The following is a 56471-nucleotide window of genomic DNA, read 5'->3' on the forward strand; positions in this document are numbered from 1 at the left end:
GCATGCCCTCGGTCAGGTGCGGCAGCAGGAACGCGGCCGAGTTCGCCGCGTTACGGGCGCGGTGCGAGCGCAGCACGGACTCGTGGTGGCCGTGCGTGTACGACTCCGACTCCTTGGTCAGGTCGGACCGGTGGTGACCGGGAGCGTCGATCGCGTCGACGGGATCGGTGCCCGCTGGCGCGTCGTGCGGGGGCGCCGCGGAGTCGGTACTGGGTCTCATGCGTTCACGCTACCGACGTGCGGCGTGCGTCACACACAGGTTCTCACTGTGCGGGACGGCAGGCCGTGAGCCTGCGAAGATGCTTCACATGTCCAACTTGACCGATCGGAGGGCCGGCCGCCTGCTGGGCGGCCCGGGGCGGGTGCCCGGGCTCGACATCGCGCGCGGTCTCGCCGTGCTCGGCATGTTCACGGCCCATGTGGGGGTGACGTCGGAGGATCTCGCCACCCTGGAGGGGTGGCTGGGGTTCGCGCACGGCCGGTCGTCGATCCTGTTCGCGACGGTGGCGGGCGTGTCGCTCGGCCTGGTCACGGGGCGGACGACGCCGCCCGAGGGTGCGGGTCTCGCCGCGGCGCGCCACGCGATCCTGGCGCGGGCCGCCGCGCTGATCGTGCTCGTCGCGTTCCTGGACCTGCTGGGAACGCGGGTGGCGCTGATCCTGGGTTTCTACGCGACGTACTTCGTGCTGGCGCTGCCCTTCCTGCGGTTGCGGCCGATGCAGCTCGCGGGGTGGGCGGCGGCGTTCGCGGTGTGCGGGCCGCCGGTCGCGTACTACGGGCCCGAGCTGCTGGCGCGGCTCGGGCTGCGGCTGCCGCGCGACGGGTCCGGTGCGTTCACCGACTTCCTGCTCACGGGGCACTACCCGGCGGTCGTGTGGATGGCGTTCGTGCTGGCGGGGCTGGCGGTGGGCCGGAGCGACCTGAGGAGCCGCAGCCTGCGGCTGGCCCTGGTCGTGACCGGGTTCGGGGCCGCGTTCCTGGCGGCGCTGGTGTCGGAGGTGATGACCGCGGGGGCGGGCGGCCGGGAGGCGATCGAGGCGAACCACGACGGGACGCTGTCCGAACGGGCGGTCGGGGGAAAGCTGGCCTGGGACGATCCGTGGCCTACCCCGGATTACCTGTGGCTGCCCGGTCCCCACGACGACACGACGCTGGAGGCCATCGGCTCGGGCGGCTTCGCGCTGGGTGTCATCGGGCTGTGCCTGTTCGCGGGCCGGATCGGGGCCCTGGTCCTGGCGCCTCTCGCGGCGGTGGGCGCGCTGGCGCTGACGGTCTACTCGGCCCAGATCGTCGCGATCTGGGCCGTGACGGCGAGCGGCTTCGACCTCCTGGACCCGCCGACGAACGAACCGCTCGGCTGGATGGTCCTGATCGCCCTGGCCGCGGCCACGGTGTGGCGCGTCCTGTTCGGGCAGGGCCCGCTCGAGCGTGTGATGGCGGCATGGGTCCGCTGGGCGACGGGCACGCCGCGTGTGAGGTAGCGCGGCCGGTGCCCGGGGTAGGTCCTGCCTCGGGCACCGGCGCGTCAGGGCGGCCCGTAGCCTTGGTCCGTGAGATCTGGTCCGGTCGCCGTGAGCGTGCTGGCCGCCGGCGAACGGCGGGCGGCGGCCGGCGCGCACCTGCGGCGGGCCGACGCCCTGACCGCGGTGTGGCGCGAGGCGCGCGAGGCCGGGCGGAAGCACGCGATCGAGGACTTCCTGTTCACGTACTACCCCACCCGGATGAGCCACCTGCGGCGGTGGCATCCCGGGGCCGGGGTGGTACTGGCCGACGACGACGGCGACGGCGACCGCGGCATCGGCGGTGCCGGCGCACCGCGGGACGACGACGAGCTCGCGGGCCCGGCCGACCCCGGGCCGCCCGGAGCCGGGTGGCGCTGGTACACGCGCGTCCCGGCGGGCGTGACCCTCGACCGGGAGGCGTTCCTGGCCGAGCGGGGCGACGCCGTCCGGTACCTGCGGGAGCTGCTGGCGGCGACTACGTCGCGGGCGGGGACGTTCGGCTGCTTCGGGCTGCACGAGTGGGCGATGGTCTACCGCGACAAGGAGGCCGGGCGGGACCACCGGCACCCGCTGCCCCTGCGGCTGGGGCACGCCGGGACCGACGCCGTCGTCGAATCACACCCCGTGCGGTGCTCGCACTTCGACGCCTACCGGTTCTTCACGCCCGAGGCGCGCGACCGCAACGCCCTGCGCCCCACGCGCGCGACGCAGCCCGCCCTGGAACAGCCCGGCTGCCTGCACGCCAACATGGACCTGTACAAGTGGTGCCTGAAGCTCGGGCCGGCGGTCCCGGGGGACCTGCTGCTCGACGCGTTCGAGCTGGCCCGGGACATCCGGTACACCGACATGGCGGCCTCGCCGTACGACGTTTCGGGGTACGGCGTCGCGGCGGTGGCGATCGAGACGCCGGAGGGCAAGGCGGAGTACGTCCGCCGCCAGCGGGACTTCGCGGAGCGGGCGGCGGGGATCCGCGCCCGGCTCGTCGCGGTCTGCGACCTGCTCGCCGTGTGACGAGCTGCTGCCGCGCGGCGTGCCGGCCGGCCGATCGGCCGGTCCGCGGCGGCGTCGTCCGGCACGTAGATTGGGCGCGTGCGTATCGCTCGATTCACCACCGGAGATGATCCCAGGTTCGGACTCGTGCAGACCGAGGGGGACAAGACCTTTCTCGCCGTGCTCGGCGGGGATCCGCTGTACATGCCGGCGATGCCGACCGGCGAGCGCGTCGAGCTGGGCGACGGCGTCCGGCTGCTCGCGCCCGTGATCCCGCGGTCGAAGATCGTCGCGGTCGGCAAGAACTACGCCGCGCACGCCGCGGAGATGGGCGGCGAGGTCCCGGCCAGCCCGCTGCTGTTCTTCAAGCCGAACACCGCGGTCATCGGGCCGGACGACCCGATCGTGCTGCCCGACTTCTCCGACGAGATCAGCTACGAGGCCGAGCTCGCCGTCGTCATCGGCAAGGTGTGCAAGGAGGTGCCCGAGGAACACGCGGCGTCGTACGTCCTGGGGTACACGGTCGCGAACGACGTGACCGCGCGGGACGCGCAGCGCACCGACGGGCAGTGGGCGCGCGCGAAGGGTTTCGACGGGTCGTGCCCCCTGGGTCCGTGGATCGACACGGACCTCGACCCGGAGGACGTCGGCGTGATGTCCCGGCTCAACGGCGAGACGAAGCAGGACGGCCGCACGCGCGACCTCGTGTTCGACGTGCCGTTCCTGGTCTCGTACATCTCGCAGGCGATGACGCTGCTGCCGGGCGACGTGATCCTCACGGGTACGCCCGCCGGGGTCGGCCTGATGGACCACGGCGATCGCGTCGAGTGCGAGGTCGAGGGCCTGGGCGTGCTGGCCAACCCGGTGCTGCGCCGGAACTGACGGGCTCCGTCCCGCCGTTCCCGGGCAGCGCCTCCCCGGGTGCGGCAGGGCCCCGGGACGCCGTCCGGCGGCGCCGGCTGTGGAAAACCTCCGGGCTCCGCGGGTGCGCACGATTAGGCTGGAGCCCGTGACTTCCTCGACCTCCGTCCGCGTCCGATTCGCCCCCTCGCCCACCGGCATGTTCCATGTCGGCGGCGCGCGCTCCGCGCTGTTCAACTGGGCGGTGGCGAAGCAGTCCGACGGCGGTGTCTTCGTGCTGCGCATCGAGGACACCGACGCGTCCCGCAACCAGCCCGAATGGGTCGACGGGATCCTGTCCGCGATGGAGTCGCTGGGCATCACCGCGAGCGACCCGGCGTTCGAGGGGCCGTACTACCAGTCGGAGAACGCGGGCCTGCAGAAGGAGGCCGCCGCCAAGCTGTACGCCGAGGGCAGGGCGTACTACTGCGACTGCACCCGCGACGACGTCGCCGCCCGCACCGGCAACGCGCAGACCGGCTACGACGGCCACTGCCGCGACCGCGGCCTGGAGCAGGCCGAGGGCCGCGCGCTGCGCTTCCGCACGCCGGACGACGGCGAGACGCAGGTGATCGACCTGATCCGCGGCAACCCGTCCTTCCCGAACGCGACGCTGGAGGACTTCGTCATCGCGCGCGGCAACGGGTCGCCCGTGTTCCTGCTCGCCAACGTCGTCGACGACGTGGACGAGAAGATCACGCACGTCATCCGCGGCGAGGAGCACCTGCCCAACACGCCCAAGCAGCAGCTGCTGTGGGAGGCGCTCGGCGCGACGCCGCCCACCTGGGCGCACCTGCCCGTCATCGTCAACGAGAAGCGGCAGAAGCTCTCCAAGCGCCGCGACAAGGTGGCCCTCGAGGACTACCTGGCCGACGGCGTGCTGCCCGCCGCGATGGTCAACTACCTCATGCTGCTGGGCTGGGCCCCGGGCAACGACGAGGAGATCCTGCCGTTCGACGAGCTGGTGCGCCGGTTCCGCATCGAGGACGTCAACTCGTCCTCGGCGTTCTTCGACCTGAAGAAGCTCACGGCGTTCAACGGCGAGTACATCCGGGCGCTGCCCCTGGACGAGTTCAAGACCGCCTGCGCCCCCTACCTCACCGCGCCCCACGCGCCCTGGACCCCCGAGCAGTTCGACGCCGCCGCGTTCGACGCCGTCGCGGAGCTCGCCCAGACGCGCGTCGCGCTGCTGGGCGAGATCACCGGCAACGTCGACTTCCTGTTCCTCGACGAGCCCGTCTTCGACCAGGATTCCTGGGACAAGGCGATGAAGGGCGACGCCGCCGCGTTGCTCGCCGACATGCGGGCGGCGCTCGCGGACGCGACGTGGGAGGCGGAGCCGCTCAAGGAGCTCGTGACGGCGGTCGGGGAGAAGCACGGGCTGAAGCTGGGCAAGGCGCAGGCCCCGGTGCGCGTGGCGGTGACCGGCCGCCGGATCGGGCTGCCGCTCTTCGAGTCGCTGGAGGTGCTCGGGCGGGAGCGGACGCTGGCCCGCGTGGACGCGGCGATCGTCCGGCTCGGCGCATGACGGCGGTCGAGACCGGCGGGGTCGGCGTGGTGGCGCCGCCGCCGGCGTCCGGGCGCCCGGGCGTGGCCGGGCTCAGCTACCCGCAGGCCTGGCGGGGCTCCGCGCGGTACCGCTGGTGGCGGCCGCTGCTCGCGCTGGCCGTGATGGCCGGCGGGGGCGTGGTGTTCTTCGTGTTCTCGGGGTTGTCGCAGATCGGCGCGTGGGCCGCGTACAACCTGCCTGGGTTCCTCGCCGCGATGAGCTCCACGGACACCGGGGGCGTGCTGGAGGACGCCGCGTGGCTCGTGTCGCCCCTGGGCATGCTGTCCACGAACATCGCGCTCGGGATCCCGATCCCGTTCGCGATGCTTGCCGCCCTCGTCGCCGCCGGGAGCGCCGGGGTCGCGTCCTCGGTGACCGGCCGGCTGCGGTGGGGCCTGATGCTCGGCGCGGCCGTGACCACGATCCTCGTGCTGGTGCCGCTCGGGTTCGCGATGGAGGCCGTGGCGCCGTCGTCCGGCGAGAGCCTGACGATCGCGCCCGAGGCCGGCTGGCAGCTCCTGGCGGTCGTGATCCTGCTGACGACGCCGTTGCAGGCGGCCGGTGAGGAGTACTTCTTCCGGGGCTGGCTGACCCAGGTGGTGGGCGCGTGGTGCCGGCCGGCCTGGCTCGCCGTCGTGCTGCCGATGCTGGTCTCGGCGACGTTGTTCGCGCTCGCCCACGGGGTGCAGAACCCGTGGCTGTTCGGGGACCGGTTCTTCTTCGGGATCGTGGCGAGCCTGCTCGTGTGGCGCACCGGCGGGCTGGAGTGCGCCGTCGCGCTGCACGTGGTGAACAACCTGTTCGCCTTCGGCGCGGCGATCGCGACCGGGACGATGGAGGAGTCGCTGCTGATCACCGAGGTGGAGCCGCTGTCCGGCATCCTGAGCATGACCGGCACCGCGGTGACCGCGCTGGTGTTGCTCGGCTTCGCCCGCTGGCGCACGGCGCAGCGGCTGACCGCGGTGGCGCGGGAAGGAGGGCTCGCTCATGGCTGACCTGGACGGTGTCCTGTTCGATGTCGACGACACCCTGGTCGACACGCGCGCGGCGTTCGCGCGGTCGCTGCGGGCGATCCAGGAGCGCTATCTCCCGGGCGCGAGCCTGGAGCAGATGCTGCACCAGTGGCGCTCGGATCCGGGGGGCTGGTACCGCCGGTACACGCGCGGCGAGGTCGATCACCTCACGCAGCGCCGGCACCGCGCGGCGTACCTGCACGAGACCTTCGGCGGCGAGCCCGTGACCGAGGAGTCCTTCGCCGCGTGGGACGAGCTGTTCTGGGGCACCTTCGAGCGGTCCTGGACGGCGTTCGACGACGCCGCGCCGGCCCTGGCGGCGGCGCGTGCCGCCGGCCTGCGGGTGGGCGTCGTGACGAACGCCGCCGTCGAGCTGCAGGAGCGGAAGCTGGCGGCGGTCGGGCTCACGGACCTGCCGGTGCTGGTGGGGGTGGACACGCTCGGCTTCGGGAAGCCCGACGCGCGCGTGTTCGCCGAGGGAGCCCGGCTGCTGGGGACCGATCCGGCGCGCACCGCGTACGTCGGGGACGAGCCCGAGGTAGATGCCGTGGGCGCGCGCGACGCGGGGCTGCGCGGCGTCTGGCTCGCCCGGCCCGGCGTCCGGAAGCGCAGTCACGAGACGCAGGGCGACGAGGAGCTGAGGTTGTCCGGGATCGCCGTCATCGGGACGCTCGCCGAGCTGCCGCAGGCGCTCGGCACGGGTCCGGGGGATCCCGCGGCGCGACCGGCGGCGCGTTCGGCGACGGGCGCGTGACATATCGCACCGCAATCCGCTTTGGCACGTCGGCGAGTGTCGGGTAGTGTTTTCCCTCGGTGACGCCCTTCATCTGGGGGAGCGGACACCCCCTTGGGGTATGGTGTAATTGGCAGCACGAGTGGTTCTGGTCCACTTAGTCTAGGTTCGAGTCCTGGTACCCCAGCGCAGTTCACGGCTACTCTTCTCGGAGAGTTTCCGGGTCTCAGGCCCCCATCGTCTAGTGGCCTAGGACGCCGCCCTCTCACGGCGGTAACACGGGTTCAAATCCCGTTGGGGGTACGCAGTTCCTTCCAGGTCCGGGCCTTGTGGCTCCTGCCGGAAGGCTGTAGCAGGAAAAGTTCAGGCCCCCATCGTCTAGCGGCCTAGGACGTCGCCCTCTCACGGCGGTAACACGGGTTCAAATCCCGTTGGGGGTACGAGACGGACGGGCGGAGTGTGTTCGGCTGATGCCGAACCGCTCCGCCTTCTCGCGTTTCCTGGAGGCCGTGCCGTTCAGCCGGCGGGATCGACCGGGCGGACCTTGATCCGCTGGGTGCGGGGCGTCGACGGGATCCCGGCGTCGTCGTCGGCCTCCTCCTGCCGCGGCGGCATGATCGACGGCGGCATCGCGACCGGCCGGGGCTCCTTCTCCGGCGTCGGGTGGAACAGGTCCTCCATGAGGGCCCGGTAGAGGGTGGCCGAGCTCGGGACGTAGTCGACCGTGTTCAGCTCCTGTTCCTGGCCGGCCGACTCGAAGTGGAACGTGCCGTAGTTCAGCAGCTGGCCCAGGAGGTTCTGGCGGTAGCCGATGTCCGTGACCTTGTCGCGGGGCATCGTCGCCACGGTCTGCACCAGGAAACCCGTCACCGACATCAGGCGCAGCTTCGTCATGAGGAGCCAGTCCTGGCGCCATTCGACGTACTTCCAGACGAACCGCAGCGCCACGAGCGCCCAGGCCCAGAAGAGCCACACGAGGACGTCGCGCATGCCGCTGCTCGCTCCCAGGAAGATCGCCACGAGCAGGGCGAACGAGCCCACCGTCGTCAGCGCCGGCTCCCACAGCAGGATCCAGTGGCGGTGGGTCGCGAAGACGATCTCCTCGCCGCTCAGGACGTACTTGCGCAGGCCCCTGTGCCGCCGGAGGAAGTCCTCGGTGCCGGACACGGGCTCAGAACCCCTCGAGGATCCCCGTGAACACCTGCTCGAAGAAGGTCGCGATATTGACCACGGCGTCCCAGATCATGTTCCAGACGGCGATGACTGTGTCCGAGGCCCGGTGGGGATCGGTGATGATCATGGACAGGACGGCGATGACCACCAACCAGATGATGATGAGTCTCAGCCTGGGTGACATCTGACTTCCTCACGACGACGGGGCGCGTGCGGCCCGGAGCACACGTCCATCAAAGAGTACTTTCCGGGCCGCAACACGCCGATCATCATGGGCGGCGTGGCGCGAAGTTCGAGTGAAGACCCGATGTGGCAGTGGTCAAGATCTCACTTCGCGCTCACTCGCCCGCGCGGTGCAGCACCTCGGTGAGCTTGTTCGCCGCCGCGACGACGGCGGCCGAGTGCAGCCGCCCCGGCTGCCGGGACAGCCGCTCCACCGGGCCGGACACGCTGACCGCGGCCACCACGCGACCCGACGGCCCGCGCACGGGGGCGGAGACGGACGCCACGCCGAGCTCGCGCTCCGAGACCGACTGCGCCCAGCCGCGCCGTCGGACGCCCGACAGGATCGTGGCGGTGAAGACCGCCTCGCGCAGGCCCCGGTGCAGGCGATCCGGCTCCTCCCAGGCGAGCAGGATCTGGGCGGCGGAGCCGGCGTGCATCGTGAGCGTCGCGCCGACCGGGATCGAGTCGCGCAGGCCCACGGGGCGCTCGGCCGCGGCGACGCAGACGCGCTGGTCGGCCTGGCGGCGGTAGAGCTGGGCGGACTCGCCCGTGTGATCGCGCAGGGCGATCAGCACCGGGTTCGCGGCGGCCAGGAGCCGGTCCTCGCCCGCCGCCGTGGCCAGCTCGTTGAGCCGGGGGCCGAGCACGAAACGACCCTGCATGTCCCGTGCGACCATACGGTGATGCTCCAGCGCCACCGCCAGGCGGTGCGCCGTCGGACGGGCCAGACCCGTCGAGTTGACCAGCTGGGCCAGGGTGGCAGGTCCGGCCTCGAGAGCCCCGAGAACGGACGCGGCCTTGTCGAGCACGCCGACTCCGCTAGTATCGTCCATACCTCGATATTGCCGTCTCATGGCGTGAGATGGCAAGTCGGTACCTGAGGAACGATCGTGAATCAGGGAGAAACTAGAAGTGAACTGGAGGTTTGAGCGCCGTGAGCGGAGGGTGCGGGCCGAGGAACGAGGCACGCGCCCGTAGCGGAACGGGGCTCAAACCGACACGTGACGAGGAGGCGACCCCGAATGGCCGGCACGCTGGCGGAGAAGGTCTGGGAGGCACACCTGGTGCGCCGTGGCACCAACGGTGAACCGGACCTGCTGTACATCGATCTGCACCTCGTGCACGAGGTGACAAGTCCCCAGGCGTTCGAAGGGCTCCGCCTCGCAGGGCGCCCCGTGCGCCGCCCGGACCTCACGATCGCCACCGAGGACCACAACACCCCGACCCTCGACATCGACCAGCCGATCGCCGACGTGACGAGCCGCACGCAGATCGACACGCTGCGCGCCAACGCCCGCGAGTTCGGGGTCCGGATCCACAGCCTCGGCGACGCGGACCAGGGCATCGTCCACCAGGTCGGCCCGCAGCTGGGCCTGACGATGCCCGGCCTGACGGTCGTGTGTGGCGACTCTCACACCTCGACGCACGGCGCGTTCGGCGGCCTCGCGTTCGGCATCGGCACCTCCGAGGTCGAGCACGTGCTCGCCACGCAGACGCTGCCGCTCCAGCAGTTCAAGACGATGGCGGTCACCGTGAACGGCGCGCTGCCCCCGGGCACGACGTCGAAGGACATCATCCTGGCGGTCATCGCCAAGATCGGCACCGGCGGCGGTCAGGGCTACGTCCTGGAGTACCGCGGCGAGGCGATCCGCAAGCTGTCGATGGAAGCGCGGATGACCATCTGCAACATGTCCATCGAGGCCGGCGCCCGCGCCGGCATGATCGCGCCGGACGAGACCACGTTCGAGTACCTCAAGGGCCGCCCGCACGCGCCCGAGGGCGCGGACTGGGACGCGGCGGTCGAGTACTGGAAGACGCTCAGGTCCGACGACGACGCCGAGTTCGACGCCGAGGTCGTCCTCGAGGCGTCCGACCTCGAGCCGTTCGTCACCTGGGGCACCAACCCGGGCCAGGGCCTGCCGATCTCCGCGTCCGTCCCGGTGCCGTCCGAGATCGCGGACGAGTCCGAGCGGGTCGCCGCCGAGCGCTCCCTGGAGTACATGGGCCTGACGCCGGGCACCCCGCTGCGCGACGTCAAGGTCGACACCGTCTTCATCGGCTCCTGCACCAACGGCCGCATCGAGGACCTGCGGTCGGTCGCGAAGGTCGTCCAGGGCAAGAAGAAGGCCGACGACGTCCGCGTGCTCGTGGTCCCGGCGTCGGCCCGCGTCCGGATCCAGGCCGAGGCCGAGGGTCTCGACTCCATCTTCAAGGACTTCGGCGCCGAGTGGCGCAACGCCGGTTGCTCGATGTGCCTCGGCATGAACCCGGACCAGCTGGCGCCGGGGGAGCGGTCCGCGTCGACGTCGAACCGCAACTTCGAGGGCCGGCAGGGCAAGGGCGGCCGCACGCACCTGGTCTCGCCGCTCGTCGCGGCCGCGACGGCGATCCGGGGCACGCTGTCCTCGGTCGCGGACCTGGGGCTGGGCGAGGACGTCGACCTGACCACGTTCGACGGGACCCCGCTGGACGGCGTCGGCGCGCCGCCGATCACCGAGACCGTCGTCGACCTGCCGATGCCCGTGCCGGCCGGGGCGCGCTGAGGCGCGGCCCGAAGGATTCTGGAGAACACCATGGAGAAGTTCACGACCCACACGGGCGTCGGGGTGCCGCTGCGCCGCAGCAACGTCGACACCGACCAGATCATCCCCGCCGTCTACCTCAAGCGGGTGACGCGCACGGGCTTCGAGGACGCGCTGTTCTCGGCGTGGCGCAACGACCCGTCGTTCGTGCTGAACCAGGACGCGTACCGCGCGGGCTCCGTGCTCGTGGCGGGGCCGGACTTCGGCACGGGCTCCTCGCGCGAGCACGCGGTCTGGGCGCTGAAGGACTACGGGTTCCGCGTGGTGCTGTCGAGCCGGTTCGCGGACATCTTCCGCGGCAACTCGGGCAAGCAGGGACTGCTCGCGGGCATCGTGGCGCAGGAGGACATCGAGATCCTCTGGAAGGTGCTGGAGAACAACCCGGGCACCGAGGTGACGGTGGACCTGGACGCGCGCACGGCGACGGCCGACGACGTCACCGTGCCGTTCCAGATCGACGACTACACGCGCTGGCGGCTCATGGAGGGGCTGGACGACATCGGCCTCACGCTGCAGCACGCCGACGAGATCACGGCCTTCGAGGAGAACCGGGCGAGCTGGCGGCCGAGGACGCTGCCGGCGAAGCACTGGCCGACCGAGGTGGTGGAGCCGGCGCGGCCGGTGGGCTGAGCCCGGTCCCGGCCTGACGGACCCTCGTCAGCGCACCGAGTCGACGCCCTTGTTCGCAAGGGCGTCGGCTTTCTCGTTCCCCGGGTCGCCGGCGTGGCCCTTGACCCACACCCAGCGCACCTCGTGCCGCGCGACCTCGGCGTCCAGGGCCTGCCACAGGTCGACGTTCTTGACCGGCTTCTTGGCGGCCGTCTGCCAGCCGTTGCGCTTCCAGCCCGCGATCCAGGTCTTCATCCCGTTCATGACGTAGGACGAGTCGACGTGGATCGTCACGTCGCTGGGCCCCTTGAGCGCGCGCAGCGCCTCGACGACCGCGGTGAGCTCCATGCGGTTGTTGGTGGTGGCCTTCTCGCCCCCGAAGATCTCCTTCTCGTGCGTCCCGGAGCGCAGCAGCGCCCCCCAGCCGCCGATCCCGGGGTTCCCCTTGCAGGCGCCGTCGGTCCACATCTGGACGGTGGGACGGGCGGTGGTGGTCTCAGGGCTGGTCACGGGGATCGACGATACCCGTGCCGGCATCATGCTGACATTCCTCGGCCCTCACCCTCCGCGGAGCCCTGCGTCACGTCGGTGTTCATGCTGACCTTCCTGGTGCTCGGCTGCGGGCGAGCGCCTCGTTCCTCGGCCCTCACCCTCCGCCGAGCCCTGCGTCATGTCAGTGTCCCGGCGTAGCGTGGCGGTCGTCAGAGGACGCAGGTACGACGACGAAGGCGAGGCACCATGAAGTTCGGGTTCATCGGAAGCTTTGGCACGCCGGAGCAGCACGTCACGCTCGCGCGCGAGTGCGAGGCGCACGGCTGGGACGGGTTCTTCACCTGGGACGCGATCAGCATGGGCGCATTCGGGCCCACCTGGGACCCGTTCTCGGTGCTCTCGGCGGTCGCCGTGGTGACGGAGCGGATCACGCTCGGCGCGATGGTCTTCGCGCCGCCGCGGCACCGCCCGTGGGAGTTCGCGCAGCGGGCGCTCACGGTGGACCACCTGTCCGGCGGACGGCTCGTCCTGCCGGTCGGCGTCGGCGTGCTGGACGACGGCGGCTTCGCCTCGGTCCCCGGGCAGCCGACGAGCCTGAAGGAGCGGGCACAGCTGCTCGACGACGTCCTGACGTACCTCGACGAGTCCTGGAAGGGCGCGCCGTTCGAGTTCCGCGGCAAGCAGATCGAGGCGGGCGAGATGGTCTTCCCGTCGCCGCCCGTGAACGGCCGGATCCCGGTGTGGCCGGTCGGAGTGTGGGACGCGGAGCGCCCGCCGGTGAAGAACCTGGAGCGCACCCTGCGCTGGGACGGCATCGTCACCCAGAACCGGGGCACGGTACAGGAGCCCGGGCCGGACTCGGTCGCCTCGCTCACCGGGTGGCTGCACGCCCAGGAGGCTTGGACGGCCCGCGACGCGGGCCGCCCGTTCGACGTCGTCGCGCAGGGCAAGCTGCCCGACGACCGCGAGAAGGCCGCCGACCAGGCCCGCGCCATGGCGGCGGCGGGCGCCACCTGGTGGGTCGACTCCTGGTGGGACCCGGCGACGACCACCCCGGAAGACCTCCTCCGCAAGGTCAGGCTGGGCCCGCCGCAGATCTGATCACTCCCCGGCGGCTCCGTCGGAGAGCTCGCGGGCGATGTCGAGGTGACCGGCGTGGCGGGCGTACTCCTGCAGCACATGGAAGCAGATCCACAGCAGCGTGGGCGGGGTGCCGGCGGTGAAGCGCCCGCCGCGCGCGCCCCGCTCGTCGAGCGCGTGCTCCGCGAGGATCTCCGACGTCCGGGTACCACCGTCGTGCAGTGCGGCGAGGAGTTCGTCGAGCAGCGCGCCGGGCTCGGCGTCGTCTGCGACGTGCCACCGGCCGTGCGGATCCTCCGCCTCGTGATCGCCCCACGGCGCGTCGACCGGTTCGGCGAGGAAGCCCCAGCGGAACCAGCGGCGTTCCATGTGCACGAGGTGGGTCAGCATCTCCAGCGGCGTCCAGCCGGAGGGCAGGCGGGAGGTTCGCAGCTCGTCGTCGGACAACCCGCGCAGCTTGCGTTCGACGGCCCCGCGGTAGTAGTCGAGGTAGGCCGCGAACTGCGCCGCGGGGTCGGCGGAGTCGAGCTGCGGTTCCCGCTCGGAGAGCGGCATCAGCGCTCGATCCCCAGGTCCTCGACGACCTCCACCCGCGGCGCCGCGCACAGCAGCGGCCCGGGTACGAGGAGCTTCGAGCGGCGCACGCCGCTCCCCATCAGCGCGAGCGATCCCGCCTCCATGAACCGTGAGTCGACGAGCACCCGCCACCCCTCGGGCAGCCCGATCGGCGTGATCCCGCCGTACTCCATGCCCGACTCGGCGACGGCCCGGTCCTGCGCCATGAACGACGCCTTGCGCACGTCGAGCAGCTTCCGCACCCGCTTGTTCACGTCCGCGAACGTCGAGGCGGGCACGACGACGCCGGCCACCCGCTCGTCCTCGCCCCGCTTCCCGGCCACCACCACGCAGTTCGCCGAGGCCCCGGGCGGCAGCCCGTGCAGCTCGTTGAGCGTCGCGGTATCGGCATGCCCGGGATCGATCTCGGTCACGGCCACGGCCGCCGCGACCTCGGGTTCGCTCTCGGCCCAGGCCCGCAGCGCGGCCTCGACCGGCCCGGCCAGCAACCCGGGATGCTCCAGCGCCGGCTCCCACACCAGATCCCCGAGCCGGGGAAGGGTCTTCTCGCTCATGCCTCCATCCTGCCCGATCGCGAGGTTGCCATCCGCGGCATGGCCCAGGGCCGCCGGCCGTCGCCGACAGATTCAGCCGAGGAATGCCCCCGCCCAGCGGTCGATCACGGTGTCGATGTCATCCGGTGTGAGATCTGGTTCCAGCGCGTCGATCGCCAGCGCTGCGAGTTCGTTGCTCGTGACGAGCATCTCGACATGGGAGAGCCCGGTGATGACCGCATCCCCCCATGTCGGGTCAGCAGTCTCGGCCTCGAACGTGGAACGGACGTCACGGCCGTTGCTCGTGGCCAGAAGCCGCCAGAGATCGCCGGCGTCCTTGGCCAGGACGCGGTTCCGCCCGGTGGCGTCACGATCGATGATGCGTTCCGCGAGCTTGTAGGCCTTGGCGCAGATCAAACCCGCGTGTCCCGCGACGTACGCCGGGCGGACCGAACCCGTCTCGAAATCCTCGAACGCTTCAAGGCTCCGGTCCAGGACTGCCAGCTCGATTCCAGGTGCGGTCCGGGAAGCGACCTTGCCGTGGTGGTTCAGCAGGCGCGGCGAACGCCGGCCGCCTCCGGAGATCGAGGTCGGAACGATCAGGTCCACTTCGCCTTCCGGGATCCCGTTGTCGGAGATCCCGGTCGCCCACAGGCCGGGCTGGGCCGCGTACTTCTGCCGCGCGCCTTCGAACCGCTCGGCCTCGAGTTCTCCGAGGGGCCGGAATCCGGCGCCACGCATGGCGTCGACGAGGAGCGGGGAATCGGCGACAAGGCTTGGCGTCAGGGACAGGTCGCCGTCCTTCGTCGTCGTCGACGGGACCACGAGAGACTTGGTGCGCTCGTGCACGGCGTGTGATCCGATCACGGTGACGGCGTCACTGTGATCCGACAGTGCGTCCAGCGCGCGGCAGAGCGACTTCCGGCTGGTGATCAGGCTTGTGTGCGGCGTGAGGTAAGGGTTTTTCGCCGCAGCTGGTGACGGGTGCGCGTACGGCTGCTCCGCAGGGGACTCAGCCAGTACACGCGGTCGTCCGGAGGTCATGTGGTCTCCACGAGGGTGTCGATGATCATGTCGGCTTGCTCGGGCATCCGCTGCACACCCCCGAGGCAATCCATGACCACCTGCCACGCGTCGGCGTACCACGTTCCGTCCGAGTCCATCCAGCGGCCGATCTCGCTGTAGCCGTCGAACTGGACCAGCGACATTAACGGGCCTCGCTCATCCGGTCCACGCGGAGCAATTCCGATTGCTCTTCGAGATGCGTAAATGTCATCGACGTAGAAAACTGGCCAGGTTTCGTCTGCCCAATCGACGATCCGGTTCGCCGCGGCGTCACCAGTGCGAGCCCATTCGATGCCGTTCTCAGTGAGTTTGTCCTGAAGGTTCTCCCAGCCTTCGGCCAGTACGAAGTCCGTGCGCCACGGGCGGGCCACGAGCCGTGCCGAGCGCGCAGCTCGATACAGCAGCTTCCTGAGATCGGTCGGCTTCTGGTTACTGTCCAGCAGACCGAGCCTCGTCCACCGGTCCAGCCACTCGTCGGCATCGTCCGGACGGACGCCGAACTGCGGATCGATGAGCCAGCGGGCGGTCCCGATCGCCGATGCTCGCGAGATCCGCTGGAGGTTGGCGTCGAGGTCGACGGCGCGAAGCATCCGGACCGCGATGCCGAAGCTGGGTTCACGTTCACCGTTCTCGAACCGGGTGACGGTCGACGTCGCGACATCGGCGAGCGCGGCGACATCGCGCGCCGAGAGCTGGGCTGCGATTCGCGCGCGCTGGAACTGCTTGCCGATGTCCATGGCTCCACCATTCCAGGGGTGTTGCCAATTGGCAACACCCCTGGAAGAGGGCCTGTTGCCACGTGGCAACGGCGTCGTCTGAGACGCGCCGTCGTACCCTGCGCCGGAGGGAATACGGTTACCCCGTGCACGACGTCCTCCTCGGGTTCACCACCATCGCCGCCGTGATCGCTGTCGGGTACCTGCTCGCGGCCGTCAAGCTGCTCGACGCCGGCGCGCAGACCGTCCTGACCCGGCTCTCGTTCTTCGTGGCGAGCCCGTGCCTGCTGTTCGTGGTGATGTCCGAGACCGAGGTCGCCGGGTTCCTCTCGAAGAACCTCCTCGCGACGGCCGCCGGGGTCGCGGCCGCGGCGATCCCGTACGTCCTGGTCGCCGTGCTGGTCCAGCGTCGTCGGCCCGACGAGATCGCCATCGGCACGATGTGCGCCTCCTACTGCAACGCCGGCAACCTCGGCCTGCCCGTCGCCGCCTACGTGCTCGGCGACGCCGCGCTCATCGCCCCGATGCTCCTGCTGCAGCTCGGCCTCCTCCAGCCGATCGCCCTGATGATCCTCGACGCCGGCCGCGAGGGCGTGCAGCGCAGCCGCTCCGAGGCGTTCTGGCGCGCCGTCCGCCTCCCGTTCACGAACCCGCTGACGGTCGCCACGCTGCTCGGCCTGCTGGTGTCGGTCACCGGATGGCGCCCGCCGGCCTTCGTCCTCGAACCCGTCGACCTCATCGGCGGCCTCGCCGTCCCCGGCGTCCTGATCGCCTACGGCGTCTCGCTCCGCCTCGGTCCGCTGCCCGGCCGCGGCGTGCCGCCGCTCGAACTCGGCTTCGTCACCTTCCTCAAGCTCGTGGTCCAGCCGCTCGGCGCCTGGACCGCGGGCCGCCTGCTCGGGATCGACGACGTCGCCCTGGTGGCGCTCGCGGTGACCGCCGCCCTCCCGAGCGCGCAGAACATCTTCGTCCACGCCACGCGTTTCAACCGGGCGACCCTCCTGGCGCGTGACGCCATCTTCGTCACCACTCTCGGCTCGGTCCCGGCGATCACGGTCATCACGCTCCTGGTGGCGTAGCGCGGCGGGCGCCGTCGGCGGAGCGGGAATCAGGGACGGTTCCGCGCCATCCAGCCGACGGACGAACCATGGTGAATATCCTGGCGGGATGGTCCAGCGAATTCGGGTGACGGTGCGCGGGCGGGTGCAGGGCGTCGGCTTCCGGGCCACCGCGGCGCGCGCCGCGCAGCGCCTGCCGGTCGCGGGTTTCGTGCGCAACGCGCCCGACGGTTCGGTCGAGGCGGAGGTCGAAGGCGATCCGGACGCGGTCGAGGCGATGCTCGCCGTCCTGCGCGAGGGGCCGACGGCGGCCGTGGTGACCTCGGCGGAGGTCGTGGACCTGGAACCGAGCGGCGAGGAGACGGACTTCCGCGTCACACGTTGAGCATCGACGAGCACCACCCTGGCGGTTTGACCGGCTCACCGGCAACCAGCCCGCGGGCTCGCTCCATGTGGCAGAACGTTACGGATTCCGTGACGTTCTGCCACATCGAGCTTCGCTCCATGTGGCAAAGTGTCACGGAATCCGTAACACTTTGCCACATGGAGCGAAGCGAGGAACGGTTGGATGCGGCTGAGCTCGCGGACAGGATGCTGGCTCGAGGAGTGTCGTCGTTGACCACCGAGCGGGCTGCGGCGCTCTTGGGTGTGCCCCCGGGGCAGGTGCGGAATCGCCTCAACGCTCCGATGCGCCGGGGCGCATGGGTGCATCCCTTGAACAGCTTGTGGGTTCCGGTTCCGCCCGAGTTCCGGGACTGGGGCGCGCCGCCGGGGATCGAGATCGTTGATCTCCTGATGAGGCATCTCGGGGTGGAGTACTACGTCGGCTGGTTGGCGGCCGCCGAGATCTACGGAGCCGCGCACCATGCGCCGCAGGTGTTCCAGGTCGCGGTCTCGCGTCGAGTGCGCGACCTCGACGTCGGGCGAACCTCGTTCAAGTTCATGACCCGTTCTCGCTGCGGCGGGCTGCCCACGCGCCAGTGGCGAACACGTGCCGGCGCGGCACGGGTTGCCACCCCCGAACTGACGCTCCTCGACGTGGCGACCGACGTCTCGGCGGTCGGTGGCCTGAACAACGCGGCGAACGTCATCGTGGAACTTGCCGAAGCTGAACCCTTCAGTGTCGCAGATCTAGCGAATTTAGTCGAAATGTTTCCTGTAGCTACCTTTCGGCGTGCAGGATGGATTTTGGAGACTTACGGTGAGGGTATTCATCTGGATGAATTGGCGGACATCGCGCTTCGTGGCCCGCACTCACTCTCCAGACTCGACCCCTCACGCAGCCTCAGTGGACCTGTCGATGCCCGTTGGCGGCTGCGTCTCAACGCAACCGTGGAGCCTGACCTGTGATCTCGACCAACCACATCGCGGCCTGGGCGGCCTCCCACCCCTGGCCGACCCAGCAGCAGGTAGAGCAGGACCTGCTCTTGTCTCGCGCGATCTGTGCCATCGCCGACGACCCCTACCTCGGCGAGGAGCTCACCTTCCGAGGCGGAACGGCGTTCCACAAGCTCCACGTGGACACGCCCTACCGATACAGCGAGGATCTCGACTACGTCCGGTCCTCGGCCGGAGGGATCGCGCAGCTCACGCGTACTCTCACCGAACTCGGTGCATCCCTCGACTTCAGCGTCAAGACGAAGATCAGCAAGTACCCCAAGGTGTACTGGCGGACGACGGCCGCGAACGGCGTGCCCATCCGGATCAAGATCGAGGTCAACACTCACGAGCGTTCACCCGCGCTGTCGCCGGTCCGCATCCACCACGCGGTCGTCTCCGACTGGTGGTCGGGCAAGTCCGCGGTCAAGACGTTCGACGTCGCCGAACTCGTCGCCACGAAGATCCGTGCCCTCTACCAGCGTTCCAAGGGTCGTGACCTCTTCGACCTCTGGCTCGCGCTCACGTCGGTCGGCGTGGAAGCGGACAAGATCCTTGCGGCGTTCGAGCCCTATCGTCCCGAAGGGCTGACCGCCAAGCTGGCCGTCGCGAACCTGCGGGAGAAGGTCGCCGACGGCACGTTCCGCGCGGACCTCGGCCCGTTGGTCACGGCGATGCCCACGGCGTACTCGATCGAGTCGGCTGCGGAGACGGTGATCGATCAGCTGCTCGACCATCTCGACGCCTGATCGGTGCTGGGGTCACCTTCCAGGTGGACGTCACCACGACCGTCGTCGTCGGGCAGCTGTACGGCCGGGTTCATGACGGAAGTCACGCCACGGCATCGGCGTGCAGACCATAGGCTGGGGCCCATGGCTTCCCATTACGACGTCGTCCTCCTCGGGGCCGGTCCCGGCGGCTATGTCGCCGCCATCCGCGCGGCCCAGCTCGGTAAGTCCGTGGCCGTCATCGAGGAGAAGTACTGGGGTGGTGTCTGCCTCAACGTGGGCTGCATCCCCTCCAAGGCGCTCCTGCGGAACGCGGAGCTGGCGCACATCTTCACGCACGAGAAGGACCTGTTCGGGATGTCGGGCGAGGTGTCGTTCGACTTCGGCAAGGCGTTCGACCGCTCGCGCGTGGTCGCGGACGGCCGCACCAAGGGCGTCCACTTCCTCATGAAGAAGAACAAGATCACCGAGTACGACGGCCGCGGGTCGTTCGTGGACGCGAACACCATCGACATCGCGCTCAACTCGGGCGGCACGGAGCGCGTCACCTTCGACAACGCGATCATCGCGACCGGGTCGAAGGTGCGCCTGCTGCCGGGCGTCGAGCTCAGCGACAACGTCGTCACCTATGAGCAGCAGATCCTCACGCGGGAGCTGCCGGGCTCGATCGCGATCGTCGGCGCGGGCGCCATCGGCATGGAGTTCGCGTACGTCCTGAAGAACTACGGCGTGGACGTCACGATCATCGAGTTCCTCGACCGCGCGCTGCCGAACGAGGACGCGGAGGTCTCCAAGGAGATCGCCAAGGCGTACAAGAAGCTCGGCGTGAACATCCTGACGTCGACGGCCGTGCAGACCGTCACCGACAAGGGGGCCGACGGCGTCCACGTGGCCTTCAAGGGCGTCAAGGACGAGAAGCCGGGCGAGATCACGGTCGACAAGGTGCTCATGGCGGTCGGCTTCGCGCCGAACGTCGAGGGCTTCGGCCTGGAGAACTCCGGCGTGGCGCTCACGGACCGCGGCGCGATCGCCATCGACGACCACATGCGCACCAACGTGCCGCACATCTACGCGATCGGTGACGTCACCGCGAAGCTCATGCTCGCGCACGTGGCCGAGGCGCAGGGTGTCGTCGCGGCCGAGACGATCGGCGGCGCCGAGACCCAGACGCTGGGCGACTACCGGATGATGCCGCGCGCGACGTTCTGCTCCCCGCAGGTCGCATCGTTCGGGCTCACCGAGCAGCAGGCGAAGGACGAGGGCTACGAGGTCAAGGTCGCCAAGTTCCCGTTCATGGCCAACGGCAAGGCGCACGGCCTGGGCGACACCCAGGGCTTCGTCAAGATCGTGTCGGACGCCAAGTACAACGAGCTGCTCGGCGCGCACATGATTGGCCCGGACGTGTCCGAGATGCTGCCGGAGCTGACGCTGGCCCAGAAGTGGGACCTCACGGCCGACGAGGTGGCGCGGAACGTGCACACCCACCCGACGCTGTCGGAGGCCGTGCAGGAGTCGATCCACGGGCTCGCCGGCCACATGATCAACCTGTGATCGGCCGGTTGGCCGCCTGACGGCGGCCGGCCTGGCGAGAGGCCCGGATCCGCGGAATCCCGCGGACCCGGGCCTCTTTCGTATGCGGTGCGCAGGGGAGTCTGAGGATGCGGTAGGCCGGGAAGTGCCAATCTCGTGGTGCGGGTATGGCACGACGGCGGGCGCCGCGGCGTCCCGATGTAGCGGGCGGGTGGGCGGCGCTGTCGTGAACCTCGTTGCCCCTGCGTGCGACTGCACAGGGGAGAGGAGGCGAGATGAGCGATGAGTTGCTGGTGGTCCGGGCCCAGCTGGGTAACCGGGCCGCGCTGGAGGCGCTGGTGGCCCGGTGGCAGGGGCCGGTGTGGTCGTACGTGCGTCGCATGCTGGACGCCGAGCGCGCCGACGACGTGGCGCAGGAGGCGTGGGTCGCCGTCGTGCGAGCGCTGCCCCGGCTGCGCGAGCCTGACCGGTTTGCCCCGTGGTTGTTCACGATCGTGCGGCGATCGGCGCTGAACCGCCTGCGGGGCCAGTACGCCGACCGGCACGACCTGATCGGCGACTTCGCGACCGAGCTCGACCGGTCCGGCGTTGCGTGTGATCCCGTCGACGGCCTGGTGGATCGGGCGGAGATGGTCGCCCGCCTCGCGGGGCTGCCGTTGCCGGAGCGCGAGGTCCTGGTGCTGCACTACCTCGAGGACCTGTCGGTGCAGGACTGTGCGGAGGTCTGCGGGGTTCCAGCCGGGACCGTGAAGTCACGACTGAGCCGTGCGCGCCGCATGCTGCGCGAGCACGTGGAGAAGGAGGGTGAGCGGACATGACGGACGAGGAACCTCTGGTCACGCCATCGGAGCTGGTCGCCGGGCTCGACCGCACGCTGTCGGTGCGGGCTCGCGTCCGTGCGGTTGCGGCCCTGGTTCTGGGCCTGGCCGGTGCGGTGTTCATCGGGGCGCTGTGGTGGACGGAGCCCGGCCGGTTGCCGGTGCTGACCCAGGTGACGTTCGGCCTGTGCGCCGTGTTCTGCCTGGCCTGGGCCGGGTACGGCACCTGGCTGCTGCGGTCGCGGGTCCCGCTGTTCGCCACAGACCGCGTGGTGGCGGCATGGATCAGCCTGGCGGCCTCGGGGCTGGTCGGTGCCGTGCTGGTCGCGATGGTCGTCCGGCGCGGATCGGGACCCTGGGGCGCGGTCGCCGTGGCGGCGGCGTTCGTGGCTGTTGCGATCGTGCTGGTCGTGCGTGCGCACGCCCGGCGCGCGGCTCTGCTGGGACGCGAGCGCGAGCTTGCGGTGCGCGTGCCGGACGACGGCGCGTAATAGCCTTTGCGTTCGCAACCAGTCGGACTTCAGGCGTTCCGCGACGGTGTGATCGGTCAAGGCGCCGCCACGCAGGAGGATGAGCGATAGTGCACCCGATCCCCACGGTCATCGACGACGCTCACCAGCGGGAGCGCCGGTGACCAGTGACATTTTCGACCTCGCCACCGAGGTCGCCGAAGCCGCAAGGGATCGTGCGTCAGCGTTGCGGTTCGTCGTCCGGTTCGCCGAGTGCTGGCTCGGCGAACCGCTGGACGTCACATCCGGGGCGCTTGGCGGCCAGATGGACGCACGGGAGGCAGATCTTGGCGTTCGACTGCCACCCGCGGTGCGTGAGTTCCACGGGCTTGTCGGGCGGCGCCACGACCTTTTCAGCAACCAGGACGTGTTGCTGTCCATCGTCCAGCGGCAGGTGTACATCGACGAGGGCGCACTGATCGTTCGACACGAGAACCAGGGTTCCTGCCGGTGGGGCATCCTCCTGGGAGACCTGGAGGAGGACGACCCGCCCGTCGTCGTGCTGGCTGACCTCGCGGACAAGGCCCATGAGCGGTGGGAGCCGTGGACCGGCACCTTCTCCGCGGCGGCGAGCCAATGGCTTGTCTACGAATCGTGCATGCGTCCCGGGCTCGGCGATCTCGCCACGGAATTCGAACGACCTGAGGACCTTGCCGAGCTCACCGCTCGCGGCAGGCCGCTGAGCATCTCCCCGTTTCCAACGGGGCACCTGAGCGTCCGGACCGAGGCGCGGTGGCTACAGATCGATGACGTGATCGTGCTGGCCGACGAGACGACGATCCTGATCAGCGCACGGACTCAGGAGGCAGCCGACATGTTTCGTCGCCGCTACCCGGCGGACTGGCTCGACGAGTAGCGACGGCGGTTGTCGTCCGGCCAGGTCCCAGGCGGGCAGTACCTTCTCAGCCATCTCGAACGGTTGACCACGTTCTTCGTTGACGCGGCTGAGGCAGGCGAGGGAATTCTCGTCTGGATCGATTGATCGATGCAGCGCCGATCGGTCAAGACCCGCCGTGGCGCGTGGTCGACCCGTCGGCCGAACGAGGCGAGCGACGGCGCCAGGCCGAAGGGGCCCGGCGCCGTCGCCCTACGTGACGGGTGCTGCGCTCAGTCCTGCGACAGACCTGCCGCCGGTGCGACGCGGGCCGCGCCGCGGGCGGGTACGGCGGCGGCGAGCAGGCCCGCCAGGGCGGTCGCGAGCACGACGACGGCGAGCTGCCACCACGCCACCCGCATCGTGCTGCCGTGCACGAGCGCCGTCCGTACGAACGTCTCGTAGCCCACCCACGCGAACGTGATCCCCAGCGCCGTCCCCAGCAGGGCCGCCACCACGGCGAGCAGCATTCCCTCGGTCGCGAGCATGCGGTGCAGCTGCCGCCGGGTCAGGCCGAGCGCCCGGAGCAGGGCGTGCTCGCGGGTACGTTCGAGGACCGACAGCCCCAGCGTGTTCATGATCCCGATCAGGGCGATCACCACCGAGATCCCGAGCAGCCCCAGCGTGAGCCAGGTGAGGGAGGCGATCTGCTGTTCGTCGGCGGCCTCGGCCTGCAGCCCGTCGGCGATCTCGGCCCCCGACCGGGCCGCCAGCGTGTCCAGCTCGTCGACCAGGGCGACAGGATCGGCGTCGGCGGCGGCACGGACCCAGACCGCGCGGGAGCGGACGACCGCACCGAGCTCCGCGAGCGTCTCCGGCGCGACCATCGCAGCCGCTCCCCACCCCTTGAGGTCGGCGTCGTCCACGGTCAGCCGGGTCATGCGGTCCCCGACCCGGACCGAGACGACCCGACCGGCCAGCTCGCTCGCCACCGGCCCGTGCGCACCAGGATCGAGCCGGATCGTTCCCGGCTCCACCTCCGCGAAGGCGCCGCCGTCGCGGGCGACGTCGGCCGCGTCGGGTGCCGTCAGGATCAGCAGCGGCCCCTTGATCTCCTGGATCTCGCCCACGACTCCGTCGACGGCGATCGCCGCCGCGGCGCCGTCCGCCCCCTGCGCCTGCTCCAGGACCGCCGGGCCCAACGGCCGTCCGGCCGAGCTGATCGCCACGTCGAGGGGATGCACCGTGCCGTGGTTGAGGTCGACCGAGGCGCGCGTCGTCTCCAGCCCGGTGAGCACCGCCGTCGTCAGGGTGACGCCGACCAGCAGGGACGCCGTCGTCGTCGCGGTGCGGTGCGGGTTGCGGGCCGCGTTCGTGGTCGCGAGGCGCCCGGCCGGGCCGAGCAGCCGGCCGGCCACCCGAACGAGGAACGGCATGAGCACCGGCCCGGCCAGCATCACCCCGGCGAACGCCGCTCCGCCGCCGGCCAGCAGCATCACGATGCTGTCCCGCGAGGCCGCGGCGACGAGCAGCCCGCCGCCGCCCGCCACCAGGATCACGGCGGGCACAAGCCGACGTCGCCCCGCCCCGCCGTGCGCCCCGCCGGCACCGGCCGGCCGCAACGCCGCCAGCGGGCTCACCCGGACCGTGCGCCGGGTCGGCAGCCAGGACGCGACCAGCGTCACGCCGATCCCCGCGGCCAGGCCGCCGATCAGCCACGTCCACGACGGCGCCGCGTACGCCAGCGGCATCTCCGGGGCGAGCGCGCCGATCACGGCGACCAGCCCGTACCCGAGCCCGATCCCCAGGACGACCCCGGCCAGCGAAGCGACCGACCCGACCAGCAGCGCCTCGCGGCGCACGGCCCCGGCCACCTGCCCGCGCGTCGCCCCCACGCAGCGCAGCAGCGCCAGCTCCCGCTGCCGGCGGCCGAGCAGGATCCCGAAGGTGTTCGCGATCACCAGGACCGACACGAACGCGGCCACCCCGGCGAACACCAGCAGCACCGCGGTCACCGTGTCCACGTTCCCGGTGTGCTTCGCCAGGACCGTGGCCAGCAGTTCGTCCGGGTCCATCACCCGGGCGCCGTCGGGCAGCCTGCCGGCGTCGCCGGTCACGGCGACCGGGCTGATCGTGAGACTCGGGTCGTCCCGCCAGGTCAGGAACTGCTCGAACGTCACGTACAGCGACGCCTGCCCGGCGGGCGACGGCGAGTCGACGACGCCCACCACCCGCACCGTCGCGACCGCGTCCACCTTCCCGACCCGTACGGTGTCGCCGACGGCGATCTCCCGTTCGTTCGCGGCCCACACGTCGACGACGGCCTCGTCGGCCGCCTTCGGGAAGCGCCCCTCCCGCAGCGGCTGCCAGCGCAGCGGCCCGGCGCCGGCCAGCGGCGCGACCGAGACGGCGGGGAATCGCTCCCCGTCCGCGCCCTCCAGGGACAGCATCGCCCGGCCGGTCCAGGCGGCGTCGTCGGCCCCACGTGACTCGACGTAGCCGAGCGCGGCGGCGCCGTCGAGGTGCGTGACCAGGTGGTCGGCCCCCCGGAACGCCGCACCCGCACCGTCCAGCAGGCCGGCCCGCCAGCCGGTCGTCAGGACGCCGATCACCACGACGAACGCCGCCGCGACCGCGACCGAGATCCCGGCGGCCACGTACCGGCGGGCATACACCCGCAACGACGCGCGGAACACGGTTCGCATCAGGCGATCCGCCCGTCCGCCAGGGTCACCACGTCGTCCGCGAACGCGGCCGCGTCCGGCTCGTGCGTGACCATCACCACCGTCTGCCCCAGCTCGTCCACCGACCGGCGCAGCTGCTCCAGCACCTCCTGCGAGGTCGCGGAGTCGAGGTTCCCCGTCGGCTCGTCGGCGAACAGCAGGTCCGGCTCCGTGATCAGCGCCCGCGCGATGGCGACGCGCTGCTGCTGGCCGCCGGACAGTTCCGCGGGCCGGTGGCCGAGCCGGTCCGCCACGCCGAGCGTCTCGGCCAGCAGCCGCGCCCGCTCGGTCACGGCCGGCTCGACCCGGCGGCCGGCCAGTTCGTACGGCAGCACGATGTTCTGCTCCGCGGTCAGCATCGGCAGGAGGTTGTACGCCTGGAACACGAAGCCGATGTGCTCGCGGCGGAAGACGGTCAGGGCGTCGTCGTCCAGCGTGCCGAGGCCGGTGCCGCCGACGGTGATCGTGCCCGCGTCGGCCTGTTCCAGCCCGGCCAGGCAGTGCATCAGCGTCGACTTGCCCGAACCGCTCGGGCCCATGATCGCGGTGAACCGGCCGCGCGGCAGGTCCAGGTCGACGCCGCGCAGGGCGTGCACCCGGGCGTCGCCCCTGCCGTAGGTCTTGGTCAGGCCGCGGGCGGCGGCGGCCAGGGTGGTCCGGGGCGGTGAGGTGGTCGTCATGTGAGGGTCTTCCGGTAGGTCCTTCGGGATCGGGGTGCAGTCCACGTCATGACCCGTTGCGCGGGCGTATGCGGAATCCGATACGCCGGCGATACCTGCCGGCGCCTAGGCTCGTGCCGGTCACGGCTGCATCCTCGGGTCCTCGCCGGCGTCGGCGTACATCTCCGGGCACCCGTCGCTCGTGGCCTCCGGCCGGAGCTCGTAGTGCCAGGGCTCGTTGGCGTATGTCTGGCACAGCCCGTAGGCGGCGCCGTGCGCGGCGAGCCACGCCTGGGCCGCCGCCGGGCCGAGATCGACGGCGTCGCCCGAGACGTGCTGCGACGTCTCGGACGTGGCGGCCCACCGGGCGGCCTCCTCCTCGGAGCCGTACCGCGCGACGGCGTCGGCGAACAGCCGGTCCTGGAGCGCGGCCGACCGCCAGCCGCTGGTGACGTCGAACGTCATCCCGGAGTCGGTCGCGGCGGTCCGCAGCGCGTCGAGCAGGGCGGGGTCGAGGCGAGCCACCGAGGGGACGTCGTCGTCGAACACCGTGGTGCCGTCCGGGACGACGCCGTCCGCGACCGTCAGCCCGTCGGGCGTCACGCGCTCGCCCTCGTCGGAGCGCGGGAGCCGGTCGGCGGACGCGCCGTCCTTCCTCCCGCCGGGGTGCGGGCCGGGCGGGCCGAGGCCCGCCTTCTGCCGGACGGTGGTCGCCGACGACGCCGAGGCGGGCGAGGACCCGGCCGCGGCGTCCGGGACGTCCTGTGCCCCGGTCAGCGCGAGCGCCCACGCCCCGAGGGCGCCGGCGGCGAGGCCGGTCAGGAGCATGACGAGGGGACGTCCCGGCGGACGCGGGCGGCCGGCGTGGCCGGGTGTGTGGTCGCGGCCGGGCCCGGGGCGGGTGCGACCGCCCACCGCGGATGGCGAGGAAGGTCTGCTGAACATGCCGCCAGCCAAGGCGCCGCGGCGTTGCCGCTCCGTATGCGCTTTTCGATACGACGGCGATATACCCGCCGCTCGTACCATCGGAAGGTGCGCGTGCTGATCCTCGAGGACGAACCCGACCTGGCCGGCGCCGTTCGCGACGGCCTGCGGCTCGAGGCGATCGCGGCCGACGTCGCCGGGGACGGGGACGCCGCGCTGGAGCTGCTCGCGGTCAACGACTACGACATCGCCGTACTCGACCGCGATGTCCCGGGCCCCTCCGGGGACGAGGTCGCGCGCCGGATCGTCGCGGGCGGCAGCGGCATGCCGATCATCATGCTCACCGCCGCGGACCGGCTCGACGAGAAGGAGTCCGGGTTCGAGCTCGGTGTCGACGACTACCTCACCAAGCCGTTCGCCCTGCGCGAGCTGGTGCTGCGGCTGAGGGCGCTCGACCGCCGCCGGGCGCACAACCGGCCGCCCGTCCGGGAGATCGCGGGCCTCCGGCTGGATCCGTTCCGTCGCGAGGTGTACCGCGACGGCCGGTACGTGGCGCTCACCCGGAAGCAGTTCGCCGTGCTGGAGGTGCTCGTCGGGGCCGACGGCGGCGTCGTCAGCGCCGAGGAGCTGCTGGAACGGGCGTGGGACGAGAACGCCGACCCGTTCACCAACGCCGTGCGGATCACCGTCTCGGCGTTGCGCAAGCGGCTCGGCGAACCGTGGGCGATCGCCACGGTGCCCGGCGTCGGCTACCGCATCGACGACTCGGGAGCCGGGCGGGGGAGCGCGGGGTGAACAGGCGATCCGGGCTGAGCGTGCGGTGGAAGCTCACGCTCAGCTACACGGGGTTCCTGATGCTGGCCGGAGCGCTGGTGCTCGGGATCACGTGGCTCTTCCTGCTGCGGTTCATCCCGCCGCTCTCGCTGGGCGGCATGCTCGAGGGAGCGTTCGACCCGCGGTTGTACGTCGGGGGAGCCGGGCCGCGGGTGTTCATCCCGGCCGCCGTCCTGGTGATGCTGTTCCTGCTGGTGTTCGGCCTGGTCGGCGGGTGGATCCTGGCCGGTCGCATGCTGGCTCCCCTGGATCGGGTCACGCGGGCGACGCGGGTCGCCGCGGCCGGGTCCCTGTCGCACCGGATCGCGCTGCCCGGCCGCCGGGACGAGTTCCGGGAACTGGCCGACGCGTTCGACGCCATGCTCGCCCGGCTCGAGGCGCACGTCGGCGAGCAGCAGCGGTTCGCCGCCAACGCCTCCCACGAGCTGCGTACCCCGCTGGCGATCACCCGGACGCTGCTCGACGTCGCGCGCCGCGACCCGGACCGGGACGTCGACGCGCTCCTGGACCGGCTGCAGGCCGTGAACACCCGGGCCGTCGACCTCACCGAGGCGCTGCTGCTGCTCGGCCGGGCGGAGCAGAGGTCGTTCACGCCCGAGTACGTCGACCTGTCCCTCCTGGTCGAGGAGGCGATCGAGACGTTCCTGCCGCTCGCGGAGTCGCGCGCGATCTCGATCGAGACGTCCGGGGACGACACCACCCAGGTGGCCGGTTCGCGCGCCCTGCTGCTGCAGCTGGTGACCAACCTGGTGCACAACGCCGTCGTGCACAACCTGCCCCACGGCGGGACCGTGCGGGTCACGACCCGCACCGCGTCCGGGATCGCGGCCCTGACCGTCGAGAACTCCGGCCGGGAGCTGACGCGGGAGCGGCTGGCGGTGCTCGCCGAGCCGTTCCAGCGCGGCGCGGAACGCACGCGCAGCGACCATGCCGGAGCGGGCCTGGGACTGGCGATCGTCCGCAGCATCACCACCGCGCACAACGGAAGGCTGGCGCTCGCCCCCCGCCCCGCCGGCGGGCTGCGCGTCACGATCTGGCTCCCGGCCCGGTCGTCGCCGGCCCCGGGGTCCTGAATCGCCGGCCCGGCGGCTGTGCGGTGCCATCGTGTGACGGAGGTGCTGCGCGTCGGAGGCGAGGAGAGCGTTGCCGCTATTTCAGAGAGGTGAGGAGAAGGAAGCGGCATCATAGCCTCGCCGTGGGACAGCGTATCGTCAGGCGGGGACGAGATCCGCGAGATTTTGCGGGGTCACGAGGCCGCATCCCGCCGGAAGATGCTCCGGCGCTTCCATTCCGATGAACAGCGTCGCGTCGTCGGTCACGGAGGGCCGGCCCTGGTCCACGGTCGCCCCGTTGGCCTCGTGCAGTCCCAGGAGGTCGGCGACGGTCAGGTACGTTCTGCCCCGGATGCTCTGCACCAGCTGGGCCGTGGTCGCCGAGTTGTTCTCGACGGTGTTGAATGCGGGGTTCCCTCGGAGGTTGAGGTGAAGCCAGATGGCTTCCCAGCCGTTGCCGGTCTCCTGGAACAGCATCGGCAGGGAGACCCTGCCGTGTCCGGTCAGGTCGGACTTGGCGCGGACGGTCGCGGGTTCGAACGGCAGTCCCTTCTGGGCGGGCGTACGGATCATGTAGCCCGTGAACGCCTCGGCCGCGGTGTCGAAGTTCTCACCCGAGTACACGTTGATCTGGGGAACGAGCACATCGGCGGGGATCTCGAGGAGATCCACGTCGATGAACTCCGAGGCGCCGTCGGGCGCATCGGTGATGTCGCCGGAGTGGCGGTAGCCCTTCCCGGTCAGACTCGTCCATGACGAGTGCCCGGTCGTGAAGAGATCGGCGTCGAGCATCTGGCAGGACAGGTCGTAGTCCGTCCTGCGGCTGGTCTGGCGCCAGTAAGCGAAGAAGCGCAGCGTCTCGCCGCCGACGGCGGTGCGCGATCCCCGAGGAAGTGTGCCGAATCCACCCGCCTTCATGCGGCCGGACAGCGGAAGAGCCGTACGGAGCATGCCGGGATCCACCACGATCCGGCGGTGCCCGGCGAGGCGGCGCCGGACCTCCTGGTCGCACATCCCGATCAGTTCGGCGGCGGATGAGGCGTCAAGCGGCATGCGTGTATCCGCGGTGGACCACGGACGTCCCAGCTTGTTCACGAAGAGACGCGGCCACACGTCCGATTCCCGGTTCATCAGGTGCTCGCGCAGCGACAGGACCACGCGCCCGGCGACGTCGGGCAACGTCCCTTCGACGGCCGCCACGACTGCCGCACGGTCCGCTCCGGACCCCGCGGTTCGCAGCAGACGGTCCACGGTGCGCACCAGCGCACCCGGCGCGACGGCGAGCGTGTCAAGGACACGCCTCGTGTCCGACGTCGCGAAGGCCTGTTCGACGCGTGCCGGCAGCGTGTCCGGCGCCGGTTCGGAACCGCGGGCGACGGCGAACACCCGGGCAGCGTGCGGCCACTGCGGGTACTGGCCGGCGTGCAGCCGCTCGCCGAGCCGCTTCCACTGCTCACGGTGGCGTACGACGTCGGACAGTTTCAGCTCGTCAGCATGCACGACGCCGTTCAGCGCCGCCAGCATCAGCCTTCGCCACGACCTCGGGAACGAACGGAAGCGTGTCGGCTCCGTCAAGGTGGGATCGCCGTCCGACAGCGCGCACGCGAGCCGCAGCACGTCGGTCACCGTCGCCACGCGCGGTGGGACCAGGTGCTCCACGCGCACTCGGTTGACCGTCGCCAACGACTCCCGCATCGAGATCTCGTCGAGTGCCGGGCCGCCGCCGTCGGCCGAGATGTCGTAGCGGAAACGGGCCAGATGGAGCAGCGCGGTCCGGTCCTCGTCGTTGAGCGGGACGGTACTCCCCGTGAGCCGGTGAAGCAGCAGGTCCGCCTCGGATTCCACGGGGCCTCCGGCGTGCAGGACCGTCATGCGCTCCGTGAGGCCGGACTCGAACCTCTCGTGCTCTGCCAGCAACTCGTCGTACGAGTGCTGGTACCGGCCGTAGGAAGGCAGCGCCAGGAGGTTCAGCAGTCCTGACCGCCGTGGGCTCGCGCCCGAGTCCGCGAGCTTCGGGTCCTGCATCGCCTGGCGCAGGCACGACTCCCAGAACTCAAGGGTGGCCGGCACGTCCTTCGGGAAGGACTTGAAGTACACGTTGTGCTGGACATGGTCCCCGACGATCCGCCGGACCGCGGCCAGCGTCGTCACCGCCAGGTTCATGGCATCGTGCGGATCCATCGCACCGACCGCTCGCAGCAGGGCGGCCGAGGCCTTGAAACCGACGGACATCAACGACACGTCGAGCTGGCGGGCCACCTTCGTCGCATCACCCGGCCGCGAGGCAGGGACCGGTACCCGACCTGCCTTGCCGATGATGATCTCTTCTGCGCTCACGAACACGGGTCGCATCCTGCCACCGCGACGGCAGCAGTCCGTCGGGTTTTTCACGGGTGCAGCCCGGTGCCGAGGCGGGCGGCAGGTCTACGATCTGGTGGTGCGACTGTTCGAGAACCTGGCTTCCACGCGGCGACCTGCGTGGCCCGAACTGCAGTCGCTCGTCAGCGGCGCGTCGGTGACCGTGGAGGTTCTCGCGCCCGACGCCGCGACCGCGCGTCGTACGCTCGAACAGCTTCAGGTCACGACGTCGTCGTACCTCGGCGCGGTCGTGGTGCACACCGGCGGTCTCCTGATCGACCACGGCTGGTTGCGCGTCTACGGGAGTCCGTCGTCCGGCGACGCGGACCGCCTGATCGGTCTGGCGGCGGTGAACGGGTTCCCGGCGTCACCCGAGCCCTCCTGGTTCCCGGGGCACGGGCTCGTCGTCGCGCACGACGTCCTCGGCGGCACCTTCGTGCTCAACGGACACGACCCCGAGGCAGCGGGAAGGCCCGGGAAACCGGGCGAGATGATCTACCTCGCACCCGACACCCTGCAGTGGGAGCCCCTTGACGTGGGCCACGCGGCCTGGCTCGCGTGGGCCCTCGGCGGCGGCCTGGAGGATTTTACGGAAGGGCTGCGCTGGCACGGCTGGGAGGCCGAGACCCGAGAGCTCGGCGGCGGCCGGGGGCTGAACGTCTTCCCGCCGCTCTGGTCCAGGCAGGCCCACGAGGACCTGGATGCCACCAGCCGCCGCGACGTCCCGATGGCGGAGCTCGTCGAGATGGCTCGATCGGCCGCCGCTCAGATCGACGGCGTCGACGTCGGGCCGCTGGGATCGTTCGAAGGTCACACGGCCGATCCACGGTGACGCCCGGGCCTCGGCGCCCGTCGGCGAGGGGCCTTGCGGGGCCGTGCGACGCCGGGCGCTGACGGCCGCGATGTCGGCAACGTCACGCCCCGATCGGTCCGGGTGGTCGAGGCCGGCTCCTACGCTGGTCGCCGTGTCGCTCTCGCTCTGGCTCGCCCTCCTCGGGGCGAGCGTCCTGCTCTCCTTCACGCCCGGCGCGGGTGCGATCAACACGATGGCGAACGCGCTGAGCTCCGGGTGGTGGCGGTCGATCTGGGGGATCCTCGGTCAGCAGCTCGCGCTGCTGGTGCACGTGCTGATCGTCGCCGCGGGGCTGGGCGTGCTCGTGGTGCGGACCCCGTGGCTCTTCGACACGATCCGGTACGTCGGCGCCGCCTATCTCGTGTTCCTCGGCGTGCGGCAGTTCTTCTCCAGGGCGTCCGACGACGACGCCGTGAGGGTCAGCGGCGCGGCCCCGGAACCGGCGTTCTCGATGTTCCGGCGCGGCGTCCTGGTGAACCTGACCAACCCGAAGGCGATCGTGTTCTTCCTCGCGTTCCTCCCGCAGTTCGTGCGCCCGGAGCTGCCGCTGGCGGGCCAGTACACCGCGTTCGTCGCCACCGTCGTCACGGTCGACGTCCTCGTCATGTGGTTCTTCTTCGCCACGACCGCCCACGGCCTCGGCCGGCTGACCGCGGGGGAGACCGGCAGGCGGATCGTGAACCGCGTCTTCGGCAGCCTCTTCGTCGGCGTCGGGGTACTGCTCGCGGTCATGCACTGACGCGTCGGTGATCGATGGAGCAGTACGGCGGTGGCCCGGTCGGTGCCTGTGTGACCTACCAGCGCTACTCGCGCTTGTTGCTGCCCTAGCCTGTCGCCCGACGGACCTACGACGCCGTCCGGTTGCTCAGGACCTCCTGAACCGCCTTCTCGGTGTCGGAGACGAATCGCTGGAACGACGGGAGTTCGCGGACACGGCCGTCGACGTCCAGGCGTTCGAGCAGCAGACGTCGTCGGCGGCCGAACTCGCGGTTGTCGTTCTGCCGACGGCGTCCGGTGTTGTTGCTCGCCGTCCGCATCGCGTCGCGCAGGACGTCCTTCGGGTTCCGGGTGGACTCGATGTTGCGCAGTGACGGGAGACCGAGGGGTTCGCGACCGGACGGACGCCCGCACACCTGGCGGATGTCGGATTCGCTGGTGAGCAGCCAGGCCTCCGTCATCTGAACCGGAACGATTGCGACCCCTCGCACACCGCACCGGTCGAGTGCGTCACGGACCTCGCGCAACCGGTCGTCGGGGTCGGGGCTGTCGCTGTCACGGTGGACGAAGAGCAGGTCGAACGTGCCGCCGTCGGCCAGCGCGTCGCGGATCTTGTGCTCGACCGGGAGGCTCTTCGTGATCGCCGTGAAGCCGGTCGCATCGGCGCCTGCCTGGACGATGACGTCCTCGATGACGCGCAGGAGCCCGTCGTCGCTGGTGCCTTCCCGGAGCATCATGAAGGACACCGCCGGCGTCGCTGCGCGCCTCACCGTGTTCGACCGTGGTAGTCGGTCAGCGCGGCGGGGCCGAGGCTGAGGTCGGCCCGCTCGGCTCGGTCGGTGCCTTGCAACGGAGCCAGTCGCATGGTGGATGCGGCGGTGCCGTTCCGGCGCACGCGGGAGCGGACGGCCACCAGGACGTCGTCGGGCGCCTGCAACTCGATCAAGGCGCCGGAATGGGTGTTGATCACGACCTGCCGCCAAGGGTTGTCCGGACCCGGCGGAAGGGCGGGGTCGTGGGCGAGCAGGTGCAGGAGCTCGTCCATCGCTTCGATGCTGCCCGGGTGGATTCCGTTCTCGGGTTCCTCGATCGCGTACAGACCTGTGGCCTCCGGGTCGTGCAGGAGCGTGCACAGGGCGAGAAACCTCAGCGTGCCGTCCGAGAGCTCGCGCGCCGGCAGGAGTGGTCCGTCGCCGGCAGCCGCAAGCAAGGTGAGAACCTCGCGGTTGGTGTCGTGCTCGACGTCGATCTGCCGGACGTCGGTCAGCGCCGACAACGATGCGGCAACCGCGGCGAATGCGTCCGGGTCGGTTTCCCGCAGGCGCAGCAGCACTGCCGGCAGGTGGTCGCCGTCGGAACCGAGGCGCGAAGCGCCGAAGGCGCTCTCCGGGCGGCGGAGGGCGGCCGGGTTGAGGCTGAGCACCTGCCAGCGCTGCATCTCGCGGCGGATCGCGAGCAACACCGGTTCGTCGGCGCGTGTTGCCGTACCGACCACTGTGCGGGTCGTGGCCTTGGTGTGTTCGAGCAGCGGGGTCGTCAGGGCCGACGACGTCGGTCCGAGCGCCAGGACGGCCTCACGAGCTATGACGAGTTCGCGACGCTTCCGTTCCGGCGCGTGCTCCCGGATCTCGATGTCGATCTCGTAGCGCAGCCGGGTGTGCGGGACCGCGACCGTTTCCCCGAGATCCGAGGCGACGGTGTCCGCGACAGTCATCTCGGCGGCAAGCTGCATCCGGGCAGTGCCTGGTGGCTGCGCGTCCCAGAAGAGCCGGGCCGGGGCCGACCGGTCGGCGTCGTTCGCCCGGATCCCGGCCAGGGCGTCGGACACGTTCTGGTCCGCGAGCGCGGAGAGCAGGACGATGGCGTCGAACATGTTCGACTTGCCCACGGCGTTGGGCCCTGCGATGCAGGTGAAGGAGTTCAGGTCGGCGGTGAATCCCAGCAGGTTCTTGAACCCGTCGACCTCCAGACGGGTCAGCATGCGTGCTCCGTTCGGTACTGGGCAGTCACGAGCCCCAGTATCGCCGATCGACGCTTCCCGGCTGGAGTCCCCTTCCCTGCGTGTTGACGCGCAGCCGGCTGCAACGAACCGGACACGCCATCGGGACGAATGTGGCGCCCGTCACATCATTGACTGTAAGTTGGCTGCATACCGCATCGACGACGATCGGAGAGTGCGATGTCCATCCACCCACGGACCAAGCATCTGGCGATTCCCGGCAATCGGGGGCGGCGCGTGGTCGCCGCGGCCCTCGCCCTTCCGCTGGTGGCCGGCCTCGCGGCCTGCGGCGGCGGGGGCGGTGACCCCGCCGACTACCCGGAGGACGACATCGAGATCGTCGTCCCGTTCGCCGCCGGCGGCCCCACCGACACCGTGACCCGCATGATCGCGGAACCCATGTCGGAGGAACTTGGCGCGCAGCTCGTCGTGCAGAACGTGGAAGGCGCCGGCGGCACGGTCGCGGCCGGGCAGGTGGCCACCGCGGACCCGGACGGCTACACCGTCCTGATGCACCACATCGGCATGTCCACCGCCCCCGCGCTCTACGGCGAGGACCTCGCCTACGACCCGGTCGAGGACTTCAGGACCATTGGCCTCGTCACCGAGGTGCCCATGACGATCGTCGCCCGCAGCGACCTCGAGCCGGAGACGCTGGAGGAGTTCGTCGCGTACGTCCAGGAGAACCAGGACACCGTCACCATGGCCACCGCCGGTGAGGGTGCGGCGTCGGACCTGTGCGGACGCCTCCTGACCAGCGCCCTCGGCGTCGAGGTCACCGTCGTGCCCTACGACGGCACCGCGCCCGCCATGGAGGAGCTGGTGGGCAAGCAGGTCGACTTCATGTGCGACCAGACCACCAACACGACCGGCCAGATCACCGACGGCGCGATCAAGGCGTACGCCGTCACCACGCCCGAGCGGATCGACGCCCTGCCGGACCTGCCCACCACCGCCGAGGCCGGTCAGCCCGACATCGAGGTGTCCGTGTGGCACGGCCTCTACGTCCCGGCCGGGACCCCGGACGAGATCGTCGAGAAGCTCACCGGCGCGCTCCAGGTGGCGCTCGCGGACCAGGCCGTGGTCGACCAGATGGCGGAGCTGGGCACGACACCCGTGGAGCAGGACCAGGCCACGCCCGAGGCCCACACCGAGCTGCTGACCGAGCAGATCGACTCCTGGGCCGAGGTCATCGGCTCGCAGGGAGGCTGAGATCAGCGCGTTGCGACCCCGCTCGACGGGCGACGTCGTCGCGGGCCTGATCTTCCTCGCGCTCGGAGTGGCCTTCGCGGTGGGCTCACTCGGGTACGAGCTCGGCGAGCTGCTCGACATGGGGCCGGGCTACCTCCCGCTCGTGCTCGGCCTCGCCCTGGCCGCGCTGGGGCTGGCCTGCGTCGTCAAGGCGTACGTCGCGCCCGATCCGGTGCCCGACGCCGGTCCGGCCGGCCCCGGCGGTCAGGGCGCACCGTCCGTCGTCGTCCCCGGCGACGGTGCGCCCGCCGGCGCGCGCGACGCCGTCCCGTCCGACGACGCCCCCGACCCGCGCCCGCTGGCCGGCCTCGAGTGGCGTCCCGTGCTCGCGATCGCCGCCGCGATCGTCTTCTTCGCGCTGACGATCGACGGCCTCGGCCTGATCCTGGCGACCTTCGGCGCCGTGCTCCTGTCCTCGCTGGCCCGCGGCGGCGTCCCCTGGCTGCGCGTGGTGATCACCTCGGTGGCCCTGACGGCGCTGTGCTGGGTGGTCTTCGTGCTCGCGCTGCAGCTGCGCCTGTCCCTGTTCGGCGACTGGCTGGGCGGGTGACATGGACCTCCTGGACAACCTCGCGCTCGGCTTCTCCGAGGCGCTGGCCTGGCACAACGTGCTGTTCTGCCTGCTCGGCGTCGTGCTCGGCACGGCGGTGGGCGCGCTGCCCGGCATCGGCCCGACGGCGTCGATCGCCCTGCTCCTGCCGCTGACCTTCGGGTTCGACGACCCGGTGTCGGCCATCATCATGCTCGCCGGCATCTACTACGGCGCCCAGTACGGCGGTTCGACCACCGCGATCCTGCTCAACATCCCGGGGGAGTCGTCGTCGGCGGTGACGGCGATCGACGGGCATCCGATGGCCCGGCAGGGCCGGGCGGGCGTGGCCCTGGCCGCGGCGGCGCTCGGCTCCTTCTTCGCCGGATGCGTGGGAACGCTCGTGCTGGCGGCCGCCGCGGCCCCGCTCGCGCGGGCGGCCCTCACGTTCGGCTCGGCCGACATGTTCTCGATCGTGGTGCTCGGCCTCGTCGCGTCCATCGCGCTGGCCAGCGGGTCCACGCTCAAGGCCCTCGCCATGATCGTGCTGGGCATCCTGCTCGGCATGATCGGGCAGGACACGTTCACGGCCGTCCCGCGGTTCACCTTCGGGCTGCGCGAGCTGTGGGACGGGCTGAGCTTCGTCTCGGTCGCGGTGGCGATCTTCGGCATCGCGGAGATCCTGAGGAACCTGCACGACCCCCGCACGCGCACCCGCGTGGCGGCCGAGGTCACGACCCTCTGGCCGACCCGCGCCGACCGGCGCCGCATGATCGGCCCGGTGCTGCGCGCGACCGGCCTCGGCTCGGTGCTCGGCGTGCTGCCCGGCGGCGGGCACGTGCTGGCCGCCTACGGCTCGTACGCGGTGGAGAAACGCGTCTCGCGGCACCCGGAGGAGTTCGGGCACGGCGCGATCGAGGGCGTCGCGGGGCCGGAGGCGGCGAACAACGCCGCCGCGCAGACGTCGTTCGTGCCGCTGCTGGCGCTCGGCCTGCCCGCGCACCCCGTGATGGCACTGCTGCTCGGCGCGCTGATCATCCAGGGCATCCAGCCCGGCCCGGGCGTCATGCAGGCCCAGCCCGAGCTGGTGTGGGGGCTCATCGCCTCGATGTGGATCGGGAACGTGCTGCTCGTGGTGCTCAACCTGCCCCTGATCCGGGTGTGGGTGCGGCTGCTCGACGTGCCGTACTCCATCCTGTTTCCCGCGATCATCGCGTTCGCCTGCATCGGCACGTATGCCATCGACCAGAACCCGTTCCACGTGCTGGTGATGGCGGTGCTCGGGGTGGGCGGGTTCGTGCTCGTGCGCTGCGGCTGCGAGCCGGCGCCGCTGCTGCTGGGGTTCGTGCTGGGCCCGCTGCTGGAGGAGCACCTCCGCCGTGCGCTCATCCTCTCGAAGGGCGACCCGTCGGTGTTCCTCACCCGGCCCGTCTCGGCCGTGCTGCTCGGGCTGGCGGCCCTCGCCCTGGTCGTGACGGTTCTGCCCGTCATCCGCCGCAAGCGCGACAGGGTCTTCACGGAGGAGGGCTGAGGCGGTCGCGTCGTCGTGCTCACACCGTCAGCAGCCCCCGCACGAGCGCCGTCGCCGCGCCCGCGACGGCGACCCCCACCGCGACCCGCGCGGCGACGCGCGCCGGGACCCGCCGCGCGCACCACGCCCCGGCCGCCACGCCGGCGCCGACGGCGCACGCCAGCACGGGCCAGACCCACCACGCGGGCGCGCCGCCGGCGGGTACGGACCCGAGCAGCAGCTTCGTGGCGACCGACATCAGGTTCATGGCGAGCAGCAGCGGCTGCAGCGTCGCCGCGAACGACCGGTGCTCCCACCGCGTCGCCAGCGCGTAGGCCGCCCATGCCGGGGCGGCGACCCCCGAGGTCGTGTTCATGAAACCCGCGGCGAGCCCGGTCACGACGGCGGCGCCCCGGCCCCGCACGCGCGCTGCGCGCCGCAGCGCGGCCGACGCCGCCAGCGCGAGCAGCACGGACCCGCCGACGACGACGTCGAGCCAGGCCGTGTCCGCGGCCCGCACCATCAGCGCCCCGAGCACCGACCCGACCACCATCAGCGGCAGCAGCGCCGCGAACCGCCGCCAGTCCACGCGGTCGCGCAGCGCCCGCAGCACCAGCAGCGAGGTGACCACGGCCGCCACGTTGCTCACCAGGACGCCGGCGGCGGGCCCGAGGAACAGGGTGAGCACGGGGGCGGCGACCATCCCGAGCCCCATCCCGGCCACCCGCTGCAGCCCGGCCCCGAGCACGCACGCACCGCACGCCGCGAGCAGCACCCAGGTGTCCACCCTGGGCACGTTACCGGTCGCGGGGGCGGTCCGGTCAGGCGTCCGCGTCCTGCGGGGCCGGTGCGGGCGGTGACTCCAGGAGGCTGCGCAGCACCATCGCCGCCGCGCCCACCGCGGGCGCGAGCGCGACGTCGGGGGCGAGTTCGGCACGGACCGTATGGACGTGGCGCATGAAGACGGAACGTTCGAGCACGGCCTGGAGGGCGTCGCGGTACACGGGACCGACGTCCCCGGTGAACGCGTTGCCCGCCAGCACGACACGGCCGACGTCGAACAGGTTCACCAGCGTCACCGTCGCCGTGGCCAGCATCCGGGCCGACTCCTCGACGAGCCCGGCGGCGGCGGGGTCGCCGTCCCTGGCCGCGCCGGCGACGGCCAGGAACACGGACAGCGGGTCGGACGGCGAGCCCGGGGCGGTGCCCGGCAGCGCACCGTGATCCAGCCGCAGGCGCGCGGCGAGCCCGGCGTCGGCCCGGGCGCGGCTCGCGACGGCGGTCGGCCCGGCGACGGTGTCGAGGCAGCCGCGGTTGCCGCAGTCGCAGCGCGCGCCGCGGGCGTCGATCGAGATGTGGCCGAGTTCGACGCCGTTCGACGTCGTCCCCCGGTAGGGGTGCCCGTCGAGCATGATCCCGGCGCCGATCCCGGCCGACATGAACACGACCGCGAAGCTGGCCGGCGCGTCCTTGGCGGCCTGGATGCCGATGCCCGCCGCGGTGGCGTCGTTCTCGATCGTCACGGGCAGCCCGGTCGCCTCGGCAAGGGTCGCCGCGACCGGGTACCCGAGCCAGGCCGGCGTCGGCTGGGGGGTGAGGAGCACGCCGGCGTCGCGGTCCTGCGGACCGTGCGTCGCGAGGCCGATCCCGGCGACGGCGGAACGGTCCACCCCGGCGTCTTCCAGCAGGCTCCGCACGTGCCCGGCGAACTCCGCCACGACCACCCCGGGCTCGCGCTCACCCGCACCCGCCATCCGGCGTCGCGCGACCACCCGGCCCGCGAGATCGACGAGCACGCCGACCGCGGCGAACCGGTCGAACTGGATGCCGACCATGTAGCAGGCCCCGGCCGCCAGCTCCAGCAGGCGCCGGGGCTTGCCCCGGCTGGAGGGCACGGTACCCGTCTCATGGACGTAGCCGAGCGCCATGAGCTTGCGGACGGCGTGAGTCATGGTGGCCTGGGTCAGGCCCGTCTCGCTCGCCAGCTCCACCCGGCTGATGGGCCCCTGGTCCCGGATGATGTCCAGCACGGCCGCGAGCGTGGGCGGGCGCGTACCTGCGCCGAACGATCTCACGAAATCTCCCCCTCGGTGGTCCGGCCATACTTTAACGGCTCAAGTCCTCCGTGCCCGCGCTCCGGCCGGTGCGTCACCTCGCAGCATCACTGCCCGCGCCGGCCGGCGTGAGATGCAGGAGCACGGCCTGCGCCGGCCACAGCGTCGGCGGCTGGAGCCCCACCTCCATGAGCGTGCTCCCCGGCAACGTGACGCCTTCGGCCAGCCAGCCTGGCGTGATCCAGCCCCATTCGGCGGCGCCGATGTCGTCGCGTACGCGGACCGTGTAGCGGCGCGCGGGATCGAGCCCGTCGAGGCGAACTCGTTCGGTCAGCGCTTCCTCCAGGGACGCGACGGTCGCGATGGTGAAGACGGCCTCCGACCGGTCGGCGGACACCACGCCACGGACCCGCAGGGCCGGGTCGGAGACGTCCGGGTGGACCACGGACCCGGTGTGCAGCAGGTCGCGCAGCTCCTTGTAGAGGGCGGCGAAGGCGCTGATCTGCGTGGTCTCCTCGACCGTGCAGCCGAGCAGATCCCATTCGAAGCCCGCCGAACCGTGCAGTGAGGTCGCGATCCGGTAGGACAGCGCGGTCGCGCGCCCCGAGGAGTGCGCGGGTGAGGGGCCCACATGCGCCCCGATCAGCTCGGGCGGCAGGACGAGTTCGGTCCAACGCTGGATGTCCTGGCGCTCCACCGGGTCGTTGGAGTCCGACGCCCAGACCCGGTCGGTGTGCTGGAGGATGCCCAGGTCGGTGCGGGCGCCGCCGGACGAGCAGGACTCGATCTCGAGACCCGGGTGATCGGCTTTGAGGCGGTCCAGCAGCCGGTATGCGGCAAGCGTCTGAGCGTGGGTGCCGGGTGCGCCGGCGTGCACCGGTTCGACGAGGTCACGATTGTGGTCCCACTTGACGAAGTCGACCCCGAGCCGCTCGATCACCGCCGACATCTGCCGCCGGACGTGGTCGAAGGCCTCGGGGTCGGCCAGGTTCAGCACGAACTGCCCCCGAAAGGAGATTCCGGGAGGTGCGGGCACCGAGACCGGGCTGGCCAGGAGCCACTCCGGGTGGGTGCGGGCGAGCTCCGAGTCGAGGTTGACCATCTCCGGCTCGAACCAGAGCCCGAACTGCATGCCGAGGTCGTGGACGAGACCGGCCAGCGGCTCCAGGCCGCCGGGCCAGACGGCGGCGTCGACCTCCCAGTCCCCGAGCCCGGCGCTGTCGTCGCGGCGGCCGAGGAACCAGCCGTCGTCGAGCACGAACCGCTCGACGCCGACCTCCGCTGCCCTGCGGGCGAGGCGGGCCAGCCGCTCCGGGTCGTGGTCGAAGTAGACGGCTTCCCAGGTGTTCAGCACCAGTGGCCGCGGGGCGCGGGGGTGCTGCGGGCGGGCCCGCAGCCACGTGTGGAACCGGTCGGCCACGCCGTCGAGCCCGGCGTCGGACCACGAGAAACAGGCGGCCGGCGTGCGGTACGTCTCGCCCGGCTCCAGGCGGATTTCGCCGGGTCGTAGCAGCTCGCCCACGCCGAGCAGCGTCGTGTGATCGGTGACGCGGTCGGTGCGGTGCCGTACGTCGGCGCTCCATCCGAGGTGGACCGCCCAGACCTCGCCGGACCGGTTCCGCGGCGTTCCCCGCGAGGCCAGCGTGACCCAGGGCGCGTCATGGCCGCCGCGGCCGCGGCGGCTCTCCCGCACCGTGGCGCCACGGGGCATCACCGTGGTCAGCGGTAGCTTCTCGCGGGTCCAGCGGCCGGAGAAGGTGGTCACGTGATCGGCCGCCCGGGGGACGGGCAGGGTCGCCTCGATCCACGAGACCTCGACGACGCCGCGGCCCGTGTTGCGTAGCTCGTGGTCGATCCGGACCAGCCCGCCCGCGCCGATCTCGATGCCTGTGCGGAGTTCCAGGCCCTCGTCCGGGTCGGTTGCCGTGACCTGGACCTCCGACGCGGAGCGCTGCTCGGACGTCGCCTTCCAGCGGGGGAACACCGGGTTGCCGTCGCGTGCGACGAGCAGGCCGGGCCGTCCCGGCCACCCGTCGCCCTCCTGCGGCAGGAGCGAGAGCCGGCGGGCGGCGTCGAGCGTGCCCGACGGTTCCTGGCGTTCGGTCGCGCGCACGAGATCGCCCAGTTCCGGCTCGGTCAGCGGCCCGGGATCGTGCCCCCAGTGCAGCACGCCGGGCAGGCCCGCGGGTGGGTGCGTGAGCACCAGGGCGACGCCGTCGCGCCGCAGGAGCATCGGGGTGGTGGTCATGGGTGATCGGTCTCCGTCCGGATCGACGCTGAGTCTTGACAGACTAAATTTAGCACGTTAAGAATATTGCTACGGCGCCATGACGGCGCCCGGAAAGCTCCGGGGTCGTGACCCCGGCCGTGAAAGGACGACGATGTCACTCATCACCAGGACGCGAGGCCGCGTGGTCGCGGCGCTCGCCGGCGCGGTAGCACTCGGTGCGCTGCCGGCCGGCTGTTCCGGCCCGGCATCCGGGGACGGCGGCGGCGCCGACGACACGCTGGTCGTGTACACCGGTCAGACCGGTGACTACCAGATCAACTTCAACCCGTTCTCGCCGTCGCGCATCGGCGGGCTCGGCACCATCTACGAGCCGCTCTTCTTCCACAACAAGGCGCAGCCCGCCGACCCGGTGGCGCTGCTCGGCACCGAGCAGTCGTGGAACGACGACGGCACGGAGCTGTCCGTCACGCTCCGCGAGGGCGTCACGTGGTCCGACGGCGAGCCGTTCACCGCCGACGACGTCGTCTTCACCTTCGACCTGCTGAAGGACAACCCGTCGGTCAACAGCATCGGGTTCGAGGGCGAGGTCACCGCGACGGACGACACGCACGTCGAGTTCGGCTTCGAGGAGCCGGCCTTCGTCAAGAGCCCCGACCTGTTGTCGGTCCCGATCGTTCCCGCGCACCTGTGGGACGGCGTCGACCCGGCCACCGACGTCATGGAGCAGCCGGTCGGCACGGGTGCGTTCGTGCTGGGGGAGTTCAAGCCGCAGGCGTTCACGCTGACGGCCAACCCCGGCTACTGGGGCGGTGCGCCCGCGCTCCAGCGGATCCGCTACGACGCCCTCTCCGGCAACCAGGCGGGTGCCGACGGCATCGCCGCCGGAACGATCGACTGGTTCACGGGGCCGATCCCCGATGTGGCCGACACCCACGAGAACTTCCCCTCGTACGAGGCCTTCACCCGGTGGCAGAGCCAGATGGTGCTGGCCACCTGCTCGGACGCCGGCGCCGGATGCACCGGGCCGCAGACGGATCCGGCGGTCCGGCACGCCCTGTACGAGGCCCTCGACCGGGAGCAGCTGAACTCGCTCGCGTTCACGGGAACCGCGGGCGAGATCTCACCGGCCTTCACCCTCACCCCGAGCCAGGACGAGTTCGTGACCGGCGTCGTCGACGAGACCGTGGCGCCGATGGAGGCCGATCCCGCCGAGGCCGCCCGGATCCTCCAGGACGCCGGCTGGACGCGCGGTGCCGACGGGATCTACGCCAAGGACGGTGAGCGGCTGACGCTGACGGTCGAGGTGGTCACCGGCTGGACGGACTACATCACCGCGATCGACACCATGGCCGCCCAGGCGCGGGAGGCGGGTATCGAGCTCGTCTCCGCCCAGTCGTCGTGGAACGAGTGGACCGAGAAGAAGGCGTCCGGGAAGTTCGAGCTGGTCATCGACTCGCTCTGGCAGGGTCCGGCTCCCGATCCGTACTACCTGTACAGCTACTTCTTCGACTCCGCCACGACCGCCGACGTCGGCGAAAGCGCCGGGAACAACTACGCGCGGTTCTCCGACCGCGCCGTCGACGAGGCGATCGCCGAGCTGGCGACCCTGCCGCTGGACGACGCCGCGGCGCGCGAGCCGCACTTCGAGACCATCCAGCGGGCGGTCCTCGAGGAGATGCCCTACGTGCCCGTCCTGACCGGCGGCACGACGAACATCTGGAACACCGCCGAGTTCACCGGCTGGCCGTCCGACGAGGACCTGTACGCGTTCCCCGCGAACTGGTCGGCGCTCGATGCCGCCGAGATCTTCAAGCGGCTCGAGCCGCGGTCCTGATCCGGCCGTCATCCCCGAGGAGGTCTCCCGATGAACTATTTCCTGCGCAAACTCGGCTTCTACGCCGTGGCCCTGTGGGCCGCGCTCACCGTGAACTTCGCGATCCCGCGCATGATGCCCGGCGACCCCGTCGACATCCTCCTGGCCAAGCTCCAGCAGCGCGGCGGCACGGTGACGCCCGAGACCCGCGAGGCCTACGCGCTCCTCCTCGGGGGTGACGACTCCGTCCCGCTCTGGCAGCAGTACCTCGACTACCTGCGGAACCTGCTGCGTGGCGAGCTCGGGGTGTCGGTGAGCTACTACCCGGCCGAGGTGTCGGACGTGATCAGCCAGTCGATCCCCTGGACGGTCGTGCTCGTCGGGCTCTCGACGGTCATCGCGGCCTGCCTCGGGGTCGCCCTCGGCGCGTTCGCGGGCTGGAGGCCGGGTACCTGGCTCGACTCGCTGGTCCCGGCGACCACCCTGCTGGCCGCGGTGCCGTACTTCTGGCTCGCCCTGCTGCTGACCTATGTGCTGGCCCGGGTCCTGGGCTGGTTCCCGATGCAGGGCGGGTACGACGTCGCGCTCACCCCGGGATGGGACGCCGACTTCGTCCTCTCGGCCGTCCGCTACGGGTTCCTGCCCGCGCTGACCATCGTCCTGGCGTCCGTCGGGGCCTGGCTGATGGGGATGCGCAACATGATGGTCTCCACGCTGTCGGAGGACTACATCCTCACGGCCGAGGCCAAGGGGCTTCGTCCCGGCCGGATCCTGCGGAACTACGCGGCTCGCAACGCTGTTCTCCCGTCCGTGGCGGGCTTCGCCATCTCGCTGGGTTTCGTCGTCTCCGGTTCGGTGATCACCGAGCAGGTGTTCTCCTACCCCGGGATCGGCAGCCGGCTGCTGGGGGCGGTCACGAACAACGACTACGCGCTCATGCAGGGCGTCTTCCTCTTCATCACCCTCGCCGTGCTGGGCGCCAATCTCGTGGTGGACCTGCTGTACGGCCTGATCGACCCGCGCACCCGCGCCCGGTCCTGACCTGGGACGGCACCCATGACGAATCCAGTCCTTTCCGTTGACGCGTTGTCCGGCGACGCCCCGTCCGGCGCCGCCGCCGGGCGGTCGCACATGCCGGACCAGCCGGTACACCCGGGGCGGCCACCGCGCACGTGGCGGCTGATGTCGCCCGGTCTCCGGGCACTGCTGCCCACGATGACGCCGTGGCTCGCCGCCGGGCTCGTGCTCGTCGTCGGCGTCACGTTGTTCGGCCTCCTCGGCCCCCTCCTCGTGGGTGATCCTCGCGAGATCCGTGACCTCGGCCTGGCTCCGCCGTCGGCGGAGTTCCTGCTCGGGACCACCCAGACCGGGCAGGATGTCCTTGCCCAGCTCGCTCACGCGACCCGCGGGTCGCTGGAGATCGGGTTCCTCGTCGGGGTGCTGGCCACGGTGTTGTCGGCGTTCTTCGGGATCTACGGGGCGTATCGCGGTGGCGTGGTCGATGAGGCGTTCTCGTTGTTGTCGAACGTGTTCCTGGTGATCCCGGGTCTGCCGCTGGTGATCGTGATCTCTGGTTTCGTGCCTCGGGAGAGCCGGGGGTTGTGGACGATCGCGGTGGTTCTGGCGGTGACGGGCTGGGCGGCGTCGGCTCGTGTGTTGCGCGCGCAGACCTTGTCGGTGCGTGGCCGGGACTACGTGGCCGCGGCGCGGGTCGCGGGGGAGCGGCCGTGGCGGGTGATCGTGGTGGAGATCCTGCCGAATCTGCTGCCGGTGATCGCGTCGCAGTTCGTGTTCGCGGTGATCGCGGCGGTCCTGTCGGAGGCGGGCCTGTCGTTCATCGGCCTGGGTGCCTCCAACTCGGCCACGCTGGGCACGATGCTGTTCTACGCGCAGAACGGTTTCGCCCTGTCGCTGGGCGCGTGGTGGTGGTTCGTGCCGCCGGGTCTGGTCATCGCGCTGATCGGGACGGGTCTGTCCCTGATCAACTTCACGATCGACGAGGTCATCAACCCCAGGCTCCGCAACCAGCGCGAGCAGCGTCGACGTGTGCGCCGCGCGCGTCGTGCCGCACGGAAGGAGCAGCTCTCGTGACGACGTCGTCGACCCCCGTCCTGACCATCGAGGACCTGACCGTGGTCTACGAGGCCGAGCACCCCGTCACCGCGGTCCGGGACGTGAGTCTCGCGCTGCACCCCGGCGAGATCCTGGGCCTCGCGGGCGAGTCCGGCTGCGGCAAGACCACGCTCGCGTACGCCGCGGCGCGGCTGCACCGCCCGCCGGCCCGGATCGCCTCCGGACGGATCACCTTCCATGACCGCTCCGGCGAGGACATCGACGTGCTCGGGCTCGACGACGCCCGGCTGCGTGCGTTCCGCTGGGACAAGCTGTCGATGGTCTTCCAGGGGGCGATGAACTCCCTCAACCCGGTCACCACGGTCCGCGCCCAGCTGAGCGACACCCTGCGCACCCACCGGCCCGAGCTGTCGCGCGCCCAGATCCGGGAGCGCTCGGCCGCCGTCATCGAACGCGTCGGCGTCGACCCGGCCCGCCTCTCGTCGTACCCGCACGAGCTGTCCGGCGGCATGCGCCAGCGGGTCATGATCGCGATGGCCATGCTGCTCGAGCCGCAGGTCATGATCATGGACGAGCCCACCACCGCGCTCGACGTCGTCGTGCAGCGCGACATCCTCCGCGAGATCGTCCGCCTGCGCGACGACCTCGGCTTCGCCGTCGTCTTCATCACCCACGACCTGCCGCTCCTGCTCGAGATCAGTGACCGGATCGCGGTCATGTACGACGGCGAGATCGTCGAGCTGGACACCGCCGCACGCCTCCGGCAGGAGGCGCGGCATCCGTACACGCGCAAGCTGCTCGGGTCGTTCCCGAGCCTGTCGGGCGAGCGCGGCGCGTTCATCCGGACCGGCGCCGAACCCGAGGAGCGCTCATGACCACCGTCACCGTGACCGACCTGGTCAAGGACTACACCCTCCGCTCCGGCCTCCGGCGGACGCGGCTGCGGGCGGTCGACCGTGTCGGCCTGGAACTCGTCCCGGGGCGGACCGTCGCCCTGGTGGGGGAGTCCGGCTCGGGCAAGTCGACCATCGCCAGGATCCTGCTGCGGATGGAACGGCCGAGCGCGGGGTCGGTCGAGATCAGGTCCGACGGCGTCCCGGTGCCCGCCCGGGATCACCGCCGCCACGTGCAGATGGTGTTCCAGGACCCCTTCGCGTCCCTCAACCCGTTCCATTCCGTCGAGCACCACATCGCCCGCCCGCTGCTGATCCACGGGCGCACCCGCACCCGGCACGAGACGCACCAGCGGGTGCTGGAGATGCTCGAACGCGTCAACCTGAGCCCGGACGTCGCCGCCCGCAGGCCCCACGAGCTGTCCGGCGGGCAGCGGCAGCGCGTCGCCATCGCCCGTGCGCTGGCCCCCGGCGCCCGGGTCCTGGTCGCCGACGAGCCCGTCTCCATGCTCGACGTGTCGATCCGCCTCGGTGTGCTCAACCTGCTCGGCCGGCTCCAGCGCGAGTCCGACCTCGCCGTGCTCTACATCACCCACGACCTGGCCACGGCCCGGCACTTCTCCGACGAGATCGTGGTGCTGTACCGCGGGCGGGTGGTGGAACGCGGCCCGTCCGACGCCGTGATCCTCGACGCCCGGCACGAGTACACGCGCCTCCTGGCGCTGTCCGCCCCCGATCCCGAGCGGCCCGGCCGGGTCGTCGGTGACGCGCCCGCGCGCGGCGTCATCGGCAACGACCGCTGCTACGACCACTACGCCGGGGCCTGGGTCGAGGCCGGGACCCCGTCGTCTTCCACCCCGAGGAGCATGACATGACCTATCTGCCCGCGACGTTCCGCGCGCTCCACGAGCGCTGGTCCCTGACCGCCCCGTCTCCCGGCACGGTCCCCGAGCCGATCACAGCGACGCTCGCCGCGGGCATCCCGGCGGAGGTGCCGGGCGAGGCGCACCTCGACCTGCTGCGGGCCGGCCTGATCGCCGACCCGTTCGACGGGGCCAACGAGGCCGGCCAGCAGTGGATCGGCGACACCGACTGGACGTACTCGACGACGTTCGCCTGGAGCGACGACGGCGCCGCCCGTCACGACCTGGTCGCCCACGGTCTGGACACGGTCGCCGCGGTGGAGCTCAACGGCGTCCTCCTCGGACGCACCGAGAACATGCACCGGTCGTACCGGTGGGACGTGCGCGCCGCCCTGCGCGAGGGCGAGAACACGCTCACGGTCTCGTTCACCGCCCCGGTTCCGGAGGCAGCGGCGCGCGCCGCGCGCGACGGCGCCCTGCCCCGGGTCAACCATCACGAGTACAACCAGTTGCGCAAGATGGCGTGCTCCTTCGGCTGGGACTGGGGGATCGACGTCGCGGGAGCCGGGATCTGGAAGCCGATCGGCCTCGACTCGTGGTCGGGGGCACGGATCACCTCGGTGCGGCCGCTGGTCGACGTGACCGCGGGCGACGGCGCGCACGACGGCCACCTGGAGGTCCATGTCGGCATCGAGCGCGACGGCGTCCGCGGCGACGTGGAGGTACCCGTGGCGCTCGCGGTGACCGGGCCGGACGGCCGGGTGCTGCACGCCGCCGGGAGCGTCGCGCCCGGTCAGGACTCCGCCACCGTCAGGCTGACCGTTCCCGGCGTACGCCGCTGGTGGCCGGCCGGGTACGGCGACCAGCCGTTGTACGACGTCGAGGTCAGCCTGCCGCCGGTGGTGGGCGAACCGTCCGGGGTCCCGGCGTCGGATGCCGCCCGGTGGGCGGGCCGGGTCGGCTTCCGCACGGTCGCGCTCGACACGTCCGACGACGACGGCGGGGCCGCGTTCCGCCTCCTGGTCAACGGCGAGCGGGTGCTCGTCAGGGGCGTCAACTGGATCCCCGACCACGCCTTCCTGACCCGGGTCGACCGCGACAGGTACGCGCGGCGGATCAGCGACGCCGCCGAGGCGAACGTCAACCTGCTGCGGGTCTGGGGCGGCGGCATCTACGAGTCCGACGACCTGTACGACCTCGCCGACGAGCGAGGGCTGCTCGTCTGGCAGGACTTCCCGTTCGCCTGCGCGGCGTACGGCGAGGACGAGCGGATGCGCGCGGAGGTCGAGGCCGAGGCGCGGGAGAACATCGCCCGCCTCAGCCCGCATCCGTCGCTCGTGCTGTGGAACGGCAACAACGAGAACACCGTCGCGTGGGTCGACTGGGGCTGGGCGGGGCGCCTGGCCGGGCGGCCCTGGGGCGACCACTACTACTCGGAGCTGCTGCCGGGCCTGCTCACCGAGCTGGACCCGACCCGGCCCTACTCGCCCGCCAGCCCGTACTCCTTCGGCGACTACCGCAGCCCGAACGACGAGCGCTACGGCACGGTGCACGTCTGGGACGTGTGGAACCGCGAGGACTACACGGCGTACGCGCGCTGGCGGCCGCGGTTCGTCGCCGAGTTCGGGTTCCAGGGCCCGCCCGCCTGGTCCACGCTGACCGGCGTCGTCCACGACGAGCCGCTCGACCCATTCGGCGAGCAGATGCTCGTGCACCAGAAGGCGAACCTCGGCAACGCCAAGCTCCGGCGTGGCTGGACCGGGCACCTTCCCGATCCCCGGTCCATCGAGGACTGGCACTGGACGTCCCAGCTCAACCAGGCGCACGCGATCAGGTTCGGCGTCGAGCACTTCCGTTCCCTGACCCCGTACAACACCGGCACCGTCCTGTGGCAGCTCAACGACAACTGGCCCGTGGTGTCCTGGGCAGCCGTCGACTTCGCCGGGCATCGCAAGCCTCTCTGGCACGCCCTGCGCGACGTCTACGCCCCGCGTCTGGCCACGCTGCAGCCCCGCGCCTCGCAGGAGGCCGCCGCGAACACGTGGGAGGGCACCGAGCCCGAGCCGGACGTGCTGGCGCTCGTCCTCGTCAACGACACGGCGGAGCCGTACCGGGGCTCGTTCGTCGTGACCCGTGAGGACTTCGGTGGCGCGGTGCTCGCCAAGGTCGTCCTGGACGTGACGGTTCCAGCCCGGGGCGCCGCCACCGTGGAGATCCCCTCCGGCGTCGCGGTCTTCGAGGACCCGGGTTCCGAGGTGCTGGTGGCCGTCGCGGGCGAGGAGGACGCCGGGTTCGCGCCGTCGTACCGCTACGGGGCGGAGGTCGCCGGACAGCGGCTCGAACCACGGCCGCTGCGCGTCGTGGCCGACGCCGACGCCGTCGACGGCGGCTGCGAGCTCCACGTGAGCGCGACCTCGCTGGCCCGTGACGTGTTCTGCCACGCCGACACCGTCGATGCCGACGCCCGCGCGGACCGCGGCATGATCACGCTCCGGGCCGGGGAGTCGGCGACGCTCCGCATCGCGTCGCCGGCCGGTGCCGACCCGGCGGCGTTCGCGGCGGCCGTGCGGTGCGCGAACGACCTGACCGGGCCCGCCGGGCCCGGCGTCCCCGGCCGGGCCTGACGCCCCTCGACCTCGCCTCCCGGCACCGACGCCGGGAGAGCGACCACCCGACCGGCGGGCGGGAGCCCGCCGGTCCGTCCCAGGAGGTTCAACGATGAACTTGCCACCCCTTCCCACGCGGCCACCGGCGCCGCCCCGCCGCGGGCGGCTCGTCCGCCGCGGTCTGGCCGCCGTGGTCGCGGCACTGACCGTGTGCGGCGTCTCCGCGACGGTCGCGGCGGGAGCGCCCGCGGGCGACCGGTCCCCGGGCGAGCGGGCCGCCGCCGGCCGGGCCGTCAAGGTCGACCTCGCCGACCCGGCGGCCACCGCCGCGACCCGCTCGCTCTTCGCCTACCTGCGTGATCTCGACGGCAAGGGCGTTCTCTTCGGGCACCAGGAGGACCTGGCGTTCGGCGAGACGTTCGGCCAGCCCGACGGGACGTCGTCGGACGTCCTGCACGTGACCGGGGACCACCCCGCCGTCATCGGCTTCGACACGCTCGAGAAGGCCGGGATGCCGCTCGCCGAGCGGGAGCGGAACGCGCTCGTCCTGGCGCGTGACATCAGCCGGGCGCACGCGGTCGGGGCGATCCCCACGATGACGGTCCACCTGGAGAACCTCGTCACCGGGGGCGACTTCTACGACACGAGCGGTGACGCGCTCCGCGCGGTGCTGCCGGGCGGGTCCCACCACGCCGAGCTCACGGCCTACCTCGACCGGTTCGCCACGACGGCGCGGAACGCCGTGGACGGGCAGGGCCGGCCCGTCCCGATCATCTTCCGGCCCTGGCACGAGAACGGCGGGTCGTGGTTCTGGTGGGGCGCCGCGTTCGGGACGCCCGGTGAGTACGCCGAGCTCTACCGCTTCACGGTCGAGTACCTGCGGGACGTCAAGGGCGTGCACAACCTGCTCTACGCCTTCTCCCCGGGCGGCGGGTTCGGCGGCGACCCCGCGTCTTACCTGCGGACCTACCCGGGGGACGCCTTCGTCGACGTGCTCGGGATCGACGCGTACGACGACTCCGGGGCGTCGAGCAGGTTCCTGACCGGCCTGACCGCCGATCTCGGCATGATCGGCGACCTGGCGCAGCAGCGCGGCAAGATCAGCGCCTTCACCGAGTACGGCATCTCGGGCGGCGTCCGCCCGGACGGCCAGAACGCGAACACGCACTGGTACACCGACGTGTTCCGGGCCATCGCCGCCGATCCGTCGGCCGCCCGGACCGCCTACATGATGACCTGGACGAACTACGGCGGGGACTCGAGCCCGTACACGCCCGTCGACGGTGAGATGCTGCCGGACTTCCTCGCCTTCCACGACGACTCCCAAACGTACTTCGCCGACGACCTGCGCGGGGTGCACACCGCGAGCACGACGCCGGTCGCCTCCTCGGCCGCGCACCTCGCGAGCCCGGCGGACGGCGCCCGCGTGGCGGCGGGCCCGGTGACCTTCCGGGCGTCGGTGACCGGCCATGCCGCCGACCGCGTGGTCGTCACCGTCGCCGCGGGGGAGACCGGCGCCGAGCACCGGGTCGAGCTGAGCCCGCCCGGCCCCGGTGAGCTGTGGTGGACCGGGACCTGGGACGTCCCGGCCGCGGAGCTCGACAACTCCCGGCGTGACCTGACGCTCGCCGTCCACTCGGGAGGCGACCAGCTCGCCTCGACCGCCTCGACCGTCGTGCTGGGACCGGAGCCGCAGCTTCCCCCGGGCGTCGTCGACGACTTCGAGGGCTACGGCGACGACGCGATGCTGCGCTCGACCTGGGCGCCGCAGAACAGCAACACCCTCGAGGTCCTCCGCGCGGCGGAGGGCGGGGCGGTCGGTGGCGGTACGGCCGCGATGCGCATGAGCTACTCGTTCGCGACGCAGAGCTACACGGGCGCCGGGCGCCGGATCGCCGGCGACTGGTCGGCGTTCCGCGAGTTCGAGGCCTGGATCGACCCGGACGCCTCGAACAACCGGCTCGTGCTGCAGCTCGTCGCCGACGGGGTGGCCTTCGAGGCGTACCCGTCGCTGGCGGGTGACCAGCCGTACCTCGCGGCCGTCCCGTTCGCCGACTGGCGTCCCGCTCCGTGGGACACCGCGCACGCGGACCGGCGGCTCGACGCGGCGACGCTCGCGAAGGTCACCCAGTTCAGCGTCTTCGTCAACGCCGCCGACGGCGGCGCGACGGCCGGAGCGGTGACCGTCGACGAGCTCCGCGCGAGGACGTAGTGGCGCGGGTCAGTCGCGCACCAGGCCCTCGGCGGCGAGGTCGGACCAGAGGCCCTCCGGGATCGGGGTGGCCAGCCGCTCGGCGGTCTGGGTGACCTGCTCCGGCGTCTCGCACCCGACCGCGACCGAGACCACCGCCGGGTGCCGCAGCGGGAACGCGAGGGCCGCGGTGGGCAGCGGCACGCCGTGCGCCTCGCAGACGTCGGCGAGCCGGTGCGCCCGGGCCACGGCGCCGGCCGGGGCGGGCGCGTAGTCGTACCGCGCGTCCGCCGCCGGCCGGTCCCGGGCCAGCAGCCCCGAGTTGTACGCGCCGGCCGCGACGACGCCGACGCCGCGCTCCAGCGCGAGGGGCAGCAGATCGTCCAGGGCGCCCTGCTCCAGGAGGGTGTAGCGCCCCGCCAGCATGACGAGGTCGAGGTCGCTCTCCGCGACGAACCGCGCCGGCAGCGCCGACTGGTTCATCCCCACGCCGACCGCCCGCACCACGCCCTGCCCGCGCAGCTCGATCAGCGCGGGCAGGGCCTCGGCGAGCACCTGGTCGCCGAAGTCGTCGGGATCGTGCACGTACACGACGTCGATCCGGTCCAGCCCGAGGCGCGCCAGGCTCTCGTCGATCGAGCGGCGCACGCCGTCGCGGCTGAAGTCCCACTCGCGCCGGGTCGTGGCGGGCACGGCGAAGCTGGCGTCCTGCTCGCCCTCGTGCCCCGGGTTCGGCACCAGCAGCCTGCCCACCTTGGTCGACAGGACGAACTCGTCGCGCGGGCGCCCGCGCAGCGCCGCCCCGGCCCGCTGCTCCGAGAGCCCGAGCCCGTAGTGGGGTGCCGTGTCGAACCAGCGCACCCCGGCCGCCCACGCCGCGTCCACGACCCAGGCCGCGTTCTCGGGGGTGGTCGCCCGGTACAGGTTGCCGAGCTGCGCCGTCCCGAGCCCCCACGGGCCGGGCAGCGGGAACGGGGCGGAGGCTGCCGTCATCGCAGCAGGGTATCGGCCTGAAGCGGCGACAGGACCCCTGGTTATGATCACCCGGTGGACACGCCGATGCCGACACGCCACGACGACGCCCCGGACGGCGTGCTGTCGCAGTCCGAGGCCGTCGTCCACGGGATCAAGCGGATGCTCCTGAGCGGCGAGCTCGGCCCGCGCTCGCGCCTCCCGGTCGAGAAGGACCTGGCGGCACGCCTCGGCGTCAGCCGCGGCTCGCTGCGTGAGGGCGTCCGCGCCCTGGTCGCGATGGGCATCCTGGAGACGCGACAGGGCGCCGGCACGTACGTGACCTCGCTGGACGCCCGCCTGCTGCTCGCGCCGGTCAGCTTCGTCGTCGACCTGCAGAGCGCGGACGGCGGGCGGCGGCTCCAGCACGTGCGCCGCGTGCTGGAGGTCGAGGCCGCCGGCGCCGCCGCCGTCCGCATCGACGACGCCGCCCTCCGGCAGGCCGACGCCGTCCTGCGTCGTTTCGAGGAGGGCGCGGCCGCCGGCGGCGCGGGCGACCACCGGCGCCACATCGAGATCGACGTCGAGTTCCACCGCATCATCGCGCGCGCGTCCGGCAACCCCGTCCTCGAGGCGCTGATCGAGGCGCTCGCGAGCAGGACCGTGCGGGGCCGGATGTGGCGCGCGATGCACGAGCAGGGCGCCGACGAGCGCAGCCATGCGGAGCATCGCGCGATCCTGGCCGCGATCGCGCGTCACGACCCCGACGTCGCGCGCATCCGGATGGGCGCGCACCTGCTGGCCGTCGAGGAGTTCCTCGCCGCCGACGACCTCCCGGACGACCTCCCCGCGGATCTCCCGCCGGGGGACCTCCCGCCGGCGGGAGATTCGCCGGCGGGAGATCCGGTCGAGCCGGCCCCCTGACCCGCGCCTGGTTCCGCTCAGCCGACCGCGCGGAAGGTCGCGTCGGCGCGTTCGGTGGCGGTGCTCACCGGGTCGACGCGGAGCAGGTAGCCGTAGTGGCGCAGGTAGCGGTCCGGGTAGTTGAAGGACCGGTACGAGGTCCACGACGAGGACGCGAGCCCCGCCACGGGCGTGAAGCTCGCGTCGGCGCGGAACGTGGCCGACCCGTCGTAGCGCTCCAGGTCGACGTCGTAGTCCCAGTGCCGCAGGTAGTAGCCCGGGTAGTTCACCGACATGAACGACACCGTGCCGCTGCCCGCCAGCCCCGGCACGACCCGCCACTGCGAGTCCTGCACCGGCGACACGTTCGCGTCGATGCGCGCCTCGAAGTTGCTGTGCCGCACGTACCGGTCCTGGAAGTTGTACGACTGGATCCGCTGCACGGCGCGGCTCGGCCACTTCGCCAGCACCCGGCCGGACTCCGCCGCCGTGAGCTGCAGGATCGACCCGTGCCGCTTCTTCGTCCCGCCCAGGGCGTACCCGCTGACGGTCTGGAAGTTCTGCGTGCTGCCGAGGTTCGAGCTGCGCAGCGGCATGTACCCGCGGCCGGTCGCGTACTGGTCGAGCCACAGGCCCCAGGAGGATCCGTTGTTGAACGGCATCCACATCGGCCCCTCCACGACGTTCCCGCCGCCCGTGCCGTTGGTGATGCCCATGTGCGACAGGTCGCCGATCCGCGTCCAGCCGCCCAGGATCGAGTTGCTGCCCTCGATCGTGATCTGCCCGTCGGCCGAGGCCCGGTAGTACCGGTAGCCGCCCGTGCCGTTCGGCACCTCGACGATCTGCGTGTCGATGATGCCCTGCGTGCCGCTGCCCCGGTTGATGTAGAGCTGGGGCGAGGTGAACGTGCGGAAGTCACTGGTCCGCGAGTAGTACACGCGGTGCTTCTTCACGCCGTCCACGGTCGCGTTGGTGGCCCAGTACACGACGTAGTCACCGGTGGCGGGGTTGTAGATCGCCTCGGGCGCCCACGCGTTCCCCGCGCCGGAGATCCCGCTCGCCACGTCCACGAGCCGCGGCTCGGACCAGTTCACGAGGTCCGTGGACTCCCACACGACCAGCGACCTCGACCCGTTGTTGGCGGCGTCGCTCCAGGAGGTCCCGTTCGCGATCCGCAGGTCGGTCGCGATGATCCAGTACCTGTCGCCCGCCGGGGAGCGCACGATCGCGGGGTCGCGCACGCCCTTCGTGCCGAGGTTCGAGACGAGCACCGGGGCGCCGTCGCTCAGGTCGGTCCAGTTCAGCCCGTCGGTGCTGTGGGCGAGGTAGATCTGCTCCCCGGTGGCGTGCTCGCCGGTGAAGTGGGCCATGAGATAGCCCGTGAACGGGTCGAGCGCGGCGGCGCGCCCGGCGGTCGCCACGGTCAGGCCCGTGGCCAGCAGGACGAGCGCGGCGATCATGGCGGCCAGCGAGGCGGCCGTCCGTCGTACGCGGATGGTGAGGGACATCGAGCACACTCCTTCGTGTCTCAGGTCGTTCCCGGTGTGGTGTTCTCGCGGAAGGCAGGGTTCCGGCACGCGGAGGGTCGTGGCCGACGACGACGCTGTCGGCCACGACCCCCGGCGACGCCCTAACCGCGCCGGAAGTGCTGGGCCGTGGCCGTGTTGCACGTGTACATGGACAGCCGCGCGCCCTCGGCGGTACCCCACTCGTAGTTGTCGAGGCAGAGGCCGCTCGCCCGGTTGCGCAGGGCGAACCAGCCGTTGCCGCGGTCGACGACGGACCAGTCCTGGTTGGTCCCGCCGTTGCAGGTCCACAGGCCGACGTCGGAGTTCAGCGCCGTCGAGCCGCCGAAGTGGTCGAGGCACTTGCCCGCGTGCAGGTTCTTGATCCGGTAGAACCCGCCCGTGGAG

At 71.6% G+C, this 56471-nt stretch carries 53 protein-coding genes and 3 tRNA genes (2 of these 56 running past the window's edge); 35 read left to right on the forward strand and 21 right to left on the reverse strand.

The features are described from left to right. Positions 1-220, reverse strand: the beginning of a protein-coding gene (locus ABD208_RS19170; protein ID WP_344106141.1) for a class I SAM-dependent methyltransferase. It extends 692 nt beyond the left edge of the window; 220 of the gene's 912 nt are visible here — the first part of the coding sequence; the start codon lies at positions 218-220; its stop codon lies beyond the left edge, outside the window. Between the two features lie 88 nt (positions 221-308). On the opposite strand from ABD208_RS19170, the gene ABD208_RS19175 reads away from it, so the two are divergent. The 9 genes from ABD208_RS19175 to ABD208_RS19215 all read left to right on the forward strand — a co-directional run bounded on the left by ABD208_RS19175 (position 309) and on the right by ABD208_RS19215 (position 7127). Beyond that, positions 309-1481 carry a heparan-alpha-glucosaminide N-acetyltransferase domain-containing protein gene (locus tag ABD208_RS19175; protein WP_344106143.1) on the forward strand — a complete coding sequence of 391 codons (1173 nt, stop codon included), beginning with the start codon at positions 309-311 and terminating at the stop codon, positions 1479-1481. A 69-nt stretch (positions 1482-1550) separates the two neighbouring features. Then, complete coding sequence (locus tag ABD208_RS19180; RefSeq protein ID WP_425561134.1) at positions 1551-2513, forward strand: 3-methyladenine DNA glycosylase; 963 nt, start codon at positions 1551-1553, stop codon at positions 2511-2513. 78 nt (positions 2514-2591) lie between these two features. Then, complete coding sequence (locus tag ABD208_RS19185) at positions 2592-3374, forward strand: fumarylacetoacetate hydrolase family protein (protein ID WP_344106145.1); 783 nt, start codon at positions 2592-2594, stop codon at positions 3372-3374. A gap of 127 nt (positions 3375-3501) precedes the next feature. Continuing rightward, positions 3502-4920 carry a glutamate--tRNA ligase gene (gltX, locus tag ABD208_RS19190; RefSeq protein ID WP_344106147.1) on the forward strand — a complete coding sequence of 473 codons (1419 nt, stop codon included), beginning with the start codon at positions 3502-3504 and terminating at the stop codon, positions 4918-4920. Continuing rightward, on the forward strand, positions 4917-5936 hold the full coding sequence (locus ABD208_RS19195; RefSeq protein WP_344106148.1) for a CPBP family intramembrane glutamic endopeptidase: 1020 nt from the start codon (positions 4917-4919) through the stop codon (positions 5934-5936). Before gltX ends, ABD208_RS19195 begins: the two co-directional genes overlap by 4 nt. Beyond that, positions 5929-6708, forward strand: a complete 780-nt coding sequence (locus ABD208_RS19200; protein WP_344106151.1) for an HAD family hydrolase — start codon at positions 5929-5931, stop codon at positions 6706-6708. Before ABD208_RS19195 ends, ABD208_RS19200 begins: the two co-directional genes overlap by 8 nt. A gap of 94 nt (positions 6709-6802) precedes the next feature. Continuing rightward, positions 6803-6874, forward strand: a tRNA-Gln gene (locus ABD208_RS19205). A gap of 43 nt (positions 6875-6917) precedes the next feature. Then, a tRNA-Glu gene (locus ABD208_RS19210) sits at positions 6918-6990 on the forward strand. Between the two features lie 64 nt (positions 6991-7054). Beyond that, positions 7055-7127: transfer RNA gene (locus tag ABD208_RS19215), tRNA-Glu, on the forward strand. 76 nt (positions 7128-7203) lie between these two features. Here ABD208_RS19215 and ABD208_RS19220 read toward each other — a convergent pair. From ABD208_RS19220 to ABD208_RS19230, 3 genes are all read right to left on the reverse strand, one after another. Further along, positions 7204-7854 (reverse strand): PH domain-containing protein, encoded by a 651-nt coding sequence (locus ABD208_RS19220; RefSeq protein ID WP_344106154.1) that lies wholly within the window; start codon positions 7852-7854, stop codon positions 7204-7206. 4 nt (positions 7855-7858) lie between these two features. Then, positions 7859-8044, reverse strand: coding sequence for a hypothetical protein (locus tag ABD208_RS19225; RefSeq protein ID WP_344106156.1), 186 nt, complete (start codon positions 8042-8044; stop codon positions 7859-7861). A gap of 154 nt (positions 8045-8198) precedes the next feature. Continuing rightward, the gene (locus ABD208_RS19230; RefSeq protein ID WP_344106159.1) at positions 8199-8918 is read right to left on the reverse strand and encodes an IclR family transcriptional regulator; all 720 of its coding nucleotides are present in this window, start codon (positions 8916-8918) and stop codon (positions 8199-8201) included. A gap of 189 nt (positions 8919-9107) precedes the next feature. Between ABD208_RS19230 and leuC the strand changes: the two genes are divergently transcribed. After that, positions 9108-10628, forward strand: coding sequence for a 3-isopropylmalate dehydratase large subunit (gene leuC / locus ABD208_RS19235; RefSeq protein WP_344106161.1), 1521 nt, complete (start codon positions 9108-9110; stop codon positions 10626-10628). 30 nt (positions 10629-10658) lie between these two features. Then, a complete protein-coding gene (gene leuD / locus ABD208_RS19240; protein WP_344106163.1) occupies positions 10659-11297 on the forward strand; it encodes a 3-isopropylmalate dehydratase small subunit in 639 nt (212 codons plus the stop codon). A gap of 27 nt (positions 11298-11324) precedes the next feature. Here leuD and rnhA read toward each other — a convergent pair whose 3' ends face one another. Beyond that, positions 11325-11744, reverse strand: coding sequence for a ribonuclease HI (gene rnhA, locus ABD208_RS19245; RefSeq protein ID WP_344106276.1), 420 nt, complete (start codon positions 11742-11744; stop codon positions 11325-11327). 270 nt (positions 11745-12014) lie between these two features. Between rnhA and ABD208_RS19250 the strand changes: the two genes are divergently transcribed. Further along, positions 12015-12869, forward strand: coding sequence for an LLM class flavin-dependent oxidoreductase (locus tag ABD208_RS19250; RefSeq protein WP_344106165.1), 855 nt, complete (start codon positions 12015-12017; stop codon positions 12867-12869). Here ABD208_RS19250 and ABD208_RS19255 read toward each other — a convergent pair whose 3' ends face one another. The 4 genes from ABD208_RS19255 to ABD208_RS19270 form a co-directional block, all read right to left on the reverse strand. Then, complete coding sequence (locus ABD208_RS19255; protein ID WP_344106167.1) at positions 12870-13403, reverse strand: mycothiol transferase; 534 nt, start codon at positions 13401-13403, stop codon at positions 12870-12872. It abuts the gene before it with no gap. Beyond that, complete coding sequence (locus ABD208_RS19260) at positions 13403-13978, reverse strand: YbaK/EbsC family protein (protein WP_344106169.1); 576 nt, start codon at positions 13976-13978, stop codon at positions 13403-13405. Before ABD208_RS19260 ends, ABD208_RS19255 begins: the two co-directional genes overlap by 1 nt. Positions 13979-14050: 72 nt before the next feature. Continuing rightward, the gene (locus tag ABD208_RS19265; RefSeq protein ID WP_344106171.1) at positions 14051-14782 is read right to left on the reverse strand and encodes a hypothetical protein; all 732 of its coding nucleotides are present in this window, start codon (positions 14780-14782) and stop codon (positions 14051-14053) included. 215 nt (positions 14783-14997) lie between these two features. Next, positions 14998-15759 (reverse strand): helix-turn-helix domain-containing protein, encoded by a 762-nt coding sequence (locus tag ABD208_RS19270; RefSeq protein ID WP_344106173.1) that lies wholly within the window; start codon positions 15757-15759, stop codon positions 14998-15000. Between the two features lie 125 nt (positions 15760-15884). Between ABD208_RS19270 and ABD208_RS19275 the strand changes: the two genes are divergently transcribed. The 8 genes from ABD208_RS19275 to ABD208_RS19310 all read left to right on the forward strand — a co-directional run bounded on the left by ABD208_RS19275 (position 15885) and on the right by ABD208_RS19310 (position 22614). Further along, a complete protein-coding gene (locus tag ABD208_RS19275; protein WP_344106175.1) occupies positions 15885-16817 on the forward strand; it encodes an AEC family transporter in 933 nt (310 codons plus the stop codon). A gap of 88 nt (positions 16818-16905) precedes the next feature. Beyond that, positions 16906-17181 (forward strand): acylphosphatase, encoded by a 276-nt coding sequence (locus ABD208_RS19280; RefSeq protein ID WP_344106177.1) that lies wholly within the window; start codon positions 16906-16908, stop codon positions 17179-17181. A 65-nt stretch (positions 17182-17246) separates the two neighbouring features. After that, a complete protein-coding gene (locus ABD208_RS19285) occupies positions 17247-18146 on the forward strand; it encodes a type IV toxin-antitoxin system AbiEi family antitoxin domain-containing protein (RefSeq protein ID WP_344106179.1) in 900 nt (299 codons plus the stop codon). Next, positions 18143-18922: a nucleotidyl transferase AbiEii/AbiGii toxin family protein gene (locus tag ABD208_RS19290; protein WP_344106181.1), complete on the forward strand. Its 780-nt coding sequence runs from the start codon at positions 18143-18145 to the stop codon at positions 18920-18922. Before ABD208_RS19285 ends, ABD208_RS19290 begins: the two co-directional genes overlap by 4 nt. 123 nt (positions 18923-19045) lie before the next feature. After that, positions 19046-20452, forward strand: a complete 1407-nt coding sequence (lpdA, locus tag ABD208_RS19295) for a dihydrolipoyl dehydrogenase (RefSeq protein WP_344106183.1) — start codon at positions 19046-19048, stop codon at positions 20450-20452. Between the two features lie 254 nt (positions 20453-20706). Continuing rightward, positions 20707-21249, forward strand: a complete 543-nt coding sequence (locus ABD208_RS19300; RefSeq protein ID WP_344106186.1) for an RNA polymerase sigma factor — start codon at positions 20707-20709, stop codon at positions 21247-21249. After that, on the forward strand, positions 21246-21740 hold the full coding sequence (locus ABD208_RS19305) for a hypothetical protein (protein WP_344106188.1): 495 nt from the start codon (positions 21246-21248) through the stop codon (positions 21738-21740). The genes ABD208_RS19300 and ABD208_RS19305 overlap by 4 nt, the downstream gene beginning before the upstream one ends. Positions 21741-21879: 139 nt before the next feature. Next, positions 21880-22614: a hypothetical protein gene (locus ABD208_RS19310; RefSeq protein ID WP_344106191.1), complete on the forward strand. Its 735-nt coding sequence runs from the start codon at positions 21880-21882 to the stop codon at positions 22612-22614. A gap of 251 nt (positions 22615-22865) precedes the next feature. Here ABD208_RS19310 and ABD208_RS19315 read toward each other — a convergent pair whose 3' ends face one another. The 3 genes from ABD208_RS19315 to ABD208_RS19325 all read right to left on the reverse strand — a co-directional run bounded on the left by ABD208_RS19315 (position 22866) and on the right by ABD208_RS19325 (position 26782). Next, positions 22866-25277, reverse strand: a complete 2412-nt coding sequence (locus ABD208_RS19315) for an FtsX-like permease family protein (RefSeq protein WP_344106193.1) — start codon at positions 25275-25277, stop codon at positions 22866-22868. Beyond that, positions 25277-25975: an ABC transporter ATP-binding protein gene (locus ABD208_RS19320; RefSeq protein ID WP_344106195.1), complete on the reverse strand. Its 699-nt coding sequence runs from the start codon at positions 25973-25975 to the stop codon at positions 25277-25279. Before ABD208_RS19320 ends, ABD208_RS19315 begins: the two co-directional genes overlap by 1 nt. Before the next feature lie 120 nt (positions 25976-26095). Continuing rightward, positions 26096-26782, reverse strand: a complete 687-nt coding sequence (locus ABD208_RS19325) for a M15 family metallopeptidase (protein ID WP_344106197.1) — start codon at positions 26780-26782, stop codon at positions 26096-26098. A gap of 204 nt (positions 26783-26986) precedes the next feature. On the opposite strand from ABD208_RS19325, the gene ABD208_RS19330 reads away from it, so the two are divergent. Further along, positions 26987-27673 (forward strand): response regulator transcription factor, encoded by a 687-nt coding sequence (locus ABD208_RS19330; protein ID WP_344106200.1) that lies wholly within the window; start codon positions 26987-26989, stop codon positions 27671-27673. After that, entirely contained in the window at positions 27670-28785 is a 1116-nt protein-coding gene (locus ABD208_RS19335) for a sensor histidine kinase (RefSeq protein ID WP_344106202.1), read from the forward strand. Before ABD208_RS19330 ends, ABD208_RS19335 begins: the two co-directional genes overlap by 4 nt. A 138-nt stretch (positions 28786-28923) precedes the next feature. Here the strand turns inward: ABD208_RS19335 and ABD208_RS19340 are convergent, their stop codons facing one another. Further along, on the reverse strand, positions 28924-31107 hold the full coding sequence (locus tag ABD208_RS19340; protein WP_344106204.1) for a TerD family protein: 2184 nt from the start codon (positions 31105-31107) through the stop codon (positions 28924-28926). A gap of 94 nt (positions 31108-31201) precedes the next feature. On the opposite strand from ABD208_RS19340, the gene ABD208_RS19345 reads away from it, so the two are divergent. Then, the gene (locus ABD208_RS19345; RefSeq protein WP_344106206.1) at positions 31202-31954 is read left to right on the forward strand and encodes a DUF2625 family protein; all 753 of its coding nucleotides are present in this window, start codon (positions 31202-31204) and stop codon (positions 31952-31954) included. Between the two features lie 133 nt (positions 31955-32087). After that, positions 32088-32714, forward strand: coding sequence for a LysE family transporter (locus ABD208_RS19350; RefSeq protein ID WP_344106208.1), 627 nt, complete (start codon positions 32088-32090; stop codon positions 32712-32714). 106 nt (positions 32715-32820) lie between these two features. Here the strand turns inward: ABD208_RS19350 and ABD208_RS19355 are convergent, their stop codons facing one another. Then, entirely contained in the window at positions 32821-33462 is a 642-nt protein-coding gene (locus tag ABD208_RS19355) for a hypothetical protein (protein WP_344106210.1), read from the reverse strand. Beyond that, complete coding sequence (locus tag ABD208_RS19360) at positions 33459-34673, reverse strand: AAA family ATPase (RefSeq protein WP_344106212.1); 1215 nt, start codon at positions 34671-34673, stop codon at positions 33459-33461. The genes ABD208_RS19355 and ABD208_RS19360 overlap by 4 nt, the downstream gene beginning before the upstream one ends. Positions 34674-34871: 198 nt before the next feature. Here ABD208_RS19360 and ABD208_RS19365 point away from each other — a divergent pair, with 198 nt between their 5' ends. From ABD208_RS19365 to ABD208_RS19375, 3 genes are read left to right on the forward strand one after another with little or no spacing between them, the layout of a single operon-like run. After that, positions 34872-35903 (forward strand): tripartite tricarboxylate transporter substrate-binding protein, encoded by a 1032-nt coding sequence (locus tag ABD208_RS19365; RefSeq protein WP_344106215.1) that lies wholly within the window; start codon positions 34872-34874, stop codon positions 35901-35903. Between the two features lie 10 nt (positions 35904-35913). Further along, complete coding sequence (locus ABD208_RS19370) at positions 35914-36492, forward strand: tripartite tricarboxylate transporter TctB family protein (protein WP_344106218.1); 579 nt, start codon at positions 35914-35916, stop codon at positions 36490-36492. A gap of 1 nt (position 36493) precedes the next feature. Next, the gene (locus ABD208_RS19375; RefSeq protein WP_344106220.1) at positions 36494-38002 is read left to right on the forward strand and encodes a tripartite tricarboxylate transporter permease; all 1509 of its coding nucleotides are present in this window, start codon (positions 36494-36496) and stop codon (positions 38000-38002) included. Between the two features lie 19 nt (positions 38003-38021). Here ABD208_RS19375 and ABD208_RS19380 read toward each other — a convergent pair whose 3' ends face one another. The 3 genes from ABD208_RS19380 to ABD208_RS19390 all read right to left on the reverse strand — a co-directional run bounded on the left by ABD208_RS19380 (position 38022) and on the right by ABD208_RS19390 (position 42283). Then, a complete protein-coding gene (locus tag ABD208_RS19380; RefSeq protein ID WP_344106222.1) occupies positions 38022-38768 on the reverse strand; it encodes a sulfite exporter TauE/SafE family protein in 747 nt (248 codons plus the stop codon). 34 nt (positions 38769-38802) lie between these two features. After that, entirely contained in the window at positions 38803-40056 is a 1254-nt protein-coding gene (locus tag ABD208_RS19385) for an ROK family transcriptional regulator (RefSeq protein ID WP_344106224.1), read from the reverse strand. Between the two features lie 73 nt (positions 40057-40129). Further along, complete coding sequence (locus ABD208_RS19390; protein ID WP_344106226.1) at positions 40130-42283, reverse strand: alpha-galactosidase; 2154 nt, start codon at positions 42281-42283, stop codon at positions 40130-40132. Positions 42284-42416: 133 nt separating this feature from the next. Here ABD208_RS19390 and ABD208_RS19395 point away from each other — a divergent pair, with 133 nt between their 5' ends. The 7 genes from ABD208_RS19395 (at position 42417) to ABD208_RS19425 (ending at position 52725) form a co-directional block, all read left to right on the forward strand. Beyond that, positions 42417-44099, forward strand: a complete 1683-nt coding sequence (locus tag ABD208_RS19395) for an ABC transporter substrate-binding protein (RefSeq protein ID WP_344106228.1) — start codon at positions 42417-42419, stop codon at positions 44097-44099. A 30-nt stretch (positions 44100-44129) separates the two neighbouring features. Then, on the forward strand, positions 44130-45119 hold the full coding sequence (locus ABD208_RS19400) for an ABC transporter permease (RefSeq protein ID WP_344106230.1): 990 nt from the start codon (positions 44130-44132) through the stop codon (positions 45117-45119). Positions 45120-45134: 15 nt separating this feature from the next. Next, positions 45135-46169, forward strand: coding sequence for an ABC transporter permease (locus tag ABD208_RS19405; RefSeq protein WP_344106232.1), 1035 nt, complete (start codon positions 45135-45137; stop codon positions 46167-46169). Further along, positions 46166-47026: an ABC transporter ATP-binding protein gene (locus tag ABD208_RS19410; protein ID WP_344106234.1), complete on the forward strand. Its 861-nt coding sequence runs from the start codon at positions 46166-46168 to the stop codon at positions 47024-47026. Before ABD208_RS19405 ends, ABD208_RS19410 begins: the two co-directional genes overlap by 4 nt. Beyond that, positions 47023-47919 carry an ABC transporter ATP-binding protein gene (locus tag ABD208_RS19415; RefSeq protein ID WP_344106236.1) on the forward strand — a complete coding sequence of 299 codons (897 nt, stop codon included), beginning with the start codon at positions 47023-47025 and terminating at the stop codon, positions 47917-47919. The genes ABD208_RS19410 and ABD208_RS19415 overlap by 4 nt, the downstream gene beginning before the upstream one ends. Continuing rightward, complete coding sequence (locus ABD208_RS19420) at positions 47916-50531, forward strand: glycoside hydrolase family 2 protein (RefSeq protein ID WP_344106238.1); 2616 nt, start codon at positions 47916-47918, stop codon at positions 50529-50531. The genes ABD208_RS19415 and ABD208_RS19420 overlap by 4 nt, the downstream gene beginning before the upstream one ends. Positions 50532-50625: 94 nt before the next feature. Then, positions 50626-52725 carry a glycoside hydrolase family 26 protein gene (locus ABD208_RS19425; protein WP_344106240.1) on the forward strand — a complete coding sequence of 700 codons (2100 nt, stop codon included), beginning with the start codon at positions 50626-50628 and terminating at the stop codon, positions 52723-52725. 9 nt (positions 52726-52734) lie between these two features. Here ABD208_RS19425 and ABD208_RS19430 read toward each other — a convergent pair whose 3' ends face one another. Then, a complete protein-coding gene (locus ABD208_RS19430) occupies positions 52735-53697 on the reverse strand; it encodes an aldo/keto reductase (protein ID WP_344106242.1) in 963 nt (320 codons plus the stop codon). Between the two features lie 54 nt (positions 53698-53751). On the opposite strand from ABD208_RS19430, the gene ABD208_RS19435 reads away from it, so the two are divergent. Continuing rightward, positions 53752-54579 carry a FadR/GntR family transcriptional regulator gene (locus ABD208_RS19435; RefSeq protein WP_344106244.1) on the forward strand — a complete coding sequence of 276 codons (828 nt, stop codon included), beginning with the start codon at positions 53752-53754 and terminating at the stop codon, positions 54577-54579. Between the two features lie 17 nt (positions 54580-54596). Here ABD208_RS19435 and ABD208_RS19440 read toward each other — a convergent pair whose 3' ends face one another. Both ABD208_RS19440 and ABD208_RS19445 read right to left on the reverse strand, forming a co-directional pair. Beyond that, the gene (locus ABD208_RS19440; protein ID WP_344106247.1) at positions 54597-56066 is read right to left on the reverse strand and encodes a glycoside hydrolase family 43 protein; all 1470 of its coding nucleotides are present in this window, start codon (positions 56064-56066) and stop codon (positions 54597-54599) included. A gap of 122 nt (positions 56067-56188) precedes the next feature. Next, positions 56189-56471 carry the final stretch of a family 43 glycosylhydrolase gene (locus tag ABD208_RS19445; RefSeq protein ID WP_344106249.1) on the reverse strand. Its footprint extends 1178 nt past the window's final position, so only the last 283 of its 1461 coding nucleotides appear in the window; the start codon falls outside the window, past its right edge; the stop codon is at positions 56189-56191.

Source organism: Myceligenerans crystallogenes, from assembly GCF_039529775.1.
GTDB lineage: Bacteria > Actinomycetota > Actinomycetes > Actinomycetales > Cellulomonadaceae > Myceligenerans > Myceligenerans crystallogenes.

Coding starts and splice junctions, on each gene's coding strand:
- ABD208_RS19175 (WP_344106143.1), top strand. CDS start 309: ATGTCCAACTTGACCGATCGGAGGGCCGGCCGCCTGCTGGGCGGCCCG.
- ABD208_RS19195 (WP_344106148.1), top strand. CDS start 4,917: ATGACGGCGGTCGAGACCGGCGGGGTCGGCGTGGTGGCGCCGCCGCCG.
- ABD208_RS19200 (WP_344106151.1), top strand. CDS start 5,929: ATGGCTGACCTGGACGGTGTCCTGTTCGATGTCGACGACACCCTGGTC.
- ABD208_RS19225 (WP_344106156.1), bottom strand. CDS start 8,044: ATGTCACCCAGGCTGAGACTCATCATCATCTGGTTGGTGGTCATCGCC.
- ABD208_RS19230 (WP_344106159.1), bottom strand. CDS start 8,918: ATGGACGATACTAGCGGAGTCGGCGTGCTCGACAAGGCCGCGTCCGTT.
- leuC (WP_344106161.1), top strand. CDS start 9,108: ATGGCCGGCACGCTGGCGGAGAAGGTCTGGGAGGCACACCTGGTGCGC.
- leuD (WP_344106163.1), top strand. CDS start 10,659: ATGGAGAAGTTCACGACCCACACGGGCGTCGGGGTGCCGCTGCGCCGC.
- rnhA (WP_344106276.1), bottom strand. CDS start 11,744: ATGTGGACCGACGGCGCCTGCAAGGGGAACCCCGGGATCGGCGGCTGG.
- ABD208_RS19250 (WP_344106165.1), top strand. CDS start 12,015: ATGAAGTTCGGGTTCATCGGAAGCTTTGGCACGCCGGAGCAGCACGTC.
- ABD208_RS19255 (WP_344106167.1), bottom strand. CDS start 13,403: ATGCCGCTCTCCGAGCGGGAACCGCAGCTCGACTCCGCCGACCCCGCG.
- ABD208_RS19260 (WP_344106169.1), bottom strand. CDS start 13,978: ATGAGCGAGAAGACCCTTCCCCGGCTCGGGGATCTGGTGTGGGAGCCG.
- ABD208_RS19270 (WP_344106173.1), bottom strand. CDS start 15,759: ATGGACATCGGCAAGCAGTTCCAGCGCGCGCGAATCGCAGCCCAGCTC.
- ABD208_RS19280 (WP_344106177.1), top strand. CDS start 16,906: ATGGTCCAGCGAATTCGGGTGACGGTGCGCGGGCGGGTGCAGGGCGTC.
- ABD208_RS19285 (WP_344106179.1), top strand. CDS start 17,247: ATGTGGCAGAACGTTACGGATTCCGTGACGTTCTGCCACATCGAGCTT.
- lpdA (WP_344106183.1), top strand. CDS start 19,046: ATGGCTTCCCATTACGACGTCGTCCTCCTCGGGGCCGGTCCCGGCGGC.
- ABD208_RS19300 (WP_344106186.1), top strand. CDS start 20,707: ATGAGCGATGAGTTGCTGGTGGTCCGGGCCCAGCTGGGTAACCGGGCC.
- ABD208_RS19305 (WP_344106188.1), top strand. CDS start 21,246: ATGACGGACGAGGAACCTCTGGTCACGCCATCGGAGCTGGTCGCCGGG.
- ABD208_RS19315 (WP_344106193.1), bottom strand. CDS start 25,277: ATGCGAACCGTGTTCCGCGCGTCGTTGCGGGTGTATGCCCGCCGGTAC.
- ABD208_RS19320 (WP_344106195.1), bottom strand. CDS start 25,975: ATGACGACCACCTCACCGCCCCGGACCACCCTGGCCGCCGCCGCCCGC.
- ABD208_RS19325 (WP_344106197.1), bottom strand. CDS start 26,782: ATGCTCCTGACCGGCCTCGCCGCCGGCGCCCTCGGGGCGTGGGCGCTC.
- ABD208_RS19360 (WP_344106212.1), bottom strand. CDS start 34,673: ATGCTGACCCGTCTGGAGGTCGACGGGTTCAAGAACCTGCTGGGATTC.
- ABD208_RS19365 (WP_344106215.1), top strand. CDS start 34,872: ATGTCCATCCACCCACGGACCAAGCATCTGGCGATTCCCGGCAATCGG.
- ABD208_RS19375 (WP_344106220.1), top strand. CDS start 36,494: ATGGACCTCCTGGACAACCTCGCGCTCGGCTTCTCCGAGGCGCTGGCC.
- ABD208_RS19390 (WP_344106226.1), bottom strand. CDS start 42,283: ATGACCACCACCCCGATGCTCCTGCGGCGCGACGGCGTCGCCCTGGTG.
- ABD208_RS19395 (WP_344106228.1), top strand. CDS start 42,417: ATGTCACTCATCACCAGGACGCGAGGCCGCGTGGTCGCGGCGCTCGCC.
- ABD208_RS19400 (WP_344106230.1), top strand. CDS start 44,130: ATGAACTATTTCCTGCGCAAACTCGGCTTCTACGCCGTGGCCCTGTGG.
- ABD208_RS19405 (WP_344106232.1), top strand. CDS start 45,135: ATGACGAATCCAGTCCTTTCCGTTGACGCGTTGTCCGGCGACGCCCCG.
- ABD208_RS19415 (WP_344106236.1), top strand. CDS start 47,023: ATGACCACCGTCACCGTGACCGACCTGGTCAAGGACTACACCCTCCGC.
- ABD208_RS19420 (WP_344106238.1), top strand. CDS start 47,916: ATGACCTATCTGCCCGCGACGTTCCGCGCGCTCCACGAGCGCTGGTCC.
- ABD208_RS19425 (WP_344106240.1), top strand. CDS start 50,626: ATGAACTTGCCACCCCTTCCCACGCGGCCACCGGCGCCGCCCCGCCGC.
- ABD208_RS19430 (WP_344106242.1), bottom strand. CDS start 53,697: ATGACGGCAGCCTCCGCCCCGTTCCCGCTGCCCGGCCCGTGGGGGCTC.
- ABD208_RS19440 (WP_344106247.1), bottom strand. CDS start 56,066: ATGTCCCTCACCATCCGCGTACGACGGACGGCCGCCTCGCTGGCCGCC.